53 protein-coding genes (1 of these 53 running past the window's edge) are annotated in these 55823 nt (G+C 67.0%); 10 read left to right on the top strand and 43 right to left on the bottom strand.

All coding sequences use genetic code 11. The annotated features are described in order from the left end of the window. Together RN02_RS20285 and RN02_RS20280 are read right to left on the bottom strand one after the other, a co-directional pair. Positions 1-119, bottom strand: the 5' end (the start) of a protein-coding gene (locus RN02_RS20285) for a PaaI family thioesterase (protein ID WP_043266720.1). Its footprint begins 328 nt before the window's first position; only the first 119 of its 447 coding nucleotides appear in the window; the start codon lies at positions 117-119; its stop codon lies off the left edge, out of view. Then, complete coding sequence (locus RN02_RS20280) at positions 116-562, bottom strand: PaaI family thioesterase (RefSeq protein ID WP_043316228.1); 447 nt, start codon at positions 560-562, stop codon at positions 116-118. The genes RN02_RS20285 and RN02_RS20280 overlap by 4 nt, the downstream gene beginning before the upstream one ends. A gap of 161 nt (positions 563-723) precedes the next feature. Between RN02_RS20280 and RN02_RS20275 the strand changes: the two genes are divergently transcribed. Then, entirely contained in the window at positions 724-942 is a 219-nt protein-coding gene (locus RN02_RS20275; RefSeq protein ID WP_009619390.1) for a hypothetical protein, read from the top strand. A 55-nt stretch (positions 943-997) separates the two neighbouring features. Here RN02_RS20275 and RN02_RS20270 read toward each other — a convergent pair whose 3' ends face one another. Next, positions 998-1744, bottom strand: a complete 747-nt coding sequence (locus tag RN02_RS20270) for a DUF599 domain-containing protein (RefSeq protein ID WP_009619389.1) — start codon at positions 1742-1744, stop codon at positions 998-1000. Positions 1745-2045: 301 nt separating this feature from the next. On the opposite strand from RN02_RS20270, the gene RN02_RS20265 reads away from it, so the two are divergent. Continuing rightward, positions 2046-2576: a fimbrial protein gene (locus RN02_RS20265; protein WP_009619388.1), complete on the top strand. Its 531-nt coding sequence runs from the start codon at positions 2046-2048 to the stop codon at positions 2574-2576. A 265-nt stretch (positions 2577-2841) separates the two neighbouring features. On the opposite strand, the gene brnQ is transcribed toward RN02_RS20265, so the two are convergent. The 10 genes from brnQ to sdhC all read right to left on the bottom strand — a co-directional run bounded on the left by brnQ (position 2842) and on the right by sdhC (position 15918). After that, positions 2842-4149, bottom strand: coding sequence for a branched-chain amino acid transport system II carrier protein (brnQ, locus tag RN02_RS20260; protein WP_009619386.1), 1308 nt, complete (start codon positions 4147-4149; stop codon positions 2842-2844). A gap of 439 nt (positions 4150-4588) precedes the next feature. Then, the gene (gene sucD, locus RN02_RS20255) at positions 4589-5470 is read right to left on the bottom strand and encodes a succinate--CoA ligase subunit alpha (protein ID WP_009619384.1); all 882 of its coding nucleotides are present in this window, start codon (positions 5468-5470) and stop codon (positions 4589-4591) included. Then, a complete protein-coding gene (sucC, locus tag RN02_RS20250; protein ID WP_009619383.1) occupies positions 5470-6636 on the bottom strand; it encodes an ADP-forming succinate--CoA ligase subunit beta in 1167 nt (388 codons plus the stop codon). Before sucC ends, sucD begins: the two co-directional genes overlap by 1 nt. 161 nt (positions 6637-6797) lie before the next feature. Then, complete coding sequence (lpdA, locus tag RN02_RS20245; protein ID WP_043266726.1) at positions 6798-8234, bottom strand: dihydrolipoyl dehydrogenase; 1437 nt, start codon at positions 8232-8234, stop codon at positions 6798-6800. Between the two features lie 81 nt (positions 8235-8315). Further along, on the bottom strand, positions 8316-9551 hold the full coding sequence (gene odhB / locus RN02_RS20240) for a 2-oxoglutarate dehydrogenase complex dihydrolipoyllysine-residue succinyltransferase (RefSeq protein ID WP_043316226.1): 1236 nt from the start codon (positions 9549-9551) through the stop codon (positions 8316-8318). A gap of 42 nt (positions 9552-9593) precedes the next feature. After that, on the bottom strand, positions 9594-12425 hold the full coding sequence (locus RN02_RS20235; protein WP_009619378.1) for a 2-oxoglutarate dehydrogenase E1 component: 2832 nt from the start codon (positions 12423-12425) through the stop codon (positions 9594-9596). Positions 12426-12674: 249 nt separating this feature from the next. Continuing rightward, positions 12675-13382 carry a succinate dehydrogenase iron-sulfur subunit gene (locus RN02_RS20230; protein ID WP_009619377.1) on the bottom strand — a complete coding sequence of 236 codons (708 nt, stop codon included), beginning with the start codon at positions 13380-13382 and terminating at the stop codon, positions 12675-12677. 11 nt (positions 13383-13393) lie between these two features. Beyond that, on the bottom strand, positions 13394-15166 hold the full coding sequence (sdhA, locus tag RN02_RS20225) for a succinate dehydrogenase flavoprotein subunit (RefSeq protein WP_009619376.1): 1773 nt from the start codon (positions 15164-15166) through the stop codon (positions 13394-13396). Positions 15167-15169: 3 nt separating this feature from the next. Beyond that, complete coding sequence (gene sdhD / locus RN02_RS20220) at positions 15170-15538, bottom strand: succinate dehydrogenase, hydrophobic membrane anchor protein (protein ID WP_009619375.1); 369 nt, start codon at positions 15536-15538, stop codon at positions 15170-15172. Beyond that, complete coding sequence (gene sdhC / locus RN02_RS20215) at positions 15532-15918, bottom strand: succinate dehydrogenase, cytochrome b556 subunit (RefSeq protein WP_009619374.1); 387 nt, start codon at positions 15916-15918, stop codon at positions 15532-15534. Before sdhC ends, sdhD begins: the two co-directional genes overlap by 7 nt. Before the next feature lie 356 nt (positions 15919-16274). On the opposite strand from sdhC, the gene gltA reads away from it, so the two are divergent. Next, a complete protein-coding gene (gltA, locus tag RN02_RS20210) occupies positions 16275-17561 on the top strand; it encodes a citrate synthase (RefSeq protein ID WP_009619373.1) in 1287 nt (428 codons plus the stop codon). An 802-nt stretch (positions 17562-18363) separates the two neighbouring features. Here the strand turns inward: gltA and RN02_RS20205 are convergent. Both RN02_RS20205 and RN02_RS20200 read right to left on the bottom strand, forming a co-directional pair. After that, positions 18364-18972: an START domain-containing protein gene (locus tag RN02_RS20205; RefSeq protein WP_152623787.1), complete on the bottom strand. Its 609-nt coding sequence runs from the start codon at positions 18970-18972 to the stop codon at positions 18364-18366. A 136-nt stretch (positions 18973-19108) separates the two neighbouring features. Continuing rightward, the gene (locus tag RN02_RS20200) at positions 19109-19363 is read right to left on the bottom strand and encodes a YkgJ family cysteine cluster protein (RefSeq protein ID WP_009619371.1); all 255 of its coding nucleotides are present in this window, start codon (positions 19361-19363) and stop codon (positions 19109-19111) included. Positions 19364-19537: 174 nt separating this feature from the next. Between RN02_RS20200 and RN02_RS20195 the strand changes: the two genes are divergently transcribed. Next, a complete protein-coding gene (locus RN02_RS20195) occupies positions 19538-19879 on the top strand; it encodes a DMT family protein (RefSeq protein WP_009619370.1) in 342 nt (113 codons plus the stop codon). Position 19880: 1 nt separating this feature from the next. Here RN02_RS20195 and RN02_RS20190 read toward each other — a convergent pair whose 3' ends face one another. Then, entirely contained in the window at positions 19881-20753 is an 873-nt protein-coding gene (locus RN02_RS20190) for an NAD(P)-dependent oxidoreductase (protein WP_043316224.1), read from the bottom strand. Between the two features lie 132 nt (positions 20754-20885). Here RN02_RS20190 and RN02_RS20185 point away from each other — a divergent pair, with 132 nt between their 5' ends. Together RN02_RS20185 and ppnP are read left to right on the top strand one after the other, a co-directional pair. Then, entirely contained in the window at positions 20886-21425 is a 540-nt protein-coding gene (locus RN02_RS20185) for an exonuclease domain-containing protein (RefSeq protein ID WP_043316223.1), read from the top strand. Between the two features lie 87 nt (positions 21426-21512). Beyond that, positions 21513-21794 (top strand): pyrimidine/purine nucleoside phosphorylase, encoded by a 282-nt coding sequence (ppnP, locus tag RN02_RS20180; RefSeq protein WP_009619363.1) that lies wholly within the window; start codon positions 21513-21515, stop codon positions 21792-21794. Positions 21795-22108: 314 nt separating this feature from the next. Here ppnP and RN02_RS20175 read toward each other — a convergent pair whose 3' ends face one another. Then, positions 22109-23119: an AraC family transcriptional regulator gene (locus RN02_RS20175; RefSeq protein WP_009619361.1), complete on the bottom strand. Its 1011-nt coding sequence runs from the start codon at positions 23117-23119 to the stop codon at positions 22109-22111. Between the two features lie 339 nt (positions 23120-23458). Between RN02_RS20175 and antA the strand changes: the two genes are divergently transcribed. The 3 genes from antA to antC are packed head-to-tail and all read left to right on the top strand — an operon-like array spanning position 23459 to position 26368. Then, the gene (gene antA, locus RN02_RS20170) at positions 23459-24853 is read left to right on the top strand and encodes an anthranilate 1,2-dioxygenase large subunit (RefSeq protein WP_043316220.1); all 1395 of its coding nucleotides are present in this window, start codon (positions 23459-23461) and stop codon (positions 24851-24853) included. Continuing rightward, entirely contained in the window at positions 24850-25341 is a 492-nt protein-coding gene (gene antB / locus RN02_RS20165; RefSeq protein WP_043316218.1) for an anthranilate 1,2-dioxygenase small subunit, read from the top strand. The genes antA and antB overlap by 4 nt, the downstream gene beginning before the upstream one ends. 10 nt (positions 25342-25351) lie before the next feature. Then, a complete protein-coding gene (antC, locus tag RN02_RS20160) occupies positions 25352-26368 on the top strand; it encodes an anthranilate 1,2-dioxygenase electron transfer component AntC (RefSeq protein WP_043316216.1) in 1017 nt (338 codons plus the stop codon). Positions 26369-26550: 182 nt separating this feature from the next. Here antC and RN02_RS20155 read toward each other — a convergent pair whose 3' ends face one another. The 19 genes from RN02_RS20155 to RN02_RS20070 form a co-directional block, all read right to left on the bottom strand. Continuing rightward, positions 26551-27507 carry a LysR substrate-binding domain-containing protein gene (locus tag RN02_RS20155; RefSeq protein ID WP_009619353.1) on the bottom strand — a complete coding sequence of 319 codons (957 nt, stop codon included), beginning with the start codon at positions 27505-27507 and terminating at the stop codon, positions 26551-26553. A 20-nt stretch (positions 27508-27527) separates the two neighbouring features. Continuing rightward, on the bottom strand, positions 27528-27653 hold the full coding sequence (locus RN02_RS34480; RefSeq protein WP_268872061.1) for a hypothetical protein: 126 nt from the start codon (positions 27651-27653) through the stop codon (positions 27528-27530). 68 nt (positions 27654-27721) lie between these two features. Further along, the gene (locus tag RN02_RS20150; RefSeq protein WP_043316215.1) at positions 27722-29401 is read right to left on the bottom strand and encodes an arylsulfatase; all 1680 of its coding nucleotides are present in this window, start codon (positions 29399-29401) and stop codon (positions 27722-27724) included. Between the two features lie 47 nt (positions 29402-29448). Next, the gene (locus RN02_RS20145) at positions 29449-30789 is read right to left on the bottom strand and encodes an MFS transporter (protein WP_043266754.1); all 1341 of its coding nucleotides are present in this window, start codon (positions 30787-30789) and stop codon (positions 29449-29451) included. 33 nt (positions 30790-30822) lie between these two features. Next, the gene (locus tag RN02_RS20140) at positions 30823-32085 is read right to left on the bottom strand and encodes an OprD family porin (protein WP_043316213.1); all 1263 of its coding nucleotides are present in this window, start codon (positions 32083-32085) and stop codon (positions 30823-30825) included. 87 nt (positions 32086-32172) lie between these two features. Then, positions 32173-33168: an MBL fold metallo-hydrolase gene (locus tag RN02_RS20135; protein WP_043316211.1), complete on the bottom strand. Its 996-nt coding sequence runs from the start codon at positions 33166-33168 to the stop codon at positions 32173-32175. A 190-nt stretch (positions 33169-33358) separates the two neighbouring features. Next, positions 33359-34345, bottom strand: coding sequence for an amidohydrolase family protein (locus RN02_RS20130; RefSeq protein WP_009619340.1), 987 nt, complete (start codon positions 34343-34345; stop codon positions 33359-33361). Beyond that, positions 34342-34914, bottom strand: a complete 573-nt coding sequence (locus RN02_RS20125) for a 3-hydroxyanthranilate 3,4-dioxygenase (RefSeq protein ID WP_043316209.1) — start codon at positions 34912-34914, stop codon at positions 34342-34344. The genes RN02_RS20130 and RN02_RS20125 overlap by 4 nt, the downstream gene beginning before the upstream one ends. Positions 34915-34934: 20 nt before the next feature. Continuing rightward, positions 34935-35360 (bottom strand): RidA family protein, encoded by a 426-nt coding sequence (locus RN02_RS20120; protein WP_043316206.1) that lies wholly within the window; start codon positions 35358-35360, stop codon positions 34935-34937. After that, positions 35357-36145, bottom strand: coding sequence for a 2-keto-4-pentenoate hydratase (locus RN02_RS20115; protein WP_009619334.1), 789 nt, complete (start codon positions 36143-36145; stop codon positions 35357-35359). Before RN02_RS20115 ends, RN02_RS20120 begins: the two co-directional genes overlap by 4 nt. A gap of 199 nt (positions 36146-36344) precedes the next feature. Further along, positions 36345-37358 (bottom strand): 4-hydroxy-2-oxovalerate aldolase, encoded by a 1014-nt coding sequence (mhpE, locus tag RN02_RS20110; protein WP_043316203.1) that lies wholly within the window; start codon positions 37356-37358, stop codon positions 36345-36347. Beyond that, the gene (locus tag RN02_RS20105) at positions 37355-38287 is read right to left on the bottom strand and encodes an acetaldehyde dehydrogenase (acetylating) (RefSeq protein WP_043316201.1); all 933 of its coding nucleotides are present in this window, start codon (positions 38285-38287) and stop codon (positions 37355-37357) included. The genes mhpE and RN02_RS20105 overlap by 4 nt, the downstream gene beginning before the upstream one ends. 147 nt (positions 38288-38434) lie before the next feature. Then, entirely contained in the window at positions 38435-39238 is an 804-nt protein-coding gene (locus tag RN02_RS20100) for a 2-keto-4-pentenoate hydratase (RefSeq protein WP_043316200.1), read from the bottom strand. Positions 39239-39253: 15 nt separating this feature from the next. Then, positions 39254-40729, bottom strand: coding sequence for a 2-hydroxymuconic semialdehyde dehydrogenase (locus RN02_RS20095; protein ID WP_043316198.1), 1476 nt, complete (start codon positions 40727-40729; stop codon positions 39254-39256). A gap of 163 nt (positions 40730-40892) precedes the next feature. After that, the gene (locus RN02_RS20090; protein ID WP_043316196.1) at positions 40893-42152 is read right to left on the bottom strand and encodes an OprD family porin; all 1260 of its coding nucleotides are present in this window, start codon (positions 42150-42152) and stop codon (positions 40893-40895) included. A gap of 199 nt (positions 42153-42351) precedes the next feature. Beyond that, positions 42352-43551, bottom strand: coding sequence for a benzoate/H(+) symporter BenE family transporter (locus RN02_RS20085; protein WP_009619315.1), 1200 nt, complete (start codon positions 43549-43551; stop codon positions 42352-42354). A gap of 317 nt (positions 43552-43868) precedes the next feature. Continuing rightward, positions 43869-44798, bottom strand: a complete 930-nt coding sequence (gene catA / locus RN02_RS20080; protein WP_043267893.1) for a catechol 1,2-dioxygenase — start codon at positions 44796-44798, stop codon at positions 43869-43871. A gap of 54 nt (positions 44799-44852) precedes the next feature. Further along, positions 44853-45143, bottom strand: a complete 291-nt coding sequence (catC, locus tag RN02_RS20075; protein ID WP_009619311.1) for a muconolactone Delta-isomerase — start codon at positions 45141-45143, stop codon at positions 44853-44855. A 37-nt stretch (positions 45144-45180) separates the two neighbouring features. Beyond that, positions 45181-46302, bottom strand: a complete 1122-nt coding sequence (locus RN02_RS20070; RefSeq protein ID WP_043266773.1) for a muconate cycloisomerase family protein — start codon at positions 46300-46302, stop codon at positions 45181-45183. 154 nt (positions 46303-46456) lie between these two features. Between RN02_RS20070 and RN02_RS20065 the strand changes: the two genes are divergently transcribed. Continuing rightward, complete coding sequence (locus RN02_RS20065) at positions 46457-47329, top strand: LysR family transcriptional regulator (protein WP_043266775.1); 873 nt, start codon at positions 46457-46459, stop codon at positions 47327-47329. Between the two features lie 9 nt (positions 47330-47338). On the opposite strand, the gene RN02_RS20060 is transcribed toward RN02_RS20065, so the two are convergent. From RN02_RS20060 to benA, 7 genes are all read right to left on the bottom strand, one after another. Beyond that, entirely contained in the window at positions 47339-48685 is a 1347-nt protein-coding gene (locus tag RN02_RS20060) for an OprD family outer membrane porin (protein ID WP_043266776.1), read from the bottom strand. A gap of 43 nt (positions 48686-48728) precedes the next feature. Next, on the bottom strand, positions 48729-50234 hold the full coding sequence (locus RN02_RS20055; protein WP_082033840.1) for an amidase: 1506 nt from the start codon (positions 50232-50234) through the stop codon (positions 48729-48731). A gap of 81 nt (positions 50235-50315) precedes the next feature. After that, positions 50316-51644: an MFS transporter gene (locus RN02_RS20050; protein ID WP_043266778.1), complete on the bottom strand. Its 1329-nt coding sequence runs from the start codon at positions 51642-51644 to the stop codon at positions 50316-50318. A gap of 165 nt (positions 51645-51809) precedes the next feature. Then, positions 51810-52583: a 1,6-dihydroxycyclohexa-2,4-diene-1-carboxylate dehydrogenase gene (locus RN02_RS20045; RefSeq protein WP_043266779.1), complete on the bottom strand. Its 774-nt coding sequence runs from the start codon at positions 52581-52583 to the stop codon at positions 51810-51812. Between the two features lie 246 nt (positions 52584-52829). Beyond that, positions 52830-53843 (bottom strand): benzoate 1,2-dioxygenase electron transfer component BenC, encoded by a 1014-nt coding sequence (gene benC / locus RN02_RS20040; RefSeq protein WP_043316195.1) that lies wholly within the window; start codon positions 53841-53843, stop codon positions 52830-52832. Between the two features lie 10 nt (positions 53844-53853). Next, positions 53854-54339: a benzoate 1,2-dioxygenase small subunit gene (benB, locus tag RN02_RS20035; protein ID WP_043266782.1), complete on the bottom strand. Its 486-nt coding sequence runs from the start codon at positions 54337-54339 to the stop codon at positions 53854-53856. Continuing rightward, the gene (gene benA, locus RN02_RS20030; RefSeq protein ID WP_043316193.1) at positions 54339-55703 is read right to left on the bottom strand and encodes a benzoate 1,2-dioxygenase large subunit; all 1365 of its coding nucleotides are present in this window, start codon (positions 55701-55703) and stop codon (positions 54339-54341) included. The genes benB and benA overlap by 1 nt, the downstream gene beginning before the upstream one ends. Between the last annotated feature and the right edge of the window lie 120 nt (positions 55704-55823).

The following is a 55823-nucleotide window of genomic DNA, read 5'->3' as shown; positions in this document are numbered from 1 at the left end:
CCCAGGCGCAGGCAGCGGATGCCGATCAGCCGGGCGTAGGGGATCATGTCCAGCAGCGGGCTGAAGTCGTTGTCCTGGTGCATCTGCCGCAGCAGCTGCTCGATGTCCGGCGTGCTCATGCGCCCTCCCCCTTGGCGCCCTTGCCCAGGCGCATGAAGGTGCCGACCACGTGGGCGATGGGCTGCTCGGGGTCGTCCTGGTAGGCGATGCCGCGTGTGAAGATGACGGTGGGCGTCACCCGGTAGCACTCGGCGAAACCGAAGATGTCCTTGTGCGGCTCGGCCGGGTGCATGTAGTCGATGCGCAGGTCGAGGGTCGGGCAGATCTCGAACTGCGGCAGCACGCAGATGGTGGAGATGCCGCAGGTGGTGTCCATCAGGGTGGTGATGGCGCCGCCGTGGATCACCCCGGTTTCCGGATTGCCAACGATCGCTTCGCTATAAGGCAGGCGCAGGGTCAAACCCTTTTCGTCCGCGGCATGGGCCGCGATGCCCAGCACCTGGCAATGGCGCAGGACGGCGAGGAAGCGCTGCGCACGCTCTAGAATGGACATTTCACTCATGCGGATCGGGGCCCCGGGCTGCTCGAAAGCGCATGATACTCCGCCGCCAACGGGCCCTGCAGTGAATAATCGTAGCGTCGGCGCAAACTTGCGTTGAACTTCTGAGGCGGGCCTCAGCTCAAAGGGCTAACACCAGGAACGCCGCACATGGAGGCTCCACGATGAAAAAAACCCTTCCCTTCGCTCTGATGCTGGTTGCAGGCCTGACTCTGGCCGGTTGCGACAAGAAAGAAGAGCCCAAGGCCCCGCCGGCCGCACCGAGCACCGAGCAGCCGGCGACCCCCGCGCCGACCACGCCGCCGGCCAACGAAGCCGCTCCGGCGCCGACCACCCCGGCTCCGGACACCGCGCCGGCGCCGTCCAACGAGGAGCAGAAGTAACCGCCCGCTCCCCGTACAACGCACAAGGCCCGCATTCGCGGGCCTTGTCGTTTCTTCACTCCGGCTCTTTCGCCGGCTCCGCGTGGGGCGTGGGGGTGAACACCATCACCTTGAGCACGTCGGAGTGGAACTCGCGCTGGTACAGCACCCCGACCACCCCGGCGGTGACCAGCATGAAGATCCACGGGTTGATGAACCAGGCCAGCATGGCCAGGCCGAAGTAGTAGGAACGCAGGCCCTGGTTGAACTGGTGCGCGGCCATGGACACCACCCGCGCGGCGCGTTCGGCGAAGGCGTTGCGCTCCTGCTCGCCGACGTGGCGCTCGCCGATCATCGGCGCCGAGCCCACCAGCACCGCGGCGAAGTTGTACTGGCGCATGCACCAGCTGAAGGTGAAGAAGGCATACACGAACACCACCGCCAGGCACAGCAGCTTCAACTCCGACAGCCCGCGGGTCGGCGAGGCCACGAAAGGCAGGTCGGCCAGCACCGACACGGTGCGCTCGGCCGAGCCCAGCAGGGTGAGGATGCCGGCCAGGATGATCAGGGTGCTGGAGGCGAAGAACGAGGCGTTGCGCTCCAGGTTGCCGATCACGCTGGCATCGGCCACGCGGTTGTCGCGCAGCAGCAGGCGGCGCATCCAGTCCTTGCGGTAGAGGTGCAGCACGCTGGCCAGGCACGCGGTGTCGCGGGCCCTGTGGCTGGCGTAGCGGGCATAGCCGACCCAGCAGAAGGCGAACCAGAGCATGGCCAGCAGGTTCCACAGGTACTGGATATCGAAGAGGTCGACGACGTCGGTCATGGGCTTCCTTGGCGGGCCCTGTCGGCGGGCCGGGCCTGTTGATCGGGTGATTGAGGGAGAACGCGGCAGATAGACGCCGGATGTCGGCGGGAAGACACGAAGCTGCGTCACCTCCCCCATCGGGACACTTGACCGCCCCAAACCGAAGGCAATTCCTACAAGCAAACGAGCCTTTCCCTCAAAAGCCCTGTCCTAGAATCGCGGCGGCCATCACGGCATTGCCGGCGCATCTGTGCAGATCGCCCAGTGAGTCGTGAGCAAGCGCACAAACCCGACATCCCTCACTTGTAGTTGGACCAAAATGAAAACAATTGCCTTTGCCTTCGCCCTGTCCACAACCCTACTGGCCAGCAACGCCCAAGCCGCCGCAGGCTCGGTGGGCTTCGACGGATACATCACCCCTTCCACCTGCGCCGTCGCCGTCAACGGCCAGGGCGAACATGGCGCCGTGACCTTGAAGCCGGTCGGCTGGGAAAAGCTGCAGAACGCCGGGGATTTCGCCGGCGACACGCCGTTCACCATCACCCTCACCGGCTGCGGTGAAAGCGGCGCGCCGGCCTGGGTCCGCCCCAAGTTCGCCTCCACCGGGGTGAACCCCGCGACCGGCAACCTCCGGAACCAGAGCGGCGACGGCAACTCGGACATCGAAATCCAGCTGCGCAACGGCACCTACGCCACCATCGACCTGATGACCAACGAAAACAACTCCCCGCAGGTGGCCGACTCGGTCATGACCTTCGACTACCACGCCCATTACTACCGCGCCGGGACCACGGGCACCGTAAGCGGCCGCGTCACGGCGAAGCTGGAGTTCTCGGTGGAGTACATATGACGGTCCCCTCCTCGACAATGTGAGGACCCGTAGGGCGCATAACGCCTACGGCGTTATCCGCCGAATCGCGGACGGTTATGCGCCCTACGCTCCCGCCCCACAGATAAACACGACGTCCCGTAGGATGGCGTTGAGCGAAGCGATACCCATCACCATGGCCCGATGGGTATCGCAGGCTCAACCCATCCTACGAAAAGCAGTCGGCAAGACAGCGCAACGAAAAAGGCCGCCTCGTGGGCGGCCTTTCTCATTGCGGCGGGCCCGGTCAGGCCACGGCTTCGCTCGGTTCGCCGAGCAGGCGGTCGATCACCACCATCACGGCGAGCATGGCCACCGAGGGGATCAGCCAGGCCAGGCCCTGCTCGGACAGCGGCAGATGGGCCAGCCATTCCGGCACGGCGAAGCCGGCGCCCTTGAGCGCGTCGACCATGCCGAACGCCAGCGACACCGCCATCACCGGCGCAACTATGCGCGTCTGCGACTTCCACAGGCCGGCGCAGAAGCTCAGCGCCACCAGCACGATGCACGGCGGGTAGATGGCGGTCAGCACCGGCACCGAGAACTGGATCAGCTTGGTCAGGCCGAGGTTGGACACCAGCAGCGAGAAGCCGGCCAGGATCACCACCAGGCTGCGGTAGGACAGCGGCAGGATGCGGCAGAAGTATTCGGCGCAGGCGCAGGTCAGGCCCACGGCGGTGACCAGGCAGGCCAGGGCGATGAGCACGGCGAGGAAGCCGCTGCCCAGGGAGCCGAAGGTGTGCTGTACGTAGGCGTGCAGCACGGCCGCGCCGTTGGTTGCGCCGGCGGCGATGTCGTGGCTACCCGAGCCCAGGCGGAACAGGCTGATGTACACCAGCGCCAGGCCTACCCCGGCGATCAGCCCGGCGATCACCGCGTAGCGGGTGATCAGGCGCGGCGACTGCACGCCGCGGGAGCGGATGGCGTTGACGATGACGATGCCGAAGACCAGGGCGCCCAGGGTGTCCATGGTCAGGTAGCCGTTGATGAAGCCCTGGGAGAAGGCCGCGTGCTCGTAGCTCGGTTCGGCCTGGCCGATGGTCCCGGCCGGCAGCATGAAGGCGGCGATGCCCAGCGCGGCCAGGGCGATGATCTTCAGCGGGGCGAGGAAGCGGCCCACGGTGTCCAGCAGCTTGCCGGGGTACAGGGAAATCACCAGGACGATGGCGAAGTACACCAGGCTGTAGAGGAACAGCGGCAGCGGGCCGTCGCCGGTGAGCGGCGCCAGGCCGACTTCGAAGGACACGGTGGCGGTGCGCGGGGTGGCGAACAGCGGGCCCACGGAGAGGTAGCAGACCGCCGCCAGCAGGCCGCCGGCGACGCGCCCGATGGGGTGGCTCAGGGTGTCCATGGCGCCGCCGACCTTGGCCAGGGCGACCACGGTGATGACCGGCAGGCCGACCGCGGTGATCAGGAAGCCGAGGGCCGCCATCCATACGTGCGGGCCGGAGTGCAGGCCGACGATGGGCGGGAAGATGATGTTGCCGGCCCCGACGAACAGGGCGAAGGTCATAAAGCCGAGCGCCAGGATGTCCTGGCCTTTCAAGACGTTCATTTAGGGGAATACCACAGTGCTTAAACGGGTTTCGTGGCCTCCCAAGGCACAACAGCCGAACGGGCACGGCGCAGCCGCATCGGGGATGCCTGCGTTCATACCTGCACGGGAGATTGTTCTTGGAAGTCCGATAGCAGAGGTTTTCCATGGGCTCGTGGCCCCTTTGCTCCTGCATTCTGGTTGTCCCGCCATCCATGACGGTCCGGAATAGCCGCCGCTCCGGGTAGGAGTTGGCGGTTAGCACGCCTTCCCTTGTGGGGAACGCAGTGCTGGGGATAGTTGCTAGCCTAACGATCTATCCCGATGAACTGTACTGACGTATGTCAGCTCGTCGGCGGGATGAAAGGGCGTGTCGCCTGAACGACACTTCTTGCGACGCCTCGCCAAAACAAGAGGCCACCCGAAGGTGGCCTCTCGCGACGAGCAATAAGCGAAACGCTTACTTGGTCGCCCAGCCGGTCAGCTCGGCCAGGGCCTTGCCGATGTCGGCCAGGGAACGCACGGTCTTCACACCGGCGTCCTGCAGGGCGGCGAACTTCTCGTCCGCGGTGCCCTTGCCACCGGAGATGATGGCGCCGGCGTGGCCCATGCGCTTGCCGGGCGGTGCGGTGACGCCAGCGATGTAGGACACCACCGGCTTGGTCACGTTGGCCTTGATGTAGGCAGCGGCTTCTTCTTCAGCCGAACCACCGATCTCGCCGATCATGACGATGGCTTCGGTTTTCGGGTCTTCCTGGAACAGCTTCAGGATGTCGATGAAGTTGGAGCCCGGGATCGGGTCGCCACCGATGCCCACGCAGGTGGACTGGCCGAAGCCGGCGTCGGTGGTCTGCTTCACGGCTTCGTAGGTCAGGGTGCCGGAACGCGACACGATGCCCACTTTGCCCGGCAGGTGGATGTGACCGGGCATGATGCCGATCTTGCACTCGCCGGGGGTGATCACGCCCGGGCAGTTCGGGCCGATCAGGCGTACGCCCAGCTCGTCGCACTTGACCTTGGCGTCCAGCATGTCGAGGGTCGGGATGCCTTCGGTGATGCAGACGATCAGCTTGATGCCACCGAAGGCGGCTTCCAGGATCGAGTCCTTGCAGAACGGAGCCGGAACGTAGATCACCGAGGCTTCGGCGCCGGTGGCTTCGACGGCTTGCTTGACGGTGTCGAACACCGGCAGGCCCAGGTGGGTGGTGCCGCCCTTGCCGGGGGTCACGCCGCCGACCATCTTGGTGCCGTAGGCGATGGCCTGTTCGCTGTGGAAGGTGCCCTGCGAGCCGGTGAAGCCCTGGCAGATGACCTTGGTGTCTTTGTTGATCAGGATGCTCATTACTTACCCTCCGCGGCCTTGACGACTTGCTGGGCAGCGTCGGTCAGGCTGGTCGCCGCGATGATGTTCAGACCGCTTTCGGCCAGTACCTTGGCGCCGAGTTCGGCGTTGTTGCCTTCCAGACGGACGACAACCGGAACCTTCACGCCGACTTCTTTAACGGCACCGATGATGCCTTCGGCGATCATGTCGCAGCGGACGATGCCGCCGAAGATGTTCACCAGTACGGCAGCGACGTTGCTGTCGGAGAGGATGATCTTGAACGCTTCGGTCACGCGCTCTTTGGTCGCGCCGCCGCCAACGTCGAGGAAGTTGGCCGGCTTGCCGCCGTGCAGGTTGACGATGTCCATGGTGCCCATGGCCAGGCCTGCGCCGTTGACCATGCAGCCGATGTTGCCTTCCAGCGCGACGTAGTTCAGCTCCCACTTCTGCGCATGGGCTTCACGGGCGTCGTCCTGGGACGGGTCGTGCATGGCGCGCAGCTTGGGCTGACGGTACAGGGCGTTGGAGTCGATGTTGATCTTGGCGTCCAGGCAGTGCAGGTTGCCGTCTTTCTTGATCACCAGCGGGTTGACTTCGAGCAGGGCCAGGTCGTAGTCCTGGAACAGCTTGGCCAGGCCGACGAAGATGTGCACGAACTGCTTGATCTGGTCGCCTTTCAGGCCCAGCTGGAAGGCCAGCTCGCGGCCCTGGAACGGCTGGGCGCCGACCAGCGGGTCGATGGTGGCCTTGAGGATCTTCTCGGGAGTGTCGTGGGCGACCTTCTCGATGTCCACGCCACCTTCGGTGGAGGCCATGAAGACGATACGGCGGCTGGAACGGTCGACGACGGCGCCGAGGTACAGCTCCTTGTCGATGTCGGTGCAGGATTCCACCAGGATCTTGCTGACCGGCTGGCCATTGGCGTCGGTCTGGTAGGTCACCAGACGCTTGCCCAGCCAGTTGGCGGCGAACGCCTTGGCGTCCTCCTTGCTCTTGACCAGCTTCACACCGCCCGCCTTGCCGCGGCCACCGGCGTGCACCTGGGCTTTCACGACCCACTCGGTGCCACCGATTTTCTCACAGGCTTCTGCGGCCTCTTCGGGTGTGTCGACGGCGAAGCCCTTGGATACGGGCAGGCCGTACTCAGCGAACAGCTGCTTACCCTGATACTCGTGGAGATTCATGCTTGTCTACCGTTTTTCGTCTTGGGTATTGCGCATTCGGCGCAGCGCTCGTGGCGCCGCACCACCTGTGATTCCCGCGCCGCGGCGCAGGAATCCGGCGGGGTGGTCACGACAGCCCCTCGCGAATGACTGCCGCCCTGCCCCGCCGTGGTCCTACCGCCTCAGCGCTTCTTGCGGTTGGCGATGTGGATGGCGTGGCCATTCACCGCCAGGGCCGCTTCGTGCAGCGCCTCGGACAGAGTCGGGTGGGAGAAGACCATCATGCCCAGGTCTTCGGCGCTGGTGCCGAATTCCATGGCGATCGCGCCCTGCTGGACCAGCTCGGCGGCGCTCGGGCCGATCACGTGGACGCCCAGGACGCGGTCGGTCTTGGCATCGGCGATGACCTTGACCAGGCCGGTGGTGTCGTTGGCAGCCATGGCGCGGCCGCTGGCGGCGAACGGGAAGGTGCCGACGTTGACTTCGACGCCTTCGCCCTTGAGCTGCTGCTCGGTCTTGCCGACCCAGGCGATTTCCGGGTGGGTGTAGATGACCGACGGGATCAGGTCGTAGTTCATCTGCGCCTTGTGGCCGGCGATGCGCTCGGCGACCATCACGCCCTCTTCCGAGGCCTTGTGCGCCAGCATGGCGCCGCGGACCACGTCACCGATGGCGAACACGCCCGGAACGCTGGTCTTGCAGTGGTCGTCGACGAAGATGAAGCCACGCTCGTCGAGGGTCACGCCGCTGTCGGCGGCCAGCAGGTCGGTGGTCACCGGGCGGCGGCCCACGGCCACGATCAGCTTGTCGAAGGTTTCCTTCTGCTCGCCGTTGGCGTCGGTGAAGGTCACGGTGACCTGCTTCTTCTTCACCTCGGTGCCGGTGACGCGGGCGCCCAGGCGGATGTTCAGGCCTTGCTTGGTCAGGACCTTCAGGGCTTCCTTGGCGATCTGCTCGTCGGCGGCCGGGAGGAACTTGTCCAGGGCTTCCAGGACAGTGACTTCGGCACCCAGGCGGGCCCAGACCGAACCCAGCTCCAGGCCGATGACGCCGGCGCCGATCACGCCCAGCTTCTTCGGCACGGCCTGGAATTCCAGGGCGCCGGTGGAGTCGACGATGATGTCGTCGGTCAGCGGGGCCGGCGGGATCTCGACCGGCTTGGAACCGGAGGCGATGATGATGTTCTCGGCTTCCAGGACCTGCACCTTGCCGTCCAGGCCGGTGATTTCGACCTGCTTGTTGGCCAGCACCTTGCCGTGGCCTTCGAAGGAGGTGACGCCGTTGGCCTTGAACAGGGTGGCGATGCCGCCGGTCAGGTTCTTAACGATGTTGGCCTTGCGCGCGACCATGGCCGGTACGTCGATGGTGACGCCCTTGGCTTCGATACCGTGGACGGCGAAAGCCTCCTTGGCCTCGTGGTACTTGTAGGAGCTGTCCAGCAGCGCCTTGGACGGAATGCAGCCTACGTTCAGGCAGGTACCGCCGAGGGCGACCTTGCCCTCCTTGCCGATGTACTTCTCGATGCAGGCGGTCTTCAGGCCGAGCTGGGCGGCACGGATGGCAGCCACGTAGCCGCCGGGGCCGGCACCAATCACAACCACGTCGAATTTCTGGCTCATATCTCAATCCTTATTCCGGTGAAGCGGACGGCCCCTCGCGGGGCCGTCGTGTAGTACGGGGCCGTCAGGTGAAATGACGAATCAGACGTCCAGCAGCAGACGCGCCGGATCTTCCAGCAGGTCCTTCATGGCGACCAGGAAGCTCACCGCTTCCTTGCCGTCGATCATGCGGTGGTCGTAGGACAGCGCCAGGTACATCATCGGCAGGATCACCACCTGGCCGTTAACGGCCATCGGGCGTTCCTGGATCTTGTGCATGCCGAGGATGGCGGTCTGCGGCGGGTTGACGATCGGAGTCGACAAGAGGGAACCAAATACGCCACCGTTGGAAATGGTGAAAGTACCACCGGTCATGTCTTCGATGGACAGCTTGCCGTCCTTGGCCTTCTTGCCGAAGGTGGCGATGCCGTTCTCGATCTCGGCCAGGCTCATGAACTCGGCGTTGCGCAGTACCGGTACCACCAGGCCGCGGTCGCTGGACACGGCGACACCGATGTCCTGGTAGCCGTGGTAGACGATGTCGTTGCCGTCGATCGAGGCGTTGACGCCGGGGAAGCGCTTCAGGGCTTCGGTGGCGGCCTTGACGAAGAAGGACATGAAGCCCAGGCGCACGCCGTTGTGCTTCTTCTCGAACAGGTCCTTGTACTTGTTGCGCAGGTCCATGATCGGCTTCATGTTGACTTCGTTGAAGGTAGTCAGCATGGCCATGGAGGACTGGGCTTCGACCAGGCGCTCGGCGACCTTGGCGCGCAGGCGGGTCATCGGCACGCGCTTCTCGACGCGGTCGCCGGCGGCGAACACCGGGGCCTCGGCGGCCGGAGCGGCCGGCTTGGCGGCGGCCGGAGCGGCTGCCGGGGCGTTCTTCTTGGCCTCGACGGCGGCGACCACGTCTTCCTTGGTCACGCGACCGCCCTTGCCGGTGCCGGCGATGCTGTTCGGGTCGATGCCGTTCTCTTCGGCCAGCTTGCGCGCGGCCGGCGAGAGGATGGCGTCTTCGCCGGCGGCGGCCGGAGCGGCAGCGGCAGCCGGGGCAACAGCCGGAGCGGCGGCGGCCGGGGCCGGAGCGGCGGCAGCGGCGCCGCCTTCGCTCAGCTTGCCGAGCAGTTCGTTGGAGAGGACGGTGTCGCCTTCGTTCTTGACGATCTCGGCCAGTACGCCGTCGGCCTCGGCCAGCACCTCGATGACCACCTTGTCGGTCTCGATGTCGACGATCAGTTCGTCACGCTTGACGGCTTCACCGACCTTCTTGTGCCAGGTGGCGACGGTGCCGTCGGCGACCGATTCCGGGAAGGTTGGGGCTTTGATTTCGATAGCCATTCTGTGTGTTTCCTTAAATTCGGTATCTACTGCGCGTTGGCGTTAAACAGTGAAGGCGTCTTGCAGCAGTTTTTCCTGCTGCTCGGCGTGCATCGAAGCGTAGCCGCAAGCCGGGGCGGCCGAGCCGTCGCGGCCGGCGTATTCCAGGTTGAGGCCCTTCTTGTGCGCGGCGATGACACGGCGCATGTGGTGCTGCGAGCAGTACCAGGCACCCTGGTTCATCGGCTCTTCCTGGCACCAGACGATGTGCTTGAGGTTCTTGTACTGCGACAGGACCTCGGCCAGGTCGTCTTCCGGGAACGGGTAGAGCTGTTCCAGGCGGACGATCGCGATGTTCTCGCGGCCTTCGGCGCGGCGCTTCTCCAGCAGGTCGTAGTACACCTTGCCGCTGCACAGGACGATGCGGTCGACCTTCTTCGGATCCAGGCTGTCGATCTCGTTGATGACGGTCTGGAACGAGCCGTTGGCCAGCTCTTCCAGGGTCGAGATGGCCAGCTTGTGGCGCAGCAGCGACTTCGGCGTCATGACGATCAGCGGCTTGCGCAGCGGACGGATCACCTGGCGGCGCAGCATGTGGTAGACCTGCGCCGGGGTGGTCGGCACGCAGACCTGGATGTTCTGCTCGGCGCACAGTTGCAGGTAACGCTCCAGACGCGCGGAGGAGTGCTCCGGGCCCTGGCCTTCGTAGCCGTGCGGCAGCAGCATGGTCAGGCCGCACAGGCGCTGCCACTTGGTCTCGCCGCTGGTGATGAACTGGTCGATCACCACTTGCGCACCGTTGGCGAAGTCGCCGAACTGGGCTTCCCAGATCACCAGCGCGTTCGGCATGGTGGTGGCGTAGCCGTATTCGAAGGCCAGCACCGCTTCTTCCGAGAGGAAGGAGTCGTACAGGCTGACGCGCGGCTGGCCGTCGAACAGGTGGGCCAGGGGGATGTAGACCGAGTCGTCCTTCTGGTTGTGCAGCGCCGCGTGGCGGTGCGAGAAGGTGCCGCGGCCGACGTCCTGACCGGTCATGCGCACCGGGTGGCCTTCGAACAGCAGGGTGGCGTAGGCCAGGTTCTCGGCGAAGCCCCAGTTGATCGGCATGCCGCCGGCCGACATCTTGGCGCGGTCTTCGTAGATCTTCTGCACCTGGCGCTGCATGACGAAGCCGTCCGGAGTCTCCAGCAGCTTGTTGGACAGCTCCTGCAGGGTCTTCAGGTCGAAGCGGGTGTCGTGACGCGCGGTCCAGGCATGGCCGACGTACGGACGCCAGTCGACGAACAGCTCCTTGTTCGGCTCCTTGACCAGGCTCTTCACCACGTGCAGGCCGTTGTCCAGGGCGTCGCGGTATTCGTCGACCTTCTCCTGGGCCTGCTCGGCGGTCTGCACGCCGGCGGCGATCAGCTCGTCGGCATACAGGTCGCGGGTGGTGCGCTGCTTGGCGATCTGCTGGTACATCAGCGGCTGGGTGCCGCTCGGCTCGTCGGCCTCGTTGTGGCCGCGGCGGCGGTAGCAGACCAGGTCGATGACCACGTCACGCTTGAACTGCATGCGGTAGTCGACGGCCAGTTGGGTGACGAACAGCACCGCTTCCGGGTCGTCGCCGTTCACGTGGAAGATCGGCGCCTGGATCATCTTGGCAACGTCGGTCGCGTACTCGGTGGAGCGCGCGTCGTCCTGGCGGCTGGTGGTGAAGCCGACCTGGTTGTTGATCACGATGTGGATGGTGCCGCCGGTCTTGTAGGCACGGGTCTGGGACATCTGGAAGGTTTCCATGACCACGCCCTGCCCGGCGAAGGCGGCATCGCCGTGGATGGAAATCGGCACGACCTTGTCGCCGCTGCCGTCCTTGCGACGGTCCTGGCGGGCGCGTACCGAGCCCTCGACCACCGGGGAGACGATCTCCAGGTGCGAGGGGTTGAACGCCAGCGCCAGGTGGACTTCGCCGCCCGGGGTCATGACGTTGGAGGAGAAGCCCTGGTGGTACTTCACGTCACCGGAACCCAGCTCGACCAGCTTCTTGCCCTCGAACTCGTCGAACAGGTCGCGCGGGTTCTTGCCGAGGGTGTTGACCAGGACGTTCAGACGGCCACGGTGGGCCATGCCGATGACCACTTCCTTGACGCCGTAGGAGCCGGAGCGCTGGATGATCTCGTCGACCATCGGGATCAGGCTCTCGCCGCCTTCCAGGCCGAAACGCTTGGTGCCCGGGTACTTGGTGCCCAGGTACTTCTCCAGGCCCTCGGCCGCGGTCAGGCGCTCCAGCAGGTGGGCGCGCGCCTCGGTGGAGTACGCCGGACGACCGCGCACGCTTTCCAGGCGCTGGGCGAACCAGTGGCGCTGCTCGGAATCGACGATGTGCATGAACTCGGCGCCGATGGTGCTGCAGTAGGTCTGCTTCAGGGCGTCGATGATCTCGCGCAGGGTCGCCTCTTCCTTGCCGATGTAGAGCTCACCGGTGCGGAAGGTGGTGTCGAGGTCGGCGGCGGTCAGGCCGTAGTGATCCAGCGACAGGTCCGAAGGCGCGGTACGCACCCAGAGGCCCAGCGGATCGAGCTTCGCGGCCTGATGCCCACGCAGCCGGTACGCCAGGATCAGGCGCAGGACTTCGACCTGCTTCTTCTCGTGCTCGGTGCTTACGCTGCCGGCGGAAACGGGCGCGGCGCGGCGCTGGTTCTTGGCCAGGAGCACGAAATGATCACGGATGGAGGAATGCGAGACGTCGGGAGCGGGATTGCCGTCGGCGGGGAGCTTCTGGAAGTATGTGCGCCACTCTTCTGGCACAGCGTTCGGGTCGTGCAGGTAGAGCTCGTAGAGCTCTTCGACGTAGGCAGCGTTCCCACCGGATAAATGGGCACTGTTCCACATCCGCTGCATTACGCTTTCGTGCATGCTTGGTCACCCTCGGTAAGGGGACTCCACCTGATGGAACTCTCGGGGGACCCAGCCCTGTGCAGCGACTGGTAGCCACAAAGGTTCCCGCAGATAGTCCGGGTACCAGCCCGGATGCCCCTGCTGGTCATATATACGTTTTCGAGTCAGACCCCGGCTTTGTGGGCTGGGGCCCGTTGCAACCGCACCGCCGGACAATGTTCCGGCGGCACGGGTATTGCTCTTGTCGCACGCGACGGCGAAGTGGGATCAGGTCCCGCTCTGCAGCAGCATGTTACGAATGTGACCGATGGCCTTGGTCGGGTTCAGGCCTTTCGGGCAGACATTCACGCAGTTCATGATTCCACGGCAACGGAACACGCTGAACGGATCGTCCAGGCTGGCCAGGCGCGCCTGGGTTTCCGTGTCGCGGCTGTCGGCCAGGAAGCGATAGGCCTGCAGCAGCGCGGCGGGGCCGAGGAACTTGTCCGGGTTCCACCAGAACGACGGGCAGGAGGTCGAGCAGCAGGCGCACAGGATGCACTCGTACAGACCGTCCAGCTTTTCGCGCTCTTCGGGGGTTTGCAGGCGTTCGATCGCCGGCGCGGCATACTTGTTCTGCAGGTACGGCTTAACGCTCTCGTACTGCTTGTAGAAGATGCGCATATCGACGACCAGGTCACGGATCACCGGCAGGCCCGGCAGCGGGCGCAGCACCAGCTTGCCGCCCTTCAGGCCGGCGGCCGACAGCGGAGTGATGCAGGCCAGGCCGTTCTTGCCGTTGATGTTCATGCCGTCGGAGCCGCAAACGCCTTCACGGCAGGAACGACGATAGGAGAAGCCCTCGTCCTGTTCCTTGATCAGCGCCAGCACGTCCAGGACCATCACGTCCTTGCCCTGGGTATCGACGTCGAAGTCCTGCATGTAGGGTGCAGAGTCCTTCTCCGGGTTGTAGCGGTAAACACTTACTTTCAACATGACGGGCACCCTTAGTAAGTACGAACCTTGGGTTCGAATGCCGGAACGGTCTTCGGCGCGAAGTTGACGGCACGCTTGGCAACGCGCTTCTCACCCGGGAAGTACAGGGTGTGGCACAGCCAGTTCTCGTCATCGCGCTCCTCGAAGTCTTCGCGGGCATGGGCGCCGCGGGACTCTTTGCGGTTTTCGGCCGCGATGGCGGTGGCTTCGGCCACCTCGAGGAGGTTCTGCAGTTCCAGCGCTTCGATGCGCGCCGTGTTGAAAGCCTGGCTCTTGTCGTTGATCTTGACGGTGGCGATACGCTCGCGCAGGTCAGCCAGTTGAGCGATACCCTTCTGCATGTATTCGCCGGTACGGAATACACCGAAGTAGTTCTGCATGCACTGCTGCAGTTCGCGCTTGAGCGGGGCGACTTCTTCGCCGCTGGTGCGCTCGTTCACGCCGTTCAGGCGCTTGAAGGAGGCTTCCAGGTCGGACTCGGAGGCGCCGCGGTGCTCGATGCCCTCTTTCAGGGCCTTTTCCAGGTGCAGGCCGGTAGCGCGGCCGAAGACCACCAGGTCGAGCAGCGAGTTGCCGCCCAGGCGGTTGGCGCCGTGAACCGATACGCAGGCGACTTCGCCGACCGCGAACAGGCCTTCGACGATCTGGTCGTTGCCGTTGGCGTCCATGGTCAGGGCCTGGCCATGGATGTTGGTGGCGACGCCGCCCATCATGTAGTGGCAGGTCGGGATGACCGGGATCGGCGCGACCACCGGGTCGACGTGGGCGAAGGTCTTGGACAGCTCGCAGATGCCGGGCAGGCGGCTGTGCAGGACTTCCTCGCCCAGGTGGTCGAGCTTCAGCAGCACGTGGTCCTTGTTCGGGCCCACGCCGTTGCCGGCGATCACTTCCTTGACCATGGAGCGGGCGACCACGTCGCGGCCGGCCAAGTCCTTGGCGTTCGGCGCGTAACGCTCCATGAAGCGCTCGCCATGGGCGTTGATCAGGTAGCCGCCTTCACCGCGGCAGCCTTCGGTGACCAGTACACCGGCGCCGGCGATGCCGGTCGGGTGGAACTGCCACATCTCGATGTCCTGCACCGGTACGCCGGCGCGCAGGGCCATGCCCACGCCGTCGCCGGTGTTGATCAGGGCGTTGGTGGTGGAGGCGTAGATGCGGCCTGCACCGCCGGTAGCCAGGACCACGGCCTTGGAGCGGATATAGATGGTGTCGCCGGTCTCGATGTCGATGGCGATGATGCCGACCACGTGGCCGTCCTGGTTCTTCACCAGGTCGACGGCGTACCACTCATTAAGGAAGGAGGTGCCGTTCTTCAGGTTGGCCTGGTACAGGGTGTGCAGCAGGGCGTGACCGGTACGGTCGGCCGCGGCGCAGGTACGGGCGGCCTGGCCACCCTTGCCGAAGTCCTTGGACTGGCCACCGAACGGACGCTGGTAGATGCGGCCTTGCTCGGTACGGGAGAACGGCAGGCCCATGTGTTCCAGCTCGAACACGGCTTCCGGGCCGACGGAGCACATGTATTCGATGGCGTCCTGGTCACCAATGTAGTCGGAGCCCTTGACGGTGTCGTACATGTGCCAGCGCCAGTCGTCGTTCGGGTCGGCCGAGGCGATGGCGCAGGTGATGCCGCCCTGGGCGGAAACGGTGTGCGAACGGGTCGGGAAGACCTTGGTCACCACGGCGGTCTTGTGACCACCCTGGGCCAGTTGCAGCGCGGCACGCATGCCGGCGCCGCCGCCACCCACGATGATGGCGTCGAAGGAGAGAGTGCGAATGCTTGCCATGGATCAGTTACCCCAGAGAATCTGCACACCCCAGACGAAGAATGCGAACATGGCCATGCCGCATACCGCCTGGACGAGGAAACGCACGATGGTCGCGGGCTTGCCCAGCGCCATCTGAGTCAGGTAGTCGGTGGTGATGGTCCACATGCCGACCCAGGCGTGCACGCTCAGGGCAACCAGCGTGAGAAGACTGAAGATCTTCATCAGGCCGTGGGAGAACAGACCATGCCACTCCTCGTAGGAGATGTTCGGGTGTGCGATCAGGTAACCCAGCAGGAAAAGCACATAAGCCGCGAGAACGACCGCAGAAACGCGTTGGGCCATCCAGTCGTAGAGGCCGGAACGCGAGAAGTTTGTGACGTTAGTTACCATACCCAGACCCCCGCCAGAACGATCAGCACCACGGCAATGGCGATGACGATTTTCGAACCACGCTTGCCACCTTCCAGCGTCTCGCCGATACCTGCGTCCATGACGAGGTGACGAATGCCGGCTACCAGGTGGTACAGCAGCGCGGAGAGCAGGCCCCAGATCACAAGCTTGGCCAACGGATGGGCCAGACACGCCTTCACCTGCTCGAAGCTGTCTTCCGATGCGAGGGACTTGTCGAGCGCGAACAGCAGCACGGCAATGCCCAGGAACAGGATGACGCCAGAGATGCGGTGGAGAATGGACGTGTAAGCAGTGACAGGGAGTTTGATGGTCCTTAGGTCTAGGTTTACAGGTCGTTTGCTATTCACGGCTTTTTTCACACTGAGAGCCCTTCGAACTGCAGGGCTAGTTGTCGGGAGGTGCACTTGTCAGGTACCCATCACCTTCGGGAGTGACAACCGCCTGTGGAGCGAGGCCTGGAGGGCCCCGGCGGCTGGTCGCCGAGTATAGACAGTTAGGCTCCTAATGACAACGGAATCGCCTTCGCCTAAGGACTTATTGCCGCACCCCCATAAAAGGCGTAAATAGGCGATTTTTTTCGCCAAAACAGGCAGTTGGAGGGGCTGTCCGCTACCGATTCTTGCAAATTGACAATCGGATTTATCTCTCTATAGTGGTGCGGGCCCTGCGTGGGGGGTCGTACAGATGATTTCAAGCATTAATAGGAGGCCTAATCATGGCTGACAAGAAAGCGCAGTTGATCATCGAGGGCGCAGCCCCCGTCGAACTGCCCGTCCTCTCCGGCACGCTGGGCCCCGATGTAGTGGATGTGCGGGGTCTGACCTCCACGGGCCACTTCACGTTCGATCCTGGCTTCATGTCCACCGCCTCCTGCGAGTCGAAGATCACTTATATCGACGGCGACAAGGGCGTGCTGCTGCACCGCGGCTATCCGATCGAGCAACTGGCCGAGAAATCCGACTACCTGGAAACCTGCTACCTGCTGCTCAAGGGCGAACTGCCCACCGCCGAGCAGAAGGAACAGTTCGTCGGCACCATCAAGAACCACACCATGGTTCACGAGCAGTTGAAGACCTTCTTCAACGGCTTCCGCCGCGATGCCCACCCGATGGCCATCATGTGCGGCGTGATCGGCGCCCTCTCCGCCTTCTACCACGACTCCCTGGACATCAATAATCCCAAGCATCGCGAGATTTCCGCGCATCGCCTGGTCGCCAAGATGCCGACCATCGCCGCCATGGTGTACAAGTACTCCATGGGTCAGCCGATGATGTATCCGCGCAACGACCTGAGCTACGCAGAAAACTTCCTGCACATGATGTTCAACACCCCCTGCGAGACCAAGCCGATCAGCCCCGTGCTGGCCAAGGCCATGGACCGCATCTTCATCCTGCACGCCGACCACGAGCAGAACGCCTCGACCTCGACCGTGCGCCTGGCCGGCTCCTCCGGCGCCAACCCGTTCGCCTGCATCGCCTCCGGCATCGCCGCCCTCTGGGGCCCGGCCCACGGCGGTGCGAACGAAGCGGTACTGCGCATGCTGGACGAGATCGGTGACGTTTCGAACATCGAGAAGTTCGTGGCCAAGGCCAAGGACAAGAACGATCCGTTCAAGCTGATGGGCTTCGGCCACCGCGTGTACAAGAACTTCGACCCGCGCGCCAAGGTCATGAAGCAGACCTGCGACGAGGTGCTCAGCGAGCTGGGCATCAACGATCCGCAGCTGGAACTGGCCATGAAGCTGGAAGAGATCGCCCGCCACGACCCCTACTTCGTGGAGCGCAACCTCTACCCGAACGTGGACTTCTACTCGGGCATCATCCTCAAGGCCATCGGCATCCCGACCAGCATGTTCACCGTGATCTTCGCCCTGGCGCGTACCGTGGGCTGGATCTCGCACTGGCAGGAAATGCTCTCCGGCCCGTACAAGATCGGCCGCCCGCGCCAGCTGTACACCGGCCACACCCAGCGCGATTTCGTCGAGCTCGGCGCTCGCAAGTAAGTTTCGCCGGGATACGGAAAAGGCTGCTTCGGCAGCCTTTTTTGTTGCCCAAGCCCTCCTTTCTCACTCCGCAACTCAAACCTGTCATTCCGCGAACGCGGGACGCGGCTCCATCGCGAACAGCGCTTGCGCTGACCCGAAGGAGATAACCTAGCTGCCTCGGCTTGGGTGTTTCTGCGCCACTCCGAGTTTGCCCGACCGTCTTGTTTCGCCCCCTCGGGCGAGTCCCTTTTGTCAGTCGCCACAAAAGGAACCAAAAAGGCTTGCCCCGCATACGGGCCCGATGGAGCCGGGCTACCCTCGCGAATTCCCCCGCCACGGAGGCCCGCCCCGAGGGTACGTCCCTGTAGCCCATCGGGGCTCTCGCGACATCCATGTCGCATGACCTCCTGAGCGAGGGTTTCGCTCGGCCTTCTGAAGGGGCACTCCGGTGCGCTCGGCTATTTCTCTGGAAGTCCAAGAGCAAACGCGCTTTTGCTTTTGCTTTTCGTAGGAGCGAGCTTGCTCGCGAACCGCCCGTCACTGGGTTATTCCCCTTCGGGCCAGCGCAAGCGCTGTTCGCGATGGAGCCGCGTCCCGCGTTCGCGGGAATGGCGAGGGGGAGTGAGGAGTATCAGGATGACTCTGGGCTTCCCGGCAGCTCAGGACAGCCCCCTCTCCCTTCAGGGAGAGGGTTGGGGAGAGGGCGCTCTTAACCCCAACTCCGCAGCCACCGGCAAACCCCATTCACGAGCGAGCCCTCTCCCCTCCCCCCAAACACAAAAAAAGGCCGCCCAGGCGGCCTTTTCCATAACACCAAGCCTCAGCGCTTCTCCACCGCCGCACGCAGCCCCTTCAGGGTATTCATCGGCGCATCCACCACGAAGCTGTTGGCCAGCCACGACGGAATGCTGCCGCCCGGCTCGGTCTGCACCTGGTAGGTCACCTCGGTGACGCCCGCGCCCTTGGGCACCAGTTTCCACTCGCCGACCAGCTTGGGCACACGGATCTCGCCCTTCTCTTCCGGGATGTAGGTCGGCTCGGCCTGCAGGTGGCGGATGAGGCCGCCGTCGGCGGTCTTCTCGGTGGTCACGTGGATCACCACGTCGCGGCCGGTCACGGGCCAGGGCATGTCGATCTTCGAGTAGGTCCAGGAATTGTCGCCCTCGCTCTTGAGCAGGCGCATCTCGGCGCAGGCGTGGATCCACTTGCAGGAGCCCTTCACGTCTTCCTGCAGGGCATTGATGCTGGCCACGTCGGCCTTGATGTCGACCACGCCGCGATAGGCCTTGTACTTGGAGCCCGGGACGCTGCTCAGGTAGACCTTGACGCCGTCCTCGTCCTTGGCCAGTTGCCAGTCCTCGGCCATGGCGGCGCCGGAGGCGCCCAGCAGGGCGGCGCTCAACAGGGTCATACGCAGGATGCCACGCATCGTCATCTTCCTCTGGTTATTGTTGGTCTGGCCGGGCCGGCGAAGGGCCGTACCCGTTGCAAATCCGCGATCCTGAGCGGTTCGGCAGTCAGGATGGGCGCCAGTATGGCCCCTGGAAACGTGACTTCCAAGTCACTCAGGCGGCGGTGATCCGTTCCCATTCGGCGAGGATGCGCAGCGCCTCCTCGTTGCTGCTGCCGCAAGCCTCGGCGTCGGCGTCGAAGGCCGCGCACACCGCCGGGCGCTCGGGCCGGCCGAACAGGCGGCAGAGGTTGCGCTCGTCCAGTTGCACGCAGCGCACGCCCGCGGGCTTGCCGCCGGGCATGCCGGGGATGGGCGAGGAAATCGACGGCGCCACGCAGCAGGCGCCACAGCCGGCACGGCATTGCATCGTTGCTGGGCTCATAAAAAGGCACGGAGGAAGATCACGCACCGCAGGGCCGGTGCGCGGCGCGAAGGATAAGCCCAGCGACGCCCGCCGCCAAGGGCCTTGCATCGCCCTCCCCCTTGGCGGCGCGAGCGCGGCGATTTAGGCTGGCGCCCTCCTCACCTCCGAGAGCTCCCCATGCCGGTCTGGGCCCAAACCGCCACCCTCCTGGCGTTCTCCAACCTGTTCATGACCTTCGCCTGGTACGGCCACCTGAAGACGCTGAACACCAAGCCCTGGATCATCGCCGCCCTGGTCAGCTGGGGCATCGCGCTGTTCGAGTACCTGCTGCAGGTGCCGGCCAACCGCATCGGCTATACCGCGCTGTCGGTGGGCCAGCTGAAGATCATGCAGGAGGTCATCACCCTGGCGGTGTTCGTGCCCTTCAGCGTGTTCTTCATGCAGCAGCCGCTGAAGCTGGACTACCTGTGGGCGGGCCTGTGCCTGCTGGGCGCGGTCTACTTCATCTTCCGCAGCTGATTCACCCGCGCGGCTTCAGCCGGGTGATCAGGCTGGAAGTGTCCCAGCGCCCGCCGCCGGCGGCCTGCACCTCGGCATAGAACTGGTCGACCAGCGCCGTCACCGGCAATTGCGCGCCATTGTGCCGCGCCTCGTCGAGCACGATGCCGAAGTCCTTGCGCATCCAGTCCACGGCGAAGCCGAAGTCGAAGCGCCCTTCCAGCATGCTCTTGTGGCGGTTCTCCATCTGCCAGGACTGCGCCGCGCCCTTGCTGATGACCTCGATGGCGGCCTCGCCGTCCAGCCCCGCGCACCGGGCGAAATGCAGGGCCTCGGACAAGCCCTGGAGCAGGCCGCCGATGCAGATCTGGTTGACCATCTTGGTCAGTTGTCCGGCGCCGCTGTGGCCCATCAGCCGGACCATCCGCGCATAGGCGGCGATCAGCGGCTCGGCGCGCCGGTAGAAGACCTCCTCGCCGCCCACCATCACCGTCAGCACGCCATTCTCGGCGCCGGCCTGGCCGCCGGAGACCGGCGCATCGAGGAAGCCCAGCTCGCGCTCGGCAGCCTGCACCGCCAGCTCCCGGGCCACCGCCGCCGAGGCCGTGGTGTGGTCGACGAAGACGCTGCCCGGCTGCATCCCGGCGAGGGCGCCGTCCGGCCCCAGCACCACGCTGCGCAGGTCGTCGTCGTTACCCACGCAGCACATCACGAATTCCGCCTGCGCCGCGGCCTCGCGCGGTGTGGGCGCACTGCTGCCGCCGTGCTCGGCGCACCACTGCGCGGCGCGCGCCGGGGTACGGTTGTAGACGCAGACCTCATGCCCCTTGGCCTGCAGATGCCCGGCCATGGGATAGCCCATGACGCCCAGGCCGATGAACGCGACTTTCGCCATGGCTCGGTTCCCCTGTTGTCGATCGGGCTAGCCTAGCAGCGGTTTGCCGAGCCCCGAAAGGCCTTCCATACTGCATGCCAGGCGCCGCGCACGCGGTCCGGACCGTCCCACTTCAGCGCACGAGCAGGCCCTATGCCCCATTGGCTGGTGATCGACCTGGAAGCCACCACCGAGGAAGGCGGCTGGCCGGTCGAGGAAATGGAGATCATCGAGATCGGCGCCACCCTCGTGGCCGCCGCCGACGGCCGCGAGCTGGACCACTTCCAGCGCTTCGTGCGGCCGCAGCGCCGCCCGCTGCTGACCAGCTTCTGCCGCGAACTCACCCACATCAGCCAGGCCGACGTCGACGGCGCCGCGCCCCTCGCCGAGGTCTGGCCGCAGTTCGAGCGCTGGCTCGCGCAGCACAGCCCGCGCCTGGCCGGCTGGGCCAGCTGGGGCGACTACGACCGCCGCCAGCTGGAACTGGAATGGCGCCAGCAGCACATCGACAGCCACCTCAGCCAGGTGCCGCACCTGAACCTCAAGCAGCGCTTCGCCCAGGCCCGCCAGCTCAAGCGCCCGGTGGGCCTGAACACCGCGCTGCAACTGGCCGGGCTGCATTTCCAGGGCCAGCAGCACCGCGCCCTGGAAGACGCGCGCAACACCGCCCGGCTGCTGCCGCTGGCGCTGTGACGGCCGCGTAGTGACGCTGCCCATCGCCTTGGGCATACTGGCGCTCCTTTTTTCGCCCTCCCTACCCCCTGTTGCAGGAGCAGCCCCATGTTCAAGGTCAACGAGTACTTCGACGGCACCGTCAAATCCATCGCCTTCGGCATGACCGAGGGCCCGGCGACCATCGGAGTGATGGCCCCCGGCGAGTACGAATTCGGCACCGCCCAGTTGGAGATCATGCACGTGGTCGCCGGCGCCCTGACCGTCAAGCTGCCGGGCAGCGACGAGTGGGAAACTTTCGCCGCCGGCAGCCAGTTCACCGTGCCGGGGAACAGCAAGTTCCAGCTGAAGGTTGCGGTGGATACTGCTTACCTCTGCGAATATCGCTGAGGTCGCGATTGCGCCACGAAGAACCGGCCCCTGAGGCCGGTTTTTTATTGGTGGCTTGAGGAGGGAGTTTACCGGTGGCTGTGGTGTATCGGGTTGACGCCTTTCCCTCTCCCCAGCCCTCGGCTGCGCGCCCCGCCCTGAAGGGAGAGGGAGCCGTTCGGTGTGCTCTGGTAGTCAGGCTTACGCCGGAAGTTGCAGGAGTGCGCTGATGCTTCGATTGGCAGAGGACAGTCCCCTCTCCCTTCAGGGAGAGGGTTAGGGAGAGGGCGCTCTTCAGCATGACACCACAGTCCCAACAAACTCCCTTCCCCCTTCTACACTCCCCCTCTCCCACCAAGCCTCTGCAACCTCTGCTGCGTAGCACTGGGCGTCTCCCCAAACAGCTTGCGATAGTCCCCCGCAAAACGCCCCAGGTGAGCAAAGCCCCACCCCATCGCGATCTCGGAAATGCTGCGCGCCCCGCCCGCAAGAATGTCCTCGCGCACCCCATGCAGCCGGTAATGCTTCAGATAGGTCATGGGCGCACTGCCAAAGTACTTGCGAAACCCCTCGAACAGCTTGAACCGCGATACCCCGGCCGCTGCCTCCAGGTCATCCAGGCACAGGGCCTCGCGCGCATGGGCATGGATGTGTTCGCGGGCGCGCAGCAGATAGTGCGGCACCTTCTCGGCCAGGCAGCGGCGCAGCGCCTCGCTGTAGTTGTTCGGCTGGGCGAGGATCAGCCCCTTGAGCAGCGCGCGCTCCAGGTCGCGGCTGAAGAAGGCCTGGCCGAACAGCTCGCTCAGCGCCATCTCCTCGTTCAGGTGGCGGACCATGCGCCACCAGGCGGCCGCCGCGCCGTCATGGGCGTCCATCTCCGGCTCGAACACCAGGGGCTGCTCGGCCGGGCGCTGGAGCATTTCCTCCAGGGTCCGGCGCATGGCCAGCAGCGGGATAACCACCTGCAGCTTGCGGCAGTCGCCGGTGATGTTCAGCTCCTGGCTCTGGTTGGGCGAGACGATCACCCCGCGCTGCGGGTTCGACTGCAGGTAGCGCCCGGCCACGCTCAACTCCTGCTCGCCCACCAGCGGCAGGCTCAGGCTGTAGCTGTTGAAGCGCTCGGTCTCGACGATGCCGATGGTCACCTCGGTGCCGTACTCGATGCAGCCCAGGGTGGTGGACATGCCCTTGAGCACGCTGCCGCTGTGCTGGAAGCGCACCGCCTCGGGGTGGCCGGCGTGCAGGCGGTGAGGCCCGCAGATGGCCGACATCCAGTTGCGGGCGGCGGCAAGGTCGAGGCGATCGGCGTGGATGTCACGGAAGTGACCGGGGTTCTTCGGATTCATCGCTGGGCACTCACGGCTTGTTCGGGGCGGCTCTGACGGCGCTTGCGCCCAGTGTGCAGCAAGACGCGTACCCGCGGGCCACGGATCGTCGGCAAAGCCTCAGTATGCGGATAGTGTTCGACCATTTTCCGGACCATTCGCACCACGCCGGCGCCCCACCCGCCCCCTCCGCCGCCGCCCGGCGCAGCGCGGCTGGGCAGCTTCTACCCAGCCCCCGCACCGCGGTGTTACCCCGCCGCCGCCAATTTTGCGGATCGCCTTCCCCCACTGGGCGGATAGACCGCCATGGCGCGCCGGCCGTGAAATGGCGCCACCGATCCGCCCGATGGGACAACAACAATGAACGCACCAAGCAAGAGCCTTGCGCAGTGGCAGGACTACATCCGTGGCTGCCTGGATTTCCGCCCCGCCGAAGGGGTGTACCGCATCGCCCGGGACATGTTCACCGAGCCGGAACTGTTCGACCTGGAGATGGAGCTGATCTTCGAGAAGCAGTGGATCTACGCCTGCCACGAAAGCGAAATCCCCAACCCCAACGACTTCATCACCCTGCGCGCCGGGCGTCAGCCGATGATCGTCACCCGCGATGCCGGCGGCCAGTTGAACGCCCTGGTCAACGCCTGCCAGCACCGCGGCGCCACCCTCACCCGAGTGTGCAAGGGCAACCAGTCCACCTTCACCTGCCCCTTCCACGCCTGGTGCTACAAGAGCGACGGGCGCCTGGTGAAGGTCAAGGCGCCCGGCGAATACCCGGCGGACTTCGGCAAGGCCAGCCGCGGCCTGAAGAAGGCGCGCATCGACAGCTACAGGGGCTTCGTCTTCATCAGCCTGGACGCGAGCGCCACGGACAGCCTGGAAGACTTCCTCGGCGATGCGAAAGTGTTCTTCGACATGATGGTGGCGCAGTCCCCCACCGGCGAGCTGGAAGTGCTGCCGGGCCGCTCCGCCTACACCTTCGAGGGCAACTGGAAGCTGCAGAACGAGAACGGCCTGGACGGCTATCACGTCAGCACCGTGCACTACAACTACGTGGCCACCGTGCAGCACCGCCAGCAGGTCAACGTGGAGAACGGCACGGCCAGCGGCACCCTGGACTACAGCAAGCTCGGCGCCGGCGACGCGCAGACCGACGACGGCTGGTTCAGCTTCCGCAACGGCCACAGCGTGCTGTTCAGCGACATGCCCAACCCCGCCGTGCGCCCCGGCTACGCCAGCGTGATGCCGCGCCTGGTCGAGGAACACGGCCAGGCCAGGGCCGAGTGGATGATGCACCGCCTGCGCAACCTGAACATCTACCCCAGCCTGTTCTTCATGGACCAGATCAGCTCGCAGCTGCGCATCGTCCGCCCCATCGCCTGGAACCGGACCGAAGTCATCAGCCAGTGCATCGGCGTGAAGGGCGAGTCCGACCAGGACCGCGAGAACCGCATCCGCCAGTTCGAGGACTTCTTCAATGTCTCCGGCATGGGCACGCCGGACGACCTGGTGGAATTCCGCGAACAGCAGCGCGGCTTCCAGGGCCGCCTGGAGCGCTGGAGCGACATCTCCCGCGGCCACGGCAGATGGGTCGAGGGCCCGACGCCGAACAGCCAGACGCTGGGCATCGCCCCCGTGCTCACCGGTACCGAGATCACCCACGAAGGCCTCTACGTCAACCAGCACCAGCACTGGCAGCGCTTCCTCCTCGACGGCCTGGAACGCAAGGCCATGGCGCTCAAGGAGGTGCAGGCATGAACGCGCAACTGCAATACCGGGTGGAACAGTTCCTCTACCGCAACGCCGAGGCCTGCGACGCCCAGGACTGGGACGCCTACCTCGACATGTTCAGCGAGGACAGCGAGTTCCACGTCCCGCAGTGGGATTCCGAGCACGTCTACACCACCGACCCCAAGCGCGGCATGTCGCTGATCTACTACCCCAGCCGCGCCGGCCTGGAGGACCGGGTGTTCCGCATCCGCACCGGCAAGGCCGCCTCGACCATCCCCATGCCGCGCACCCTGCACTGCATCGACAACGTGCGCATCCGCGAACTGGACGGCGGCGAGCTGGAGGTGCGGGCCAACTGGCACACGCTGTTCTACCGCCTGGAGACGCCCGGGCAGTTCTTCGGCCACGCCACCTACCGCCTGCGCCCCCATGGCGAGAGCTGGCTGATCGCCCGCAAGCACGTGCTGCTGCTCAACGACCGCATCGATTCGGTGCTCGACTTCTACCACCTGTGAGGATGGCCCGATGAACCACAAGGTCGCCTTCAGCTTCGCCGACGGCAAGACGCTGTTCTTCCCCGTGCAGGGCAACGAAATCCTGCTCGACGCGGCGCTGCGCAACGGCATCAAGATCCCCCTGGACTGCCGCGAGGGCGTCTGCGGCACCTGCATGGGCCGCTGCGAATCCGGCAGCTACGCGATGGACTACGCCGACGAGGAAACCCTCTCCGCCGAGGACCTGGCCCAGCGCAAGATCCTCAGTTGCCAGACCCGCGTGCAGTCCGACGCCGCGTTCTACTTCGACTTCGACTCCAGCCTGTGCAGCGCCGCCGGCCCGGCCAGCCACCGCGGCGTGGTCAGCGGCGTCGAGCAGGTCTCGGCGAGCACCGCCATCCTGCGCCTGCAGGTCGAAGGCCCGGCGCTGGACTACCTGCCCGGCCAGTACGCGCGCCTGCGCGTGCCGGGCACGGACGCGGTGCGCTCCTACTCCTTCGCCAACCGGCCCAACGCGCAGAACCAGCTGCAGTTCCTCATCCGCCTGCTGCCCGGCGGCGCCATGAGCGACTACATCCGCGAACGCTGCCAGCCGGGCGACGAAATCCGCTTCGAGGCGCCGCTGGGCGCCTTCTACCTGCGCCACGTCGAACGCCCGCTGCTGCTGGTGGCCGGCGGCACCGGGCTGTCGGCCTTCCTCGGCATGCTCGACGAGCTGGCCGAGGCCGGCGGCTGCGGCCAGCCGGTGCACCTGTACTACGGCGTGCGCCAGGCGGCGGACCTCTGCGAGCTGGAACGCATCGCAGCCTACGCCGAGCGCATCCCGGGCTTCGCCTTCACCCCGGTGATCAGCGATGACGCCGGCTGGGATGGAAAGCGCGGCTACGTCACCGAGCACTTCGACGCCGCGGCCCTGCGCGATGCGCCCTTCGACATGTACCTGTGCGGCCCGCCACCGATGGTCGAGTCGGTGAAGGAATGGTTGCAAGCGCAGGGCCTAGAGAACGGCCGGCTGTACCTGGAGAAATTCACCCAGAGCAACAATTGATCCCGTAGACGCTACGGGTGGGATGGGCGTAGGGCGAATAACCGTTCGCGGTTATCCGCCGTTGGCCCGAAACACCGCGGCCCTGCATTGTTTGGTAGGATGGCGTTGAGCGAAGCGATACCCATCACCACGGCCCCATGGGTTTCGCAAGCTCAACCCATCCTACGAAAGCGGCGGTGACTTCAGCCTTCCTCGCCCAGCTCCTCGCTGGCGGCGCGCAGGCATTCGCGGAACAGCCGCGCCGCCGGGCCCAGTTCTCGGCCGCTGGGGTGGAAGCAGCCGATGTCGCCGAAGCGCAGCGCGATGTCCAGCTCGAAGGCGCGGACGCCGCCGCCATCGGCCAGTTGCCGGGCGGTTTCCAGGGGCAGCAGGCCGACGGTCTGCTGGTCCTGCATCAGGGCGACGTTGGTGAGCACCGACAGCGATTCGATCACGTTGCCCGGCAACGCCAGGCCGGCCTGGGCGAACAGGTGGTCCACCGTCTGCCGCAGCAGCGAGCCGGGCGGCGGCAGCACCCAGGGGTAGGCGTGCAGCTCGGCCAGGCCCACCGCGCCGCCGGCATGCAGCGGGTGGCCATGGCCGCCGACGATGCACAGGCGCTCATCGTAGAGCACGTCCACACCCAGCGCCCGCGCCTCGCCGCGGGCCTGCCAGTCGTCCGGCACGCGGCCCACCACCAGGTCCACCTCGCCGCCGATGAGGGCCGGGAACAGCTGGTCGAACTGGCCGATGCGCACCGACACCAGCACCCGCGGCGCGCGGCTCTTGAGCAGGCGCAGGGCGCGCGGCAACAGCGAGGTGGAAGCGGAGATCAGGGTGCCCACCACCACGTGCCCGGAAGTGCCGTCGCGGAAGGCTTCCACCTCGTCGCTCAGGGCCCGCAGCTCGGCGAGCATCGAGCGCGCCCGGCGCAGCACCAGCTCGCCCAGTTCGGTGACCTTCACCCCGCGGTTGCTGCGTTCGAGCAGCGGCGCATCGAAGTACGACTCCAACTCGTGGATGACCTTGGTCACCGCCGGCTGGGTCAGGTTCAGCACCTGCGCCGCGCGCAGCAGCGAACCGCTCTGCACCACCTGGTCGAGCACCACCAACTGGTAGAACTTCAGCTTGCGTGCGACCGATACCACACTCGACTTCATCGACTACCCCGACATCCAGCTCAGAAACGGAAAGTACCACGCATCGACAGGCAGGCCGTGCCGTCGCCGGCCCGGGTGAGCGCCGGCAGGCCCGGCCTGGGAGTGAACGGAGAGGATTTCTTCGGGGTATGGGCGAGCATCGGCATGGGCGGTCCTCATGTCGGAAATGGCAACGGAGGTGGCCCGGCCGTAATGGCCGGGCCTGCAAAGGGATTCATCGGCTGCTGGCGGCTTCCAGCAGCTGCGGCACCAGCGGCCTGCCCTGCGCGTCCAGGCGCAGGTTGTTGCGCTGGGCATAGGCGCGCCAGTCGCGCAGCAGTTCGGCCAGCGCCTGGGGCCGCTGCGCGGCCAGGTCGTGGCGCTCGCCCGGGTCCGTGGCGAGGTCGTAGAGGCGCCAGCGCGCCTGGGCGTCCTTGACGTCGTAGAGCAGCTTCAGCGAGCCCTTGCGCAGGGCGGCGTTGCCATTGAGCTCCCAGCCCAGCGGCTCGTCGGCGGCATGCACACGCGCGTCGCGGCCGAACAGCAGCGGCAGCATCGACAGGCCCTGCGGCGGAATGACCTCGCGGCCCCGGTAGCGCGGCCCGGGCTGCTCGGCGCCGGCCAGCTCCAGCAGCGTCGGCAGCAGGTCATGCACCCGCGCCAGCTGCGTGTTGCGCCCGGCGGCAATGCGCTGGGGCATGTAGGCGAACAGCGGCACCCGGTAGCCACCCTGGTAGGTGGTCATCTTGTAACGCCGCCCCGGCAACGAGCTGACCTGCGCCCAGGCGCTGCCCTGCAACAGGAAGGAGTCGCGCCGGCCGTAGTTTTCCAGGCGATTGTCGAAATGCTCCGCCACCCACCTGGCGTCCATGCTGTCGCGCCCTTCCGGGCCGTTGTCGGACATGAACAGCACCAGGGTGTTGTCCAGTTGCCCGCTGCGGCGCAGGTGGTCGAGCAGGCGGCCGACCTCGGCGTCGAAGGCCTCGACCATGGCCGCGTAGACCTCCATGGTGCGCGCCGACTGGCGCTGCTGTTCGTCGCTCAGCGTGGACCAGGCCGGCACGCCCTCCAGTTGCGCCTGCGAGGGATAGCCCTCGGGGATCAGCCCCAGTTCGCGCTGGCGCGCCAGGCGCTGCTCGGCGATGGCCTGGTAGCCGGCGTCGTAGCGCCCGCGGTACTTCGCCAGGTAGGCATCCGGCGCCTGCAGCGGCCAGTGCGGCGCGGTGTAGGCGGCGAAGGCGAAGAACGGCCGGCCGTCGCCGGCGCGGCGGTCGATCATCTCGATCAGACGGTCGGTGTACCAGGTGCTGGAGTAGAAGTCGTCCGGCAACTCGATGCCCTGGCCGTCGTGCAGGTAGGTGGTGCTGTAGTTGGGCAGCAGCGCCATGTTGGCCTGCTTGAAGTTGGCCGCGCCGCCTTCGAGCAGCACGTAGGACTCCTCGAAGCCCCGCTTCTGCGGCTGCAGCTCCGGCTGCTTGCCCAGGTGCCACTTGCCGGCGATGTAGGTGTGGTAACCGGCATCGCCCAGCAACTCGGCGAGGGTCGGTACCTTGGCCGCCAGCACCCCCTCGTAGCCGGGGCGCAGGCGTTCGCGCTGCGCAGGTGGCAGGCGGCCACGCCATTCGGCCATCATGCCGACGCCGACCAGGTGCGGGTCGTTGCCCGAGAGCAGCGCCGAGCGCGTGGTGGAGCAACTGGGCGTGGCGTGGAAGTCGAGGAAGGTCATGCCCTGGCGGGCCAGGCGGTCGAGGTTGGGGGTGGCGATTTCGCCACCCAATGCGCCTATGTCGGAAAAGCCCAGGTCGTCGGCGACGATCAGCAGCACGTTGGGCCGCTGGCCGCCCTCGGCGGCCTGGGCGAAGGGTAATGCGCCAGCCAGCAGCGCAGCGGCCAGCCACTTGAGCAAGGTATGCATGGGGATGAAACCCTCCTTCCTGTCGTTGTCGGCCAGCCGCGGGCGCCTCAGGCGAGTTCACCCCGCGCGGCGCCCGGTGCGCGGCGCAGGGCCATGACGAACAGCGCCAGGCTGGCCAGCAGCGCCGGCGCGGCGAGCCAGATGAAGAACACCTGCAGGCCACCGGCGGCCTCGAACAGCCAGGCGCCGAGCAGCGAACCGATGATCGAGCCGGCGCGCCCGGCGCTCAGTGCCCAGCTCACGCCGGTGGCGCGGGCGTGGGTCGGGTACAGGGTGGCGGCGAGGATGCTCAGGTTGTTCAGCGCGCCGGTGAGGGTGAAGCCCACGGCGAAGACCATCAGCAGCAGCGCCAGGCCGTTGCCCAGCTGGGTGCCGGTCAGCGCCAGGGCCACGGCGGCGCACAGGCACAGCGGCGGCAGCAGGCGCTGGGCGCCGAAGCGGTCCATCAGCAGGGCCATGACGATGCCGCCGATCACCCCGCCGAAGGGGATCATCGCGGCGATGTGCGAGGTCTCCTGGGTGCCGTAGCCGCTGCCGCGGAGGATGGTCGGCAGCCAGCTGGTCAGCAGGTAGAAGACGAACAGGCAGCAGAAGAAGGTCAGCCACAGCATCAGGGTGCGCAGCGCCCGGCCCTCGGCGAACAGCGTCGAGGCCGGCGAGCGCTGTTGCGCGGCGGCGACGTCGCCGACCAGTGTCACTTCGTCCAGGTCCTGGCGAGCGCTGATGCGCCCGAGGATCGCCCGCAGCCGCTGGGCGTGGGCCGGGCTGCCGGCCATGAAGCAGGTGGACTCCGGCAGCGCCAGGACCAGCGCCGGCAACAGCACCAGCGGCGTCAGGCCGCCGCACAGCAGCAGGCCCTTCCAGCCCACCAGCGGCAGCAGCAGGCCGGCCACCCAGCCGCCCAGGGCCAGGCCCAGGGTGAAGCCGGAATAGCTCAGAGTCACCAGCAGCATGCGCCGCCGTGCCGGCGAGTATTCCGAACTCAAGGTGATGGCGTTGGGCAGCACGCCTCCCAGGCCCAGGCCGGTGAAGAAGCGCAGCGCGGTGAGTACCTCGATGTTCGGCGCCAGGGCGCAGGCCAGGGTGCCCAGGGCGACTATGCCCAGGCTGAGCAGCAGGACGAACTTGCGGCCCTTGCGGTCGGCCACCGGGCCGAAGCCGACGCTGCCCACCAGCATGCCGAACAGCCCGGCGGCGAAGGCCGGGGCCAGTTGGCCGCGGGTGATGCCCCAGTCGCGGATCAGCTCGGGGGCGATATAGCCGATGGCGGCGGTGTCGAAGCCGTCGAGCACCACCACCAGGAAGCACAGCAGCAACACGCGGATCTGCAGGGCGGACAGCGGACTGTTGTCGATCAGGTCGCTGACGCGCAGGGTTTGTCTGTTCATGGCGTTCTTCTCGTTGCTAGGGGGTGGGCCGGCTCAGAAGAGCTTCCAGGTGTAACTGAGGATCAGGCGGTTCTCGTCGACGTCGGTGAGGTAGTTGGAGCGGGCCACGGCGTTGCGCAGGCGGACGTTCAGCCCGGCCAGCGGGCCGCCCTGCAGCGTGTAGGCCAGCTCCAGGTCGCGCTCGCGGTCGCGGCCCTCGAAGCCCCTGCCGGTGTCGACGTTGCTGCCGCGCAGGTAGCGCAGCGTGGTGCTCAGGCCGGGGATGCCGAGAGCGGCGAAGTCGTAGTCGTGGCGCACCTGCCAGGAGCGCTCGTCGGCCGAGGCGAACATGAAAGTGGGCACCTCGTTGCCCAGCGGCGCGACGTTGGGGAACACCCGCGGGAAGCCGTCGTCGCCGAACATGCCCTGGTAGCCGACGTAGAAGCTGTGCCCGCCGCGCCTGGCCGAGAGCAGCGCGTAGAAGGCGCGGTTGTCCAGCTTGCCGAGCAGGCGCTTGCCGTCCTCGTTGGCGTCGTAGTAGCCGAGGTTGCCGCCCAGCACCCAGTCGCCGACGCTCTGGCTGTGCTTGAGGCCGACAAAGCCCTGGCGGTAGATGTCTTCCAGTTGGCCGTACCACAGGCTGGCGCGGGTGCGCTTGGCGTTGAAGTCGTAGTCGCCACCGGCGAAGTTGAAGGCGTCGCTTTCCACCTGGCGGTAGGGCGTCGCGCCGACCATCGCCTGCAGGTCGCTGGTGCCGGCCTCGTTGCGCATGCTGTAGGACTTCAGCCGGCCCGCCTGCAGGGCCAGGCCGGGAATCTCCGCGGAGGCCAGCATGGCGCCCTGGTAGGTCGGCGGCAGCAGGCGGTTGTCGCTGGCCGGCAGCACCGGCAGGTTGGGCTGCAGTTCGCCGAGCTTGAGTTCGCTGTGCGAGACCTTCGCCTTCAGCGCCACGCCCAGGCGGCTGTAGTCGTCCGGCGCGCGGCCGTCGCCGTCCACCGGCAGCAGGCCGGTGTTGGCGCGGTCCGGGCTGCTGTCCAGCTTCAGGCCGAGCAGGCCGATGGCGTCCACGCCGAAGCCCACGGGCCCCGCCGTGTAGCCGGAACGGAAGTCGAGGATGAAGCCCTGGGCCCACTCCTCCGCCTTCGATTGCCGGCTGGCGCCGACGATGTCCGAATAGTCGCGGCTGAAGTAGTAGTTGCGCGCCTGCAGGGTGGCGCTGGCGCCCTCGACCAGGCCCTCGCCGGCCTCGACCTGGGGCAGCGCCGCCAGGGTGCCGGAGGCGAGCACCGCCAGGGATAGTTTGGGGTGATTGCTCATGCTGCTTGCACTCTTCTCGTTGTTGTAGGCAAAGCGTCCCCTGCCACCGGCAGCCCGGCGGCAGGGAATGAGTCGGTAGCGGAGTCGTCAGTTCAGCGGTTCGCGCTGGCGCAACGCGGCGTCGTAGGGCTCGCGCACTACGCCCTTGGGCGTCAGCTCGAAGGCCATCAGGTCCTGGCCGATGACGAAGGAACCGTCGTAGCCCTGGGCCACGCGCGAACGGATGTCCTCTTCGGAAGCGCGGCCGATGTCGCCGCGGCTGTACAGCGAGATGTGCGAGAACACCGCATCGCGCGGGCGCGTTTCGCTGAGCACCTTCGCCACCGTCTCCGGGTTGGCCAGGTAGTCGTAGAAGTGCTTCACATAGTCGGGGTAGGCCTTTTCCAGCTGATGGCTGGCGATCGACAGGGAGTGCACCAGCAGGTCCACGCCCTTGGCCTGGCTAACCAGGTTGGGGGCGTAGGTGGTGTCGCCGGAAAGCACCACCGACCGCCCCGCATAGTCGATGCGATAGCCGTAGGCCGGCTTCACGTAGCCGTGGTCCACCAGGAACGCGGTGACCTTCACCCCCTCTTTGTCGAAGACCACGCCGCCGTCCGCCGCTATGGCCTGGTCGGCGATGCGCGCGGCCTGCGCGTTGGTCTCCTTGCCGCGGATGCGGTTGTTCTCGCTGAACATCTGCTCGATGCCCCGCGCCACGCTGTCGATGCCCTTGGGCCCATAGACCGGCAGGGCCCGGGTGCGCCGGCCGTCGTCGGTAGGCAGCGGCGCGGTGGCGTACAGGTCCGGCAGGCCGGTGAGGTGATCGGAGTGCAGGTGGGTGATGAACACCGCCTCGATATCGCGCAGCGGCACCTGCAGCTGGTGCAGGCGGATGGCCGCGCCGCGCCCGGCGTCGAACAGCAGTTTGTGCGGGCCGGCCTCGACCAGGGTGCTCATGCCGAAGCGGTTGACGTTGAGGATGGGGGTCCCGGTGCCCAGCAGGGTCACCTTGATGCTGTCTTCCGCCGCCGCGGAGACGGGGGCGCCATGCAGCGCCAGCAAGGCGGCGCCGACGGCGCCCAGGATGCGCAGAGCTTTCATCGTGTTCTACCTTCTATTGTTGTTATGGGTCACTTGGCCGGTACCGGCCCGGCACGCCCAGCCATTACCGGCCGCCGCGCCCTGCCGGTCTATCCGCATAGTCGGCGGCTTCGATCCGCTGAGTGCCGCTGCGCTCGCCGCGCCGCCCGGCTCGCGGCCGCCGGGTCGGAAGCCGCCGCCGTATCCCCTTTCAAAGACCGAAGAAAGCCTGGGCGTTGCCGGCGCAGATGCGCGCCTTGTCCTGCTCGCTGAGCTGCGGGTGCTCCAGCACGCCGGCACCGATGCTCTGTTCGCCCAGCGGGAAGGGCGAGTCGGAGCCGAGCATCACGCGGTCGGCGCCCATCACATCCACCAGCAGGCGCAGCGCGCCGGGGTCGAATACCGCCGAGTCGACGAAGAAGCGCTTGACGTAGCTGGACGGCAGCTGCGGGCAGTCCTCGCGGACGATGTCGCGGTGGCGCCAGGCGTTGTCCACGCGGCCGAGCAGGAAGGCGAAGCCGCCGCCGCCGTGGGCGAAGCAGATGCGCAGCGACTCGGGCAGGCGCTCGAAGGCGCCGGAGAGGATCAGCGAGAGGATGCCCAGCTGGGTTTCCGCCGGCATGGCCACCAGCCAGGGCAGCATCCACTTCTTCATGCGCTCGCGGCCCATCATGTCCCAGGGGTGCACCAGCAGCGGGATGCCTTCGTTGGCGCAGTGGCGCAGGAAGATCTCCAGGCCGGAGTCGTCCAGGTCGCGCTCGCCGACGTGGTTGCCGATCTGCACGCCGACGTGGCCGCAGGCCATGGCCCGGCTGGCTTCGCGGCAGGCGGCGTCGATGTCCTGCAGCGGCACCTGGGCCAGCACCTTGAGGCGCTCCGGGGCGATGGCGGTCATCTCCAGGGCGCGGTCGTTCATCAACTGCGCCCAGGGCAAGGCGCGCTCGATGGGCTGGTCGTAGCCGAACATCACCGGGGTGGCGCACATCACCTGGGCGTCCAGGCCCTGCTCGTCCAGGTGCTCGATGCGCCGCTGGGCGTCCCAGAGCACGTCGTGCACCGGGCGGAACGGCTTGTCGCCGAGCATGATCTGCCCGTGGCGGCCCTCGGTGTGCAGCCAGGGCGCGCGCTGCGGGTGCAGGCGCGCGGCCTCGGCCTGAGTGATGCGCGGGAAGAAGTGCGAGTGGATGTCGATCTTCATGGGCGATGGAACTCGTTGAGTGTCTGGTGCCAGGCCTGCCAGTCGCGGCCGGGGTGGATCTCGCCGCATTCGTGGCAGCGGCGTTCCTCGTCGGAGGTGGCGTAGAACTGCTCGTACACCGGCGGCAGGTCGGCGACGATGCTCTGCAACTGCATTTCGTAGCGCTTGATCAGGCAGCCGCAGCGCGCGCAGGACCACTGCAGGGCATCGTGCTGGCCCGCCGGGCGGCGGTGCTCGATGACCAGGCACAGGCTGCCGGGCTCGGGGCGCTGCGGCGAATGGATGACGTGCGGGGCCATCAGGTAGATGTCGCCTTCCTTGAGGTCCACCCGCTCGTAGCGGCCGCGGTCCCAGATGTTCAGGTAGGCGTTGCCCTTGAACTGGTAGAAGAACTCTTCCACCGGGTCGTCGTGGAAGTCGGTGCGCTGGTTGGGGCCGCCGACCACGGTGACCATGTAGTCGCTGTCCTGCCAGATCTGCTGGTTGTTCACCGGCGGCTCGAGCAGGTGGGCGTGCTCGTCGAGCCAGCGGTTGAAATTGAAGGGTGCGCTGAAGTGGTGCTTGTCCATTGTTGTTGTCTCCCAGCGGTTCAACGGGTGCGGGGGGCGTAGGCCACCGCCTTGATCTCGATGCGCAGGTGCGGGTGCGGCAGTTGGTGCACGGCCACGGTGGTGCGGGTCGGGCCGCTCTCGTCGAAGAACTCGGCGTAGACCTGGTTGTAGCCGCCGAAGTCGTTCATATCGACGAGGAAGCTGCTGATCTCCACGACGTCCGCCAGGCTGGCGCCCTCGCTGGCGAGGATGTCGCGGATGTTCTCGATCACCGCGCGGGTCTGGGCGCGGATGTCGAGGTTGGTGGTGCCCATGGCATCCACCTCGACGCCGACGAAGCTGTTGTCCGGGCGCCGCGAGCTGGTGCCGGAGACGAAGAGGAAGTCGCCGGCGCGCTTGATGTGCGGGAAGCGCCCGCGCGGGGTGGCCTTGCCGGCGACCACGGTGGATTTGGTTTCGCTCATGCTGCTGCTCCTTGAGGGTTGCGGACGCTGAAACTGCTCTGCCCCAGGCCCTGGACTTCGACGCTGACGTGCATGCCGGGGCGCAGCGCCTCGGCGGCGGTGGCGGCACCGGCCATCACCAGGCTGCCGGCGGGCAGTTCGATCTGCGCCTGGTGCAGCAGGCGCGAGGCCTGCACCAGGCTGCGCAGCGGGTTGCCGAGGATGGCGGCGGTGGAGCCGGCCTGGACCACGCGGCCGTCCAGGCGTAGCACCACGCCGGCATTGGCCAGGGCGCCGAAGTCCCGCGACCAGGGGCCGACGGTGAGGCCGGCGGAGGAGCAGTTGTCCGCCACCACGTCCTCGAGGCTGAACTTGAAGGCCTGGTAGCGCGAGTCGATGATCTCCAGCGCCGGGGCCACGGCCTCGATGTAGTCGGCGGCTTCCAGCAGCGTCAGCGGGCGGTCGATGGCGCGGCGGGTGAGGAAGCAGACTTCCGGCTCGACGCGCGGGTGGATGTAGCGGGCCAGGTCGACCAGGCCGCCATCCTCTTCCAGCATGGCGTCGGTGAGCCAGCCCCAGATCAGGCTGTCGACGCCCATCTGGACCATCTTGGCGCGGCTGGTGAAGCCCAGCTTGACGCCGATGCTGCGTTCGCCGTCGTCGTAGCGGCGCTGCATGGAAGCGCGCTGGATGCGGTAGGCGTCATCCAGGCTGAAGGGCGTGCTGGCGCTGAACTGCGCCAGCGGTTCGGCATGCCGCGCGGCCTGGTCGAGGGCCTGGGCGATGCGGGGGATGTCGGTGCTCATGTGCACTACTCCTGCGATTTAGGCTTTTCGTAGGATGGGTTGAGCCTGCGAAACCCATCGGGCATGGCGATGGGTATCGCTTCGCTCAACCCATCCTACGGAGGTGTTTCTCCTGCGCCTCCGCCACGTCGTTCCCCTGTAGGAGCGCGCCCTGCGCGCGAATCGCAGGCAGGGCCTGCTCCTACAGTCGAGGTCGAGGTCAGGCGCGGGCGGCCAGCAGGTCCAGGGCCACGTCGACGATCATGTCTTCCTGGCCACCGACCATGCGGCGTTTGCCCAGTTCGACGAGGATGTCCACCGCCTTGATTCCGTACTTGGCCGAGGCCACTTCGGCGTGGCGCAGGAAGCTGGAGTAGACGCCGGCATAGCCCAGGGCCAGGGTTTCGCGATCGACGCGTACCGGGCGGTCCTGCAGTGGGCGCACCAGATCGTCGGCGGCGTCCATCAGCGCATAGAGGTCGGTGCCATGGTTCCAGCCGAGCTTGTCCGCAGCGGCGATGAAGACTTCCAGCGGCGCGTTGCCCGCTCCCGCACCCATGCCCGCCAGGCTGGCATCGATGCGGTTGCAGCCCTCCTCCACCGCGGCGATGGAGTTCGCCACACCGAGGCTGAGGTTGTGGTGGGCGTGGATGCCGGTTTCGGTTTCAGGCTTGAGCACGGCTTTCACGGCACGGAAGCGCGCGCGGATATCGTCCATGTTCATCGCGCCGCCGGAATCGACCACGTAGATGCAGGTGGCGCCGTAGCTTTCCATCAGCTTGGCCTGCTGAGCGAGACCTTCGGGCGTCTGCATGTGGCTCATCATCAGGAAGCCGACGGTGTCCATGCCCAGCTCGCGGGCATATTCGATGTGCTGCTTGGAGACATCGGCCTCGGTGCAGTGGGTCGCCACGCGCACCACGCGAGCGCCGGCGTTGTAGGCGTTCTTCAGGTCATGGATGGTGCCGATGCCCGGCAGCAGCAGCGTGGCGATCTTGGCGTGCTTCACCACGTCCGCCGCCGCTTCGATCCATTCCAGATCGGTGTGGGCGCCGAAACCATAGTTGAAAGACGAGCCTTGCAGACCATCGCCATGAGCCACTTCGATGGAGTCCACCTTGGCCAGGTCAAGGGCGGCGGCGATGGCCCGCACGTCTTCCAGGCTGTACTGGTGACGGATCGCATGCATGCCATCGCGCAGCGTCACATCGGAGATATAGAGTTTCTGGCTCATGCCGAAGCCCCCATTGCCTGCGCCATGCGCTCGGCGGTGGCCAGCGCGGCGGAGGTCATGATGTCGAGGTTGCCGGCGTAGGCCGGCAGGTAGTGGGCGGCGCCTTCCACTTCGAGGAACACCGAGGTCTTCAGGCCGCTGAAGCTGCCGTGGCCGGGGATGTTCAGGTCGGTCACCAGGTCGAACTGGACCTTCTGCTTCAGGCGATAGCCGGGGACGTAGGCCTGCACGGCGGCGGCCATTTCCTCGATGCTGGCCTCGACCTTGGAGGGGTCCACCGCTTCGCTCAGCACGTACACGGTGTCGCGCATGATCAGCGGCGGCTCGGCCGGGTTCATGATGATGATCGCCTTGCCCTTCGCCGCCCCGCCGATCACTTCGATGGCTTTCGAAGTGGTCTCGGTGAATTCGTCGATATTGGCGCGGGTGCCGGGACCGGCGGATTTCGAAGCGATGGAAGCGATGATTTCCGCGTAGTGGACCTTGGCCACACGGGACACGGCAGCCACCATCGGAATGGTCGCCTGCCCACCGCAGGTCACCATGTTCACGTTGCTGGCCGTGAGGTGCTGCTCCAGGTTGACCACCGGCACGCAATAGGGACCAATCGCGGCCGGGGTCAGGTCGATCATCCGCAGCCCGGGCTTCACGCCGAGCAGGAAGGCGTCGTTCTTCACGTGGGCGCTGGCGGAAGTGGCATCGAAAACGAAGTCGATGTCGGCGAACACCGGCAGTTTCACCAGCCCTTCGACACCCTCGTGGGTGGTGGCCACGCCCATGCGGGCGGCGCGGGCCAGACCGTCGGAGGCCGGGTCGATACCGACCATGGCGGCCATTTCCAGATGCTGCGCGTTGCGCAGGATCTTGATCATCAGGTCGGTGCCGATGTTGCCGGAACCGATGATGGCGGCTTTTCTCTTCTTACTCATAAACACCCCTCGAAAAGCATTCGATCAAGAGCAAAGAGCTCGATTAAGAGCGCTGGAGGCTGGAGGCTGGACGAAAGAGCACCGACCTCAGCCGTGGCAGGGATCGCTTGTCGTTCAGCCTCCAGCCTTCAGCGCTTTTTTCGGCTCTTAGCCCTGGAAGGCTGCAGTAACGCGCCCCAACCCCTGGATTTCGGCGCTGAATACATCGCCTGGGCGCACCGCCACCATCGGCCCCAGGGCGCCGGTGAGCACTACGTCGCCGGCGCGCAGCGGCTCGCCCAGGCGGGCCATGGTGTCGGCCAGCCAGAGCGCGGCGTTCAGCGGGTTGTCCAGGCAGGCAGCGCCGGCGCCGACGGATACCGGCTCGCCGCGCAGGCTCAGGCTCATGCCGCAGTTCACCAGGTCCAGCCGGTCCAGGCGCACCGGGCGGCTGCCGAGGACGAAGAGCCCGGAGGAGGCGTTGTCCGCCACGGTGTCGAGCAGGCTGATGTCCCAGTTGGCGACACGGCTGCCGACGACCTCGATGGCCGGCAGGGCGAAGGCGGTGGCGCGGATGATGTCGGCCAGGGTGTGGCGCTCGTGGCACAGGTCGTGTTCCAGCACCAGGGCGATTTCCGCCTCCACCTTGGGCTGCTGGCAGTCCGCCCAGGCGATGGGCTGGCCGTCGCCGCGAGCCATCTGGGCGAACAGGCGGCCGAAGTCCGGTTGGTCGACGCCCAGCTGGCGCTGCACGGCGCGGGAGGTCAGGCCGATCTTGTGGCCCACCGGGCGCCAGCCGGCGGCGATGTCGGCGACGTTGTTGCGTTGCTGTACGGCGTAGGCCAGGTCAAGGGCAGCGGCCCCCTGTTCGTTGGCGGCCTGCTGGACGAGGTCGCGCACCGGCGCGCACGGCTGGCCCTGTTCACGGGCCTGGCGCAGGCGCGCGGCGGCTTCGGCGATGGCTGGATGCATGGGCTTCTCCTGGCCTCAGGGGTTGACGCAGATGGTGGTGAGTTCGGAATAGAAATCCAGCGAGTGGCGGCCGCCCTCGCGGCCCAGGCCGGACAGCCGGGCGCCGCCGAAGGGCGTGCGCAGGTCGCGCAGGAACCAGGTGTTGACCCACACCATGCCCACGTGAATGCGCCGCGAGACGCGGTGCGCACGGCCCAGGTCGCGGGTCCACAGCGAGGCGGCCAGGCCGTAGGCGGAGTCGTTGACGCGGCGCAGCACTTCCTCGTCGCTGTCGAAGGGCGCGACGTGGCAGAGCGGGCCGAAGACTTCCTCGCGCATGCAGCGGGCGTCGTCGGCGAGGCCGGTCCAGATGGTCGGCTGGACGAAGGCGCCGTTGTCGCGCGCATCGCCGAACTTCGGCACGCCGCCGCCGCTGACCACGGTGGCGCCCTCCTCGCGGGCCAGCTGGAAGTAGCCCAGCACCTTGTCGCGGTGCTTGTGGGAGATCAGCGAGCCCATGTTCACGCCATCTTCGTCGGGGTAGCCGATCTTCAGTTTCTCGGCGCCCGCCTTGAGCGCGGCGACGAAGCGCTCGTAGATCGGCCGCTCGACGTAGACGCGCTCGGAGCACAGGCAGACCTGCCCGGAGTTGGTGAAGCTGGAACGCAGCACCCCGGCCACGGCAGCATCGAAATCGCAATCGGCGAAGACCACCGCGGCGTTCTTGCCGCCCAGTTCGAAGGAGACTTCGCGCACGCCTTCGGCGGCGGCGCGCATGATGGTCGAGCCGGTGCGCGACTCGCCGGTGAAGGTGATGGCGTCGACTTCCGGGTGGCGGGTGAGGAACTCGCCGGCGGAGTTCGGCCCGAAGCCATGGACCAGGTTGAAGGCCCCGGCGGGCACGCCCACCTCGTGCATCACCTCGGCCAGCAGGGTGGCGCTGGAGGGCGTGTCTTCCGAGGGCTTGACCACCACCGAATTGCCGCAGGCCAGGGCCGGCGCGACCTTCCAGGTGAGCAGCAGCAGCGGCAGGTTCCACGGCGAGATGATCGCCACCACGCCATGGGGCTTGCGCACCGTGTAGCTGAACACGTCGCTGCCGTCGCCGGTGCGCATCTCGAAGAACTCGCTGCCGCCCTGGCGCACCAGGTCGGCGAAGGTACGGAAGTTCTGCACGCCACGGGCCACGTCGAGGCTGCGGGCCTGGTGCACGGGGCGGCCGGTGTCGGCCACCTCGGCGGCGACGAAGTCTTCGAAGCGCCGCTCGATGCCGTCGGCGATGCGTTCCAGCAGCTCGGCGCGCTGGGCGGCGCTGTAGCTGGCCCAGGGGCCGTTCTGCGCCTGCGCGGCGGCGCTGACCGCGGCATCGACCTCCACCTCGCCGGCCTCGCAGACCTGGCCGAGGACGCGGCCATCCACCGGGGAGACGTTGTCGAAGGTGCGGCTGCTGGCTACGAAAGCTCCGGCGATGTAGTGGCGGAGCAAGGAATGGGACACGGCGACCTCCTGCATAGGCTTGTTTTTCGCCGAGTCTAGGGAGGCCGCCTATAAGCGGATAATCAAAAAAGCGCTCTCAGGTATCCCTTACAGGAATACCGGAAATACCCTCGGGCGCCCCCCTCCATCCGCCCCGGTAGCCGGGGCAGACAGGGGGCCAAGCACCCTCGGGATGGGTTCAGAACAGCTTCCAGGTGTAGCTGAGGATCAGGCGGTTCTCGTCGATGTCGCTGCGGTAGTTGGAGCGCGCCATGACGTTGCGCACGCGCACGTTGAGCCCGGCCACCGGGCCGCTCTGCACGGTGTAGCCGATGTCCAGGTCGCGCTCGCGGTCCTTGCCCTCGAAGCCCTGCCCGGTGTCGACGTTGTCGCCGCTGATGTAGCGCAGGGTGGTGGTCAGGCCGGGCACGCCGAGGGCGACGAAGTCGTAGTCGTAGCGCGCCTGCCAGGAGCGCTCGTCGGTGGAGGCGAACTCGTAGGTCGGCACCTCGTTGCCCAGCGGCGAGACGTTGGCGAACACCCGGGGGAAGGCGCTGTCGCCGAACATGCCCTGGTAGCCGAGGTAGAAGGTGTGCCCGCCATGCCTGGCCGAGAACAGCGAGTAGAAGGCGCGGTTGTCGATGTCGCCGAGCAGGTGCTTGCCGTCCTCGCTGGCGTCGAAGTAGCCGAGGTTGGCGCCCAGCACCCAGTCGCCCAGCGGCTGCGCGTGCTTGAGGCCGAGGAAGCGCTGTTTGTAGATGTCTTCCAGCTGGCCGTACCAGGCGCTGACGCGGGTGCGCTTGGCGTTGAAGTCGTAGTCGCCGCCGGCATAGTTGAAGGCATCGCTCTCGGCCTGGCGCTGCGGCTGGTAGCTGAGCATGGCGAGCATCTTCTCGTCGCCGCCCTCGTTGCGCAGGTGGGTGGAGGTGAGGTGCCCGGCCTGCAAGGTCAGCCCGGGGATTTCGCTGGAAGTCAGCGAGGTGCCCTGGTAGCTGGGCGGCAGCAGGCGGATGTCGCTGAACACCAGCACCGGCAGGTTGGGCTGCAGCTCGCCGATCTTCAGCTCGGTCTTCGAGAACTTCATCTTGCCGGCCACGCCCAGGCGGCTGTAGTCGTCCGGCGCGCGGCCGTCGCCGCCCACCGGCAGCAGGCCGCTGTTGGTGCGGTCGGGGCTGCTGTCCAGCTTCAGGCCCAATACGCCGATGGCGTCCAGGCCGAAGCCGATGGGCCCTGGGGTGTAGCCGGAACGGAAGTCGAGGATGAAGCCCTGGGCCCACTCCTCCGCTTTGGACTGCCGGTTGGGCCCGACGATGTCGGAGAAGTCGCGGCTGAAGTAGTAGTTGCGTGCCTGCAGGGTGGCGCTGGCACCTTCGATCAGCCCTTCGGCCGCGGCCGCCGGCTGGGCGGCGGCCACGCCGATGCCCAGCGCGACGGCGGTCACGCATACGCGATTGCTCATGGTTTTCTCTTGTTCTTATGGTTGTGCGATCCCCTGCCGAGCGACCGGAGGGCCGCGGCTTGGCGCAGGGCGGGGAGTCATGTACCGGCGACGGGGGCCCGGGGCTGTCCGCTTCGATCAGCCGCCCTGCCCTGCTTCCGCTGCCGTGTTGCCTTGGGCGGGCGCCCCGGCCGGGCGCCCGCTTGCCATTGCCCGGTGGTCAGGCGCGCACGGCGCGCGCCTCGCGTCGAGGAGCGCGGCGGCGCACCAGCAGCAGGTGCGCGGCCAGGCCGAAGATCAGGCCCCAGAAGGCCGCCGACAGGCCGAGGAAGGACATGCCCGAGGCGGTGACCAGGAAGGTGATCAGCGCCGCCTCGCGGTCCTCCGGCACACCCATGGCGCCGGCCAGGGCCCCGCCGATGGCGCCGAACAGCGCAAGGCCGGCCAGCGCGGCGATCAGCTCGCGGGGGAAGGCGCTGAACAGCGACACCAGGGTGGCGCCGAACAGCCCCAGCAGCAGGTAGGCGACGCCGCCCACCACCCCGGCGACGTAGCGCCGCGCCGGGTCTTCATGGGCCTCGCGGCCGGTGCAGATGGCCGCGGTGATGGCGGCGAGGTTCAGGCCGTGGCAGCCGAAGGGCGCCAGCAGCAGGGTGCCCAGGGCGCTGCTGGCGATCAGCGGGCGCGCCGGGGTCTGGTAGCCGTCGTTGCGCAGCACGGCGATGCCCGGCACGAACTGCCCGGTGAGCGCCACCACCACCAGCGGCAGGGCGATGTTGAGTAGCGCATGGAGGCTGAATTCAGGGGCGATCCACTGCGGCGTGGCCAGGCCGATCACCAGCGCCGAGGCGTTCAGCTCGCCGCCGCCGATGGCCATGGCACAGCCCACCAGCAGCACCAGGGCCACCGCGTAGCGCGGCGCCAGGCGCTTGCCCAGCAGGTAGGCGACGAACATCGCCAGCACCAGCGCCGGCTTGGCCTGCAGCGAGACGAACAGCTGGGTGCCGAAGCTGAACAGGATGCCGGCCAGCATAGCCGCGGAGATGGCCGGCGGCAGCTTGCCGACCACGCGGTCGAAGGCGCCGGAGATGCCCACCAGGAAGATGATCAGGCTCGACGCCAGGTAGGCGCCCACCGCCTCGTTCAGGCTGATGCCCGGCAGCAGCGCCACCAGCAGCGCCGAGCCGGGCGCCGACCAGGCGATCACCAGCGGCACCTTGTAGCGCAGGCTGAGGAGGATGCCGAGCACGCCGCTGCCGATGGAGATCGCCCACACCCAGGACGATACCGCGGTGTCCGGCAGGCCGGCGCTCTTGGCCGCCTGGAAGATGATCACCAGGGGGCCGGCGTAGGAAATCAGGGTGGCGATCAACCCGGCCACCAGGGCGGACAGCGAGAAGTCGCGGATGAGGTCTTTCATGGCGCCTCACTTTTTCTTGTTCTGCACGCAAGGCTTCGCCGTGCCGGCAAGCCGGCTCGGGACGATGCCTGGGGGTAACACCGTAGCGGATCTCATCCGCGATTCGCGCCGGTGGTTCCGGCTATCGCGGACAAGGTCCTACGGTTCCAGGAAGCACGGCTTTTCGTAGGATGGCGTTGAGCTAAGCGATACCCATCGCCAGGGTCCGATGGGTATCGCAAGCTCAACCCATCCTACGAAGAGCGCTTCGGCGCAAGACAGTTGCTCCTACGCTGTTTCTGGGTCTCCGCGCAGGCGGGAACCCAGTGGACAGCGCCTCAGGCGCCCTGCACCTGCAGCGCACGCGGGCGCTGGCTGCGCTGTTCGTCTTCGGCGCTGGCAGCCTTCTGCAGCTGGAAGCTGAATTCCAGCTCGGCCACGCGGCCGTCGATGCCGCGGACGTTCTCGGCGAACTTCACTTCGCCGACCAGGCCGTCGCGGGTGGCGTAGGCGAAGTCGTCCCACAGGTACTGGTCGCCGGACAGGTTGATCTGGGTGGTCAGGTGGCGGTAGCCCGGCGCCGAGATGAAGAAGTGGATGTGCGCCGGGCGCTGGCCGTGGCGGCCGAGCTGGTCCAGGCATTCCTGGGTCGGGCCCTGCGGGTCGCAGCCGTAGCCGCTGGGGACGATGCTGCGGGCGCGGTAGCGGCCCTCGGCGTCGGTGATGATGCGGCGGCGCAGGTTGTACTCGCTCTGGCTCTGGTCGAAGTAGGAGTAGTTGCCCTTGGTGTTGGCGTGCCACAGGTCGACGGTGGCGCCGGCGATGGGCTTGCCGTCCAGGTCCAGCACCTGGCCTTCGAGGAACATCACGGTGGCCACGCCGTCTTCGCTGCCGTCGTCCATGCGCGCCTCGCCCTCGACGATGGGCGCACCGGCCACGTACAGCGGGCCTTCGATGGTGCGCGGGGTGCCGCCGGTCTTGCCGATCTGCGCGTCCTTGGCGTCATTGAGCAGGTCGATGAAGTGCTCGATGCCCAGGCCCGCCACCAGCAGGCCGGCTTCGCCGCGGCCGCCCAGGCGGTTCAGGTAGTCCACGGCGGTCCAGAATTCGTCGTCGGTGACTTCCAGGTCCTCGATGATCTTCGCGGTGTCCTGCAGCACGCGCAGGACGATCTGCTTAAGGCGCGGGCTGCCGTTGTCGTTGCCGTAGCCGGCGGCTTCTTCGAAGAACTTCTGGATCTCGGCAGTCTGGGAAATCTTCACGGTCATGATGTTCACCTCGTCTTGTTCTTATACAAGGGTTTCGTCGTTGGGGTTCAGGGCTCAGCGGTCATCGGCATGGATGGAGGACGGATGGCGGCAGAGCCCGTCGACCTCGATGTCCATGTAGGGGAACAGCGGCAGTTGCATCAGGGTGTCGTGCAGTTCCTCGACGCTGGCGACGTCGAAGACGCTGTAGTTGGCGTAGTGCCCGGCGATGCGCCACAGATGGCGCCACTTGCCCTCGCGCTGCAGGCGCTGGGCCAGTTCCTTCTCGTCGGCCTTGAGCTGGGCGGCGCGGGCCGGGTCCATGTCGACGGGCAGTTTCACCGTCATCTTCACGTGGAACAGCATGGGGCTTCTCCTCTCTCGAAATCAGGGGCAGCGGAATTCAGGGGCGGCGGAAGCGCTTGAGGCGCTCCTCGTCCAGGCTCAGGCCGAGGCCCGGGGCGTTGGGCACCAGCAGTTGGAAGTCGCGGTACACCGGCGGCTCGCTGACGATCTCCTCGGTCAGCAGCAGCGGGCCAAACAGTTCGGTGTGCCAGGTCAGCTGCTTGAGGGTGAGGAAGGCGTGGGCCGAGGCCAGGGTGCCGATGGCGCCTTCGAGCATGGTCCCGCCGTACAGGGCGATGCCGGCCGCCTCGGCGATCTGCGCGGTGCGCAGCACGGCGCGCGGGCCACCGTTCTTGGCGATCTTCAGGGCGAAGATGCTGGCGGCGCCGTCGGCGGCCAGGCTGAAGGCGTCCTCGACGCTCTCGATGGATTCGTCGGCCATGATCGGCGCCGGGCTGCGCAGGTTCAGGCGCACCTGGCCGGCGCGGTTGATCCGCGAGATGGGCTGCTCGACGAGGTCGATGCCGTTCTCGCCGAGCACCTGGCAGCCGCGGATGGCCTGGGATTCGTCCCAGTACTGGTTGACGTCCACGCGCACGCTGGCGCGCTCGCCCAGGGCGCGCTTGATCGCCACCACGTGCTTGAGGTCCTGCTCCAGCGCATGGGCGCCGATCTTCAGCTTGAAGATGCGGTGGCGGCGCAGGTCGAGCATGCGCTCGGCTTCCTCGATGTCGCGGGCGGTGTCGCCGCTGGCCAGCGTCCAGGCCACTTCCAGGCCGTCGCGCACGCGGCCGCCGAGCAGTTCGCTGACGGCCAGGCCCAGGCGCTTGCCCTGGGCGTCGAGCAGCGCGGTTTCCACCGCCGAGCGGGCGAAGGTGTTGCCCTTGATGGCCTTGTCCAGACGCTGCATGGCGGCGTTGATGTTGCAGGCGTCCTGGCCGATCAGCAGCGGCGCGAAGTGCGCCTCCAGGTTGGCCTTGATGCTTTCCGGGCTTTCGTTGCCATAGGCCAGGCCACCGATGGTGGTGGCCTCGCCGAGGCCCTCGATGCCGTCGCTGCAGCGCAGGCGCAGGATCACCAGGGTCTGCTGCTGCATGGTGTGCATCGCCAGCTTGTGCGGGCGGATGGTCGGCAGGTCGACGATGATCGCTTCGAGGCGTTCGATCAGGGCTTGGGTCATCTCGGGTTCCATATCACGCTAGGCTGCTTGTCGAGGCCCGGCCGTCTGGTGCGGCCGATACCTTCCAGGTCTTTTGTTGCACACCGAAGGATTGCGCCAGCGGTGGCGAGCAGTCCAATATCATTGCCCTCTCGTTCCATACCCTGGAGGTATCATGGAGCTTCGACACCTGCGGTACTTCCAGGCGGTCGCCGAAACCCTCAACTTCACCCGCGCCGCCGAGCGCCTGCACATCGCCCAGCCGCCGTTGAGCCGGCAGATCCAGCAGCTGGAGGAACTGCTCGGCGTCGAGCTGCTGGAACGCGGCCGGCCGCTGCGCCTGACCGAGGCCGGGCGCTTCTTCTACGAGCAGAGCGGCACCCTGCTGGAACAGCTGCAGAACATCTGCGACAACACCCGCCGCATCGGCCTGGGCCAGCGCCAGTGGCTGGGCATCGGCTTCGCGCCTTCGACGCTCTACGCGGTGCTGCCGGAGCTGATCCGCGAGCTGCGCGGCGACGCCGAGCTGGAGCTGGGCTTGCAGGAAATGACCACCCTGCAGCAGGTCGAGGCGCTGAAGAGCGGGCGCATCGACATCGGCTTCGGGCGCATGCGTTTCGACGACCCGGCCATCCACCAGCAGGTGCTGCGCGAGGACCCGCTGGTGGCGGTGCTGCCCACCGGGCACCCGCTGCTGGGCGCGCCGGTGAGCCTGCAGCGGCTGTCCCGCGAGCCCTTCGTGCTGTACCCGGCCAACCCGCGGCCGAGCTATGCCGACCACGTGCTGGCGCTGTTCGCCAACCACGGCCTGGGCATCCGCGTGGCGCAGTGGGCCAACGAGCTGCAGACCGCCATCGGCCTGGTCGCCGCCGGCCTGGGCGTGGCCCTGGTGCCGGCCTCGGTGCAGCAGCAGCACCGCCCGGACATCGGCTACGTCGCCGTGCTGGAACCCGAGGCGGTGTCGCCGATCGTCCTCAGCCGCCGCGCCGGCGATGTCAGCGCCATGGTCCAGCGCTGCCTGGCGCTGATCGAGCAGGTCAACCACTGAGCATGCCACTCAGAGCAGCCTCAGGGGCGCGTCGATGATCAGGCGGAACTCCTCCAGGTTGCCCTCGATCTGCCCCGCGCTGGCGCGGTGCCAGATGTAGCCGGTCGACAGGCCGACGCCGCGCAGCGGCCCGGATTGCACGGCGTAGCTGAACAGGCCGCCGACCTCGTAGTGGCTCTCGCCCTTCTGCCCCAGCACCGAGTTGTAGGCCGCGCGGGGACCGCCGTCGTAGCCGCTGCCGTCGATGCCCCAGCCCTTGACGTACCAGAACAGGCTCTTGAAGCCCGGCAGGCCGTAGGGCGTCCAGTCGGTGCCGTAGCTGACCTGGAAGGAGCGCTCGTTGGGCCCGTTGTAGTACGAGAGCATGGCGTTGGGCAGGTCGAAGGCGTTGGACTCGGCGGGAAAGTCGAAGTACTCGTCGCCGTCGATCTGCTGGAAGGCCAGCTTCAACGTGTGGTTGGCGTAGCCCGGCGCGACGCTCGCGCCATAGGCCCGCTGGCCGATGCGCCCGGCGTTCTCGCGGCCGCTGGAGCGGGTGTCGTAGAAGTCCAGGCGCAGGCCCAGGTCCAGCTCGCCCAGGCGGTAGCGCTGCGCCCAGCCGGCGTAGGTGCGGTCCCAGATGTCGTCGAAACGCGACAGGTAGAGGCTGGCCCGGCCCCGCTCGCCGAGGCGGTAGTCGCCGCCGGCATAGGCGATCCAGTCGCTTTCCACCAGGCGCGTGGCGAAGGTCAGGCTCAGGTCCTGGCTGCCGGCGCCGGTGCGCGGCGTGGCGCGCTGGAAGTGCCCGGCCTTGAAGGTCAGCCCGGGCAGGTCATGGCTCTCCAGCGAGAAGCCATCGAAGGAGGCCGGCAGGGTGCGGGTGTCGGCGTAGCTCATCACCGGCGTGCGGATCTGCTGGCGGCCGAGCTTCGCCTCGGTTTCGCCGGCTTTCAGCTTGAGCGCGGCGATGCCCACCTTGCCCCACTGGTCCACCACCTCGCCGTCGCGCTCCACCAGCAGGCGGGTGCTGCCGCCGGCCACCGCTTCGCGGCTGCGTTCCAGGGCCACCGCGCCGTACAGCGAGAAGTCCATGCCCAGGCCCTGCTCGCCCTGGCTGTAGCCGGACCGGTAGTCGAGCTTCAGGCCCTGCAGCCAGGCCACGCGGTCGCGCACCGGGCGCCCGCCCTCGTCGTCGGGCACCCGGAAGTAGCTGTCCTTGCGGGCGATTTCATGGGAATACCAGTGGCGGGTGTTCAGCACCAGCGAGCTATCTTCGAACAGGCGGCGCTCGTCGGCCAGGGCCAGTTCGGCGGTGAAGGGCGCCAGCAGCGCCAGGGGGCCGGCGAAGCGCCGGGCCCGGGTTTCGCTTATGTGCATCGGGTCATGCCTCTTCATTGTTGTTGTCGTCTGGCATGGGCGCTCAGACGGGCCCGGTCTGATAGGCGCGCGGCATCCGCGCCGCCGCCTCGATCACGGCGGCCACCTGGAAGCAGCGGTCCTCGCGGTAGTGGTCGGCGATGACCTGCACGCCGGCCGGCAGGCGCTCGCCCTGCAGGCCGCTGGGCACGCTGAGCGCCGGCAGGCCACTGAGCGCGACGCTCATCAGGATCGCCTGCTGGCGCATGATCTGTGCCATGGCCGCGCCGCCCTGGGCATCCAGGCCCCAGGGCAGCGGCGCGCTGGCGGACACCGGGGCGATCAGCGCGTCGTAGCGCTGGAACAGCGCGCGCCACTTCACCCGCAGGTTGTTGCGGGTGGCCAGCGCGACGACGTATTCGTCCAGGCCGGTCTCCGGCGTCGCCTCCAGCATGCCCTGCACGGCCGCCTGCAGCGCCTCGCTGCCCTCGCGCCGCATGACCGGCAGCAGTTGCAGGCGGATCTCGGTCATGACGATGCGCAGCCAGGTCTGGGTGGCCAGCTCGTGGTCCGGCAGGCTCACCGGCTCGACGCGGTAGCCGGCGTCCTCGAGCATCTTCGCCACCGCCGCCAGGTTGTCCCGCACCGAAGCGTCGAGGGGGATGCCGGGCAGTTCGTTGACCAGGCCGACCACCCGCTTCTCGCGCGCCTCGGGCGACGCCACGGGGCTCACCCAGTTGGGGTCGGCGCCGCCGCTGCTGGCCATCGCCAGGAAGGCCAGGCGCGCATCGGCCACGCTGCGCGCCAGCGGCCCCTGGGTGGCGATCTGCTGACCGGCGAAGCCCAGGCCGAGCCCGGGGGGAATGCGCCCGACGCTGGGGCGCAGGCCGACCACGCCGCAGGCATAGGCCGGGTAGCGGATGGAGCCGGCGATGTCGTTGCCGTGGGCGATCGGGCACATGCCCGCGGCCACGGCCGAGGCCGCGCCGCCGCTGGAGCCGCCCGGGGTGATGTCGGCGCGCCAGGGGTTCAGCGTGCGGCCGTACAGCGGGCTTTCGGTGTACCAGCGGAAGGAGAACTCCGGCGTGCTGGTCAGGCCGATGATGACCGCGCCGTTGTCCAGCAGGTTCTGCACCACCGGGCTGTTGTCGGCGGCGATGTTGTCGCGGCGCGCCAGCAGCCCGTTGGTGTTGGGCTGGCCGGCGACGTTCTGGTTGACCTTGACGGTGACCGGCACCCCGTGCAGCGGCGGCAGCGCGTCGCTACCCCGCCGCTGGTCGGCGCGCTGCGCCGCGCGCAGGGCCTCGTCGCGCATCTCGTGGACCACCGCCTTGAGCCCGGGGTTGGCCTCGGCGATGCGCCCGAGGCAGCTTTCCACCGCCTCCCGGCTGCTGATGGCGCCGCTGGCGATGCCGGCGGCCAGCTCGCTGGCCTGCCATTGCCACAGCGGCGCATCCGGCAGCGCGAGCGCCGCCTGCCCTTGCTTCACGCTGGCGGCCAGCGCGTTCCTGCCGAGCAACAAGCCGGCGAACAAGGCCGCGGCACCGGTCATGAAATCTCTGCGTTGCATGCTGTTCCCTCCTTGGCTCCCGTCAGCGCGGAAGCCTGCGGCGGGTGCCGGAGTGGCCGGCCCCGCCCTTCCGTTGTCGGTTCAGGCCCGGGCTTCGGCCAGGGGCGCGAGCACCCGCTCGCTGCGGCTGACCAGGTACATGGCCAGGGCCGCCAGCGCGCCGGGGATGGCGAAGGCCATGAAGTTCAGGTGCAGCGGCAGCTCGATGGCCAGCAGCGAGCCGCCCAGCAGCGGGCCGACGATGGCGCCGTTGCGGCCGATGCCCGAGGCCCAGCCCAGGCCGGTGGAGCGGATGGCCAGGCCGTAGAACTGCGCGGCGGTGGCGTAGAGCAGGATCTGCGTGCCGATGGTGGTGGCCCCGGCGATGCCGATCAGCAGGTAGAGCACCGGCATCGGCGTGTTGAAGCCCAGCAGAGTGATGGAAACGGCAGCGGCGACGAAAAACAGCGCCACCACCTTGGGCAGGTTGAAGCGGTCGCCCAGCCAGCCGCCGAAGATGGCCCCGAACATGCCGCCGAAGTTCAGCGCCAGCAGGAACGACAGGCTCGAACCCAGGCTGTAGCCGGCGTTGGCCATCAGCTTCGGCAGCCAGGAGCTGAGCGCGTAGACCATCAGCAGGCAGCAGAAGAACGCCACCCAGAGCATCAGGGTGCGCAGCGCGCGACCCTCGCGGAACAGCTCAAGCACCGGCGCGCCCTGTGGCTTGCTCTCGCCCAGGTGCAGCTCGGCGGCCTCCTCCAGGGTGGTTTCCGGGGAAATGCGGCGGAGGATGGCGCGGGCCTGTTCGGTACGCCCCTGGCGCAACAGGAAGCCCACCGACTCCGGCAACTGCCAGAGGATCAGCGGCAGCATCAGCAGCGGCAGCAGCGCGGCGAAGAACATCGCCTCCCAGCCGAAGCGCGGCAGCATGTAGATGCCCACGCCGGCGGAGAGCATGCCGCCCAGCGAGTAGCCGCTGAACATCACCGCCACCAGGGTGCTGCGCAGTTTCCTCGGCGCGTATTCGTTCATCAGCGCTACCACGTTGGGCATCAGCCCGCCGATGCCGAGGCCGGCCATGAAGCGGCAGATGCCGAACTGCGTGGGGTTGCTGGCGAAACCGTTGACCACGGTGAAGCCGGAGAAGAGCACGAAGCAGATGGCGATGCCCTTCTTGCGCCCGACCTTGTCGGCCAGCGGGCCGAAGAACAGCGCCCCGGCCATCATGCCGAACAGCGCGTAGCTGCCCAGCGCGCCGGCCTGCAGCGGGGTCAGGCCCCACTCCTTCATCAGCACCGGCAGCACCACGCCGTAGATGAACAGGTCGTAGCCGTCGAAGATCAGCAGCAAGGCGCACCAGGCCATGACCATCCAGTGGAAGCGGCCGAAGCGCGCGTTGTCGATGACGTCGTGTACGTCGATTTTCCGCATGGCATCACTCTCTTTTTTGTTGTTGTGCGAGAAGCCGTTGGGGCCGCGTCGTGGGCGGTCCGTCTTTGCGTAGGATGGCGTTGGGCCGGAGGCGCTACCCATCGCCTCGGGTGATGGGTATCGCTGCGCTCAACGCCATCCTACGGGTTGGTTCGGGTCGGGTTTTCAGCCCAGGTCGCCACCGCCTACCGGCAGGGTCACGCCGGTGATGTAGGAGGCTTCGTCGGAGGCCAGGAAGAGGATGGCGCCGACCTGTTCGTCGATGCTGCCGTAGCGCTTCATCAGGCTGCTGTTCACGGTCTGGTCGACGATCTGCTGGTACCAGACCTTCTCCTGCGCGCTCTGCTCGGCGGTGTTGCGTGGGATGCGCCGCGGCGGCGCCTCGGTGCCGCCCGGCGCGGTGGCATTCACTCGCACGCCACGCTCGGCGGTCTCGAAGGCCAGGCAGGCGGTCAGCGCGTTCACCCCGCCCTTGGCCGCGCCGTAGGGCACGCGGTTGACGCCGCGGGTGGCGATGGAGGAGACGTTGACGATGGCCCCGGCGCCCTGCTCCAGCATCGGCACCAGGGCGGCGCGGCAGCACCACAGGGTGGGGAACAGCGAGCGGCGCACCTCGGCTTCGATCTCGTGTTCGGCGTAGTGCTCGAAGGGCTTGGCCCAGATGGTGCCGCCGACGTTGTTGACCAGGATGTCCAGGCGGCCGAAGCGTTGCACGGCTTCGTTGACCACGCGCTGGGCTTCGGCGAATTGCTCCAGGTCGGCGGTGAGGGTCAACACTTCGGCGTGTTGGCCGAGTTCGTCCTGCAGTTCGTGGACCAGCTCGGAGCGGTCCACGGCGACCAGGCGGGCGCCCTCCTCCGCCAGACGCTCGGCGACGCGGCGGCCGATGCCCTGGGCGGCGCCGGTGACCAGGGCGACTTTGTGGGGGAATCTGTTCATGGGTACCTCGGTTGGGGTTGCGTCCTGGGATTACGTGCGTGGCCTGGCTGCCCTCTCCCCCCGCCCTGGCTGCGCGCCCCGCTCCGAAGGGAGAGGGAGCTTGTCCGTGCCTGCGTCATCCAAGGTTTCAACCGGCAGCTCCGTGTATGCCGAAACCTCCGGCTGAAGCCATGCAGACCAGCAGCTCAGGACAGTCCCCTCTCCCTTCAGGGAGAGGGTTAGGGAGAGGGGCTCTTAGCCACCCGTTCAAGCCGCACTGGCCGCAAACTTCTCGTAGTAGAAATTCGCCGGCGTAATCCCCTGCTCGCGGATGTACGCGCTCACCGCCTCGACCATCGGCGGCGGGCCGCACAGGTAGATGTCCACCTCGCCTTCGTTGAGATGCGCAGGCGTGATGTGCTGGGTGACGTAGCCCTTGTGCGGGTAGCTGCTCTCGGGGTTGGCCACGCAGGCGCTGAAGCTGAAGTTGGGGATGCGCGCGGCGAAGGCTTCGAGCTTGTCCAGTTCCACCAGGTCGAAGTCGTTGGTCACCCCGTAGATCAGGTGCAGCGGGTGTTCGCTGCCCTGCTCGGCGATCTTCTCCAGCATCGCGGTGAAGGGCGCCAGGCCCGTGCCGCCGGCCAGCAGCAGCAAGGGCCGCTTGATGTCGCGCAGGTAGAAGCTGCCCAGCGGGCCGGCCAGTTCCAGGCTGTCGCCGGCCTTGGCCAGGCTGGTGAGGAAGCTGCTCATCAGCCCGCCGGGCACGTTGCGGATCAGGAAGCTGACCTCGCCGCCCTTCTGCAGCGAGCTGAAGGAATAGGCGCGGCTCTGGCCGCTGCCCGGCACCTGCAGATTGACGTACTGCCCCGGCAGGAAGGCCAGCTTGCTCAGGGACTCGCCCTTGACCGACAAGGCGATGGTGCTCTCGGACAGCTGGCGCACCTCGCTGATGGCAGCCTGGTAGCTGGCCTGCTGGGTCTTGCAGACGTCCGAGGCCGCCGGCACGCGCACCACGCAGTCGCTTTCGGCGCGCATCTGGCAGGTCAGCACGTAGCCTTGCTCGGCTTCTTCCTCGCTCAGCGCATCCTCGATGTAGTCCTGGCCCAGGTCGTAGCGGCCGGCTTCGGCGAAGCACTTGCAGGTGCCGCAGGCGCCGTCGCGGCAGTCCAGCGGGATGTTCACGCCCTGGCGGTAGGCCGCGTCGGCGACGGTTTCGCCGGGGTTGGCGTCGATGAAGCGGGTGACGCCGTCTTCGAAGTTCAGTGCGATCGAATAGCTCATGGCGGCCACCTCAGATGTGGTAGATGTCGATGACCTGGCGGACGTAGTCGTTCTTCAGCACCACCTTCTTCGCCTTGATCAGCGGGTTCTCGCCACGCAGGTCGAGGGTGTAGAAGCTGGTGCCGAAGTAGCTGTCGGTGGTCTTGTAGCGGAAGCTCAGGGTGTGCCAGTTGAAGCGCACCTGGCAGATGCCGTCTTCCTCGCCCAGCACTTCGATGTTGCTGATGTTGTGCGAGGTGCGGGTGTCCGGCATGGTCGCGCTGGAGCGTTCGGTCTTGATGCGGAACACGCGGTCTTCCAGGCCGCCGCGGTTGCCGTACCAGATCAGCGAGATTTCCCGCTGCGGGTCCTGGGTCAGCTCGTCGCGGTCGTCCCAGGCCGGCATCCAGAAGCTGGCGTCGCTGGCGTACAGCTCCAGCCAGGCGTCCCAGTCCTTGTCGTCGAGGTAGCGGGCTTCGCGGTAGAGGAAGTCGCGGACGGTTTCGTAGCGGCTCATCACACGGCCTCCTCGAGCGGAATGCGCCTGGCTTCTTCGGCGGCCAGGGCTTCGCTCATCGCCTGCAGCCAGTACTTGTGCTGCAGCACGAACAGGCCTTCGTCCTCGGTGCGCACGCCGGACAGTTGCGGGTGCAGGTCGATTTCCTGCGCGGCGGCATCGGCGCCGTCGATCCAGTGCGCGGCCCCGCGGGACATGTCGTTCCAGCCTTCGGCGCTGCCCTGGTAGGCCTGCTGGCAGGAGCGGAACTCCTCCAGGTCGTCCGGGGTGGCCATGCCGCTGACGTTGAAGAAGTCCTCGTACTGGCGGATGCGCTGGGCGCGGGCCTCCAGGCTCTCGCCCTTGGGCGCGATGCAGTAGATGGTGATTTCGGTGCGGTTGACGTCGATCGGCCGGGCGATGCGGATCTGCGAGCTGAACTGGTCCATCAGGTAGACGTTGGGGTACAGGCAGAGGTTGCGCGAATTCTGGATCATCCAGTCGGCGCGGGCCTGGCCGAAGTCGGCGGCGAGCTGTTCGCGGCGCTCGAAGGCCGGGCGGTCCTCGGGGTTGGCCCAGCGCGTCCAGAGCAGCATGTGGCCATGCTCGAAGGAGTAGAAGCCGCCGCCGTGCTTGGCCCAGCCGCCGGCGCTCATGGTCTTCACTTCCTCGCCGGCCTCGCGCTGCTTGCGCTGGTTCTGGGTGGCGGCGTAGTTCCAGTGCACGGAGCTGACGTGGTAGCCGTCGGCGCCGTTCTCGGCGGTGAGCTTCCAGTTGCCTTCGTAGATGTAGCTGCTCGATCCGCGCAGCACTTCCAGGCCTTCGGGGGACTGGTCGACGATCATGTCGATGATCTTCGCCGACTCGCCCAGGTGCTCCACCAGCGGGCGCACGTCGGGGTTGAGGCTGCCGAAGAGGAAGCCGCGGTAGGACTCGAAGCGGGCGACCTTAGTCAGGTCGTGGGAGCCTTCGCAGTTGAAGCTCGACGGGTAGCCGGCCTCGGCCGGGTCCTTGACCTTGAGCAGTTTGCCGGAGTTGTTGAAGGTCCAGCCGTGGAACGGGCAGGTGTAGCTGGAGCGGTTGCCCGACTTGTGCCGGCAGAGCATGGCGCCCTTGTGGCTGCAGGCGTTGAGGAAGGCATTGAGCACGCCATCCTTGTTGCGCGCGATGAAGATCGACTGGCGACCGATCATGGTGGTCAGGAAGTCGTTCTTCTCGGGAATCTGGCTTTCGTGGGCGAGGTAGACCCAGTTGCCTTCGAAGATGTGCTTCATCTCCAGTTCGAACAGGCGCGGGTCGGTGAACATTTCGCGCTTGCAGCGGTAGACGCCCTTGGCGGGGTCTTCTTCGAGCAGGGAACGCAAGTAGTCGATACCCAGGGTCATGGCCGGGGCCTCCGTTGTTATTGTTCAGGCAGGCTCAGGTTAGGGCTGGGTGGGCGGGGGCAATATCCGCTTTGTGCAGAGCGTTATCCGGTTTTTGCAGGCGGGGGTGCGGGGGGGTTC

The organism is Pseudomonas sp. PI1, assembly GCF_000812405.1.
In the GTDB taxonomy this organism is placed as follows: Bacteria; Pseudomonadota; Gammaproteobacteria; order Pseudomonadales; family Pseudomonadaceae; genus Pseudomonas; species Pseudomonas citronellolis.
This window is presented reverse-complemented; position numbering and strand designations above follow the sequence as displayed.

Coding starts and splice junctions, on each gene's coding strand:
- RN02_RS20280 (WP_043316228.1), bottom strand. CDS start 562: ATGAGTGAAATGTCCATTCTAGAGCGTGCGCAGCGCTTCCTCGCCGTC.
- RN02_RS20275 (WP_009619390.1), top strand. CDS start 724: ATGAAAAAAACCCTTCCCTTCGCTCTGATGCTGGTTGCAGGCCTGACT.
- RN02_RS20270 (WP_009619389.1), bottom strand. CDS start 1,744: ATGACCGACGTCGTCGACCTCTTCGATATCCAGTACCTGTGGAACCTG.
- RN02_RS20265 (WP_009619388.1), top strand. CDS start 2,046: ATGAAAACAATTGCCTTTGCCTTCGCCCTGTCCACAACCCTACTGGCC.
- brnQ (WP_009619386.1), bottom strand. CDS start 4,149: ATGAACGTCTTGAAAGGCCAGGACATCCTGGCGCTCGGCTTTATGACC.
- sucD (WP_009619384.1), bottom strand. CDS start 5,470: ATGAGCATCCTGATCAACAAAGACACCAAGGTCATCTGCCAGGGCTTC.
- sucC (WP_009619383.1), bottom strand. CDS start 6,636: ATGAATCTCCACGAGTATCAGGGTAAGCAGCTGTTCGCTGAGTACGGC.
- lpdA (WP_043266726.1), bottom strand. CDS start 8,234: ATGAGCCAGAAATTCGACGTGGTTGTGATTGGTGCCGGCCCCGGCGGC.
- odhB (WP_043316226.1), bottom strand. CDS start 9,551: ATGGCTATCGAAATCAAAGCCCCAACCTTCCCGGAATCGGTCGCCGAC.
- RN02_RS20235 (WP_009619378.1), bottom strand. CDS start 12,425: ATGCACGAAAGCGTAATGCAGCGGATGTGGAACAGTGCCCATTTATCC.
- RN02_RS20230 (WP_009619377.1), bottom strand. CDS start 13,382: ATGTTGAAAGTAAGTGTTTACCGCTACAACCCGGAGAAGGACTCTGCA.
- sdhA (WP_009619376.1), bottom strand. CDS start 15,166: ATGGCAAGCATTCGCACTCTCTCCTTCGACGCCATCATCGTGGGTGGC.
- sdhD (WP_009619375.1), bottom strand. CDS start 15,538: ATGGTAACTAACGTCACAAACTTCTCGCGTTCCGGCCTCTACGACTGG.
- gltA (WP_009619373.1), top strand. CDS start 16,275: ATGGCTGACAAGAAAGCGCAGTTGATCATCGAGGGCGCAGCCCCCGTC.
- RN02_RS20205 (WP_152623787.1), bottom strand. CDS start 18,972: ATGCGTGGCATCCTGCGTATGACCCTGTTGAGCGCCGCCCTGCTGGGC.
- RN02_RS20200 (WP_009619371.1), bottom strand. CDS start 19,363: ATGCAATGCCGTGCCGGCTGTGGCGCCTGCTGCGTGGCGCCGTCGATT.
- RN02_RS20195 (WP_009619370.1), top strand. CDS start 19,538: ATGCCGGTCTGGGCCCAAACCGCCACCCTCCTGGCGTTCTCCAACCTG.
- RN02_RS20190 (WP_043316224.1), bottom strand. CDS start 20,753: ATGGCGAAAGTCGCGTTCATCGGCCTGGGCGTCATGGGCTATCCCATG.
- RN02_RS20185 (WP_043316223.1), top strand. CDS start 20,886: ATGCCCCATTGGCTGGTGATCGACCTGGAAGCCACCACCGAGGAAGGC.
- ppnP (WP_009619363.1), top strand. CDS start 21,513: ATGTTCAAGGTCAACGAGTACTTCGACGGCACCGTCAAATCCATCGCC.
- RN02_RS20175 (WP_009619361.1), bottom strand. CDS start 23,119: ATGAATCCGAAGAACCCCGGTCACTTCCGTGACATCCACGCCGATCGC.
- antA (WP_043316220.1), top strand. CDS start 23,459: ATGAACGCACCAAGCAAGAGCCTTGCGCAGTGGCAGGACTACATCCGT.
- antB (WP_043316218.1), top strand. CDS start 24,850: ATGAACGCGCAACTGCAATACCGGGTGGAACAGTTCCTCTACCGCAAC.
- antC (WP_043316216.1), top strand. CDS start 25,352: ATGAACCACAAGGTCGCCTTCAGCTTCGCCGACGGCAAGACGCTGTTC.
- RN02_RS20155 (WP_009619353.1), bottom strand. CDS start 27,507: ATGAAGTCGAGTGTGGTATCGGTCGCACGCAAGCTGAAGTTCTACCAG.
- RN02_RS34480 (WP_268872061.1), bottom strand. CDS start 27,653: ATGCCGATGCTCGCCCATACCCCGAAGAAATCCTCTCCGTTCACTCCC.
- RN02_RS20150 (WP_043316215.1), bottom strand. CDS start 29,401: ATGCATACCTTGCTCAAGTGGCTGGCCGCTGCGCTGCTGGCTGGCGCA.
- RN02_RS20145 (WP_043266754.1), bottom strand. CDS start 30,789: ATGAACAGACAAACCCTGCGCGTCAGCGACCTGATCGACAACAGTCCG.
- RN02_RS20140 (WP_043316213.1), bottom strand. CDS start 32,085: ATGAGCAATCACCCCAAACTATCCCTGGCGGTGCTCGCCTCCGGCACC.
- RN02_RS20135 (WP_043316211.1), bottom strand. CDS start 33,168: ATGAAAGCTCTGCGCATCCTGGGCGCCGTCGGCGCCGCCTTGCTGGCG.
- RN02_RS20130 (WP_009619340.1), bottom strand. CDS start 34,345: ATGAAGATCGACATCCACTCGCACTTCTTCCCGCGCATCACTCAGGCC.
- RN02_RS20125 (WP_043316209.1), bottom strand. CDS start 34,914: ATGGACAAGCACCACTTCAGCGCACCCTTCAATTTCAACCGCTGGCTC.
- RN02_RS20120 (WP_043316206.1), bottom strand. CDS start 35,360: ATGAGCGAAACCAAATCCACCGTGGTCGCCGGCAAGGCCACCCCGCGC.
- RN02_RS20115 (WP_009619334.1), bottom strand. CDS start 36,145: ATGAGCACCGACATCCCCCGCATCGCCCAGGCCCTCGACCAGGCCGCG.
- mhpE (WP_043316203.1), bottom strand. CDS start 37,358: ATGAGCCAGAAACTCTATATCTCCGATGTGACGCTGCGCGATGGCATG.
- RN02_RS20105 (WP_043316201.1), bottom strand. CDS start 38,287: ATGAGTAAGAAGAGAAAAGCCGCCATCATCGGTTCCGGCAACATCGGC.
- RN02_RS20100 (WP_043316200.1), bottom strand. CDS start 39,238: ATGCATCCAGCCATCGCCGAAGCCGCCGCGCGCCTGCGCCAGGCCCGT.
- RN02_RS20095 (WP_043316198.1), bottom strand. CDS start 40,729: ATGCAGGAGGTCGCCGTGTCCCATTCCTTGCTCCGCCACTACATCGCC.
- RN02_RS20090 (WP_043316196.1), bottom strand. CDS start 42,152: ATGAGCAATCGCGTATGCGTGACCGCCGTCGCGCTGGGCATCGGCGTG.
- RN02_RS20085 (WP_009619315.1), bottom strand. CDS start 43,551: ATGAAAGACCTCATCCGCGACTTCTCGCTGTCCGCCCTGGTGGCCGGG.
- catA (WP_043267893.1), bottom strand. CDS start 44,798: ATGACCGTGAAGATTTCCCAGACTGCCGAGATCCAGAAGTTCTTCGAA.
- catC (WP_009619311.1), bottom strand. CDS start 45,143: ATGCTGTTCCACGTGAAGATGACGGTGAAACTGCCCGTCGACATGGAC.
- RN02_RS20070 (WP_043266773.1), bottom strand. CDS start 46,302: ATGACCCAAGCCCTGATCGAACGCCTCGAAGCGATCATCGTCGACCTG.
- RN02_RS20065 (WP_043266775.1), top strand. CDS start 46,457: ATGGAGCTTCGACACCTGCGGTACTTCCAGGCGGTCGCCGAAACCCTC.
- RN02_RS20060 (WP_043266776.1), bottom strand. CDS start 48,685: ATGCACATAAGCGAAACCCGGGCCCGGCGCTTCGCCGGCCCCCTGGCG.
- RN02_RS20055 (WP_082033840.1), bottom strand. CDS start 50,234: ATGCAACGCAGAGATTTCATGACCGGTGCCGCGGCCTTGTTCGCCGGC.
- RN02_RS20050 (WP_043266778.1), bottom strand. CDS start 51,644: ATGCGGAAAATCGACGTACACGACGTCATCGACAACGCGCGCTTCGGC.
- RN02_RS20045 (WP_043266779.1), bottom strand. CDS start 52,583: ATGAACAGATTCCCCCACAAAGTCGCCCTGGTCACCGGCGCCGCCCAG.
- benC (WP_043316195.1), bottom strand. CDS start 53,843: ATGAGCTATTCGATCGCACTGAACTTCGAAGACGGCGTCACCCGCTTC.
- benB (WP_043266782.1), bottom strand. CDS start 54,339: ATGAGCCGCTACGAAACCGTCCGCGACTTCCTCTACCGCGAAGCCCGC.
- benA (WP_043316193.1), bottom strand. CDS start 55,703: ATGACCCTGGGTATCGACTACTTGCGTTCCCTGCTCGAAGAAGACCCC.